The organism is Collimonas sp. PA-H2, assembly GCF_002564105.1.
In the GTDB taxonomy this organism is placed as follows: Bacteria; Pseudomonadota; Gammaproteobacteria; order Burkholderiales; family Burkholderiaceae_D; genus Collimonas.
This window is the reverse complement of the sequence record NZ_PDBX01000001.1, coordinates 4,987,561-5,044,800: the sequence shown is the minus strand read 5'-3', so window position 1 is coordinate 5,044,800 and position 57,240 is coordinate 4,987,561. Positions and strand designations below refer to the sequence as shown.

52 protein-coding genes and 1 tRNA gene (2 of these 53 cut by a window edge) are annotated in these 57,240 nt (G+C 61.5%); 29 read left to right on the top strand and 24 right to left on the bottom strand.

Features of this window, described 5'->3' with window-relative positions:
• Nucleotides 1-425 carry the 5' portion of a 23S rRNA (guanosine(2251)-2'-O)-methyltransferase RlmB gene (rlmB, locus tag BCF11_RS23135; RefSeq protein ID WP_038488753.1) on the bottom strand. It extends 319 nt beyond the left edge of the window, so 425 of the gene's 744 nt are visible here — the first part of the coding sequence; its start codon is at nt 423-425; the stop codon falls past the left edge of the window.
• 102 nt (nt 426-527) lie between these two features.
• Nucleotides 528-2,984, bottom strand: coding sequence for a ribonuclease R (gene rnr / locus BCF11_RS23130; protein WP_098497665.1), 2,457 nt, complete (start codon nt 2,982-2,984; stop codon nt 528-530).
• A gap of 165 nt (nt 2,985-3,149) precedes the next feature.
• Between rnr and BCF11_RS23125 the strand changes: the two genes are divergently transcribed.
• Nucleotides 3,150-3,234: transfer RNA gene (locus BCF11_RS23125), tRNA-Leu, on the top strand.
• 279 nt (nt 3,235-3,513) lie between these two features.
• On the opposite strand, the gene BCF11_RS23120 is transcribed toward BCF11_RS23125, so the two are convergent.
• Nucleotides 3,514-4,140 carry a lytic polysaccharide monooxygenase gene (locus BCF11_RS23120; protein ID WP_098496817.1) on the bottom strand — a complete coding sequence of 209 codons (627 nt, stop codon included), beginning with the start codon at nt 4,138-4,140 and terminating at the stop codon, nt 3,514-3,516.
• A 253-nt stretch (nt 4,141-4,393) separates the two neighbouring features.
• Between BCF11_RS23120 and BCF11_RS23115 the strand changes: the two genes are divergently transcribed.
• On the top strand, nt 4,394-5,698 hold the full coding sequence (locus tag BCF11_RS23115; protein WP_098496816.1) for an MASE1 domain-containing protein: 1,305 nt from the start codon (nt 4,394-4,396) through the stop codon (nt 5,696-5,698).
• Complete coding sequence (locus BCF11_RS23110) at nt 5,695-6,501, top strand: carboxylesterase (RefSeq protein WP_098496815.1); 807 nt, start codon at nt 5,695-5,697, stop codon at nt 6,499-6,501. Before BCF11_RS23115 ends, BCF11_RS23110 begins: the two co-directional genes overlap by 4 nt.
• 12 nt (nt 6,502-6,513) lie before the next feature.
• Here BCF11_RS23110 and BCF11_RS23105 read toward each other — a convergent pair whose 3' ends face one another.
• Nucleotides 6,514-8,865: a patatin-like phospholipase family protein gene (locus tag BCF11_RS23105; protein ID WP_098496814.1), complete on the bottom strand. Its 2,352-nt coding sequence runs from the start codon at nt 8,863-8,865 to the stop codon at nt 6,514-6,516.
• A gap of 208 nt (nt 8,866-9,073) precedes the next feature.
• Between BCF11_RS23105 and BCF11_RS23100 the strand changes: the two genes are divergently transcribed.
• Nucleotides 9,074-10,210, top strand: coding sequence for a metallophosphoesterase (locus BCF11_RS23100; RefSeq protein WP_098496813.1), 1,137 nt, complete (start codon nt 9,074-9,076; stop codon nt 10,208-10,210).
• 162 nt (nt 10,211-10,372) lie between these two features.
• Here the strand turns inward: BCF11_RS23100 and arfB are convergent, their stop codons facing one another.
• Together arfB and BCF11_RS23090 are read right to left on the bottom strand one after the other, a co-directional pair.
• On the bottom strand, nt 10,373-10,810 hold the full coding sequence (arfB, locus tag BCF11_RS23095; protein ID WP_199111012.1) for an alternative ribosome rescue aminoacyl-tRNA hydrolase ArfB: 438 nt from the start codon (nt 10,808-10,810) through the stop codon (nt 10,373-10,375).
• A 22-nt stretch (nt 10,811-10,832) separates the two neighbouring features.
• On the bottom strand, nt 10,833-11,528 hold the full coding sequence (locus BCF11_RS23090; RefSeq protein ID WP_098497663.1) for a glutathione S-transferase family protein: 696 nt from the start codon (nt 11,526-11,528) through the stop codon (nt 10,833-10,835).
• 162 nt (nt 11,529-11,690) lie between these two features.
• Between BCF11_RS23090 and BCF11_RS23085 the strand changes: the two genes are divergently transcribed.
• Nucleotides 11,691-12,341, top strand: a complete 651-nt coding sequence (locus BCF11_RS23085) for a YceI family protein (RefSeq protein ID WP_199111009.1) — start codon at nt 11,691-11,693, stop codon at nt 12,339-12,341.
• A 21-nt stretch (nt 12,342-12,362) separates the two neighbouring features.
• Here BCF11_RS23085 and BCF11_RS23080 read toward each other — a convergent pair whose 3' ends face one another.
• On the bottom strand, nt 12,363-13,514 hold the full coding sequence (locus BCF11_RS23080; RefSeq protein WP_098497661.1) for a C45 family peptidase: 1,152 nt from the start codon (nt 13,512-13,514) through the stop codon (nt 12,363-12,365).
• Between the two features lie 206 nt (nt 13,515-13,720).
• Between BCF11_RS23080 and BCF11_RS23075 the strand changes: the two genes are divergently transcribed.
• From BCF11_RS23075 to BCF11_RS23040, 8 genes are all read left to right on the top strand, one after another.
• Entirely contained in the window at nt 13,721-14,608 is an 888-nt protein-coding gene (locus tag BCF11_RS23075) for a GntR family transcriptional regulator (RefSeq protein WP_098496812.1), read from the top strand.
• A 159-nt stretch (nt 14,609-14,767) separates the two neighbouring features.
• Entirely contained in the window at nt 14,768-15,013 is a 246-nt protein-coding gene (locus BCF11_RS23070) for a type II toxin-antitoxin system Phd/YefM family antitoxin (RefSeq protein ID WP_098496811.1), read from the top strand.
• Entirely contained in the window at nt 15,010-15,396 is a 387-nt protein-coding gene (locus BCF11_RS23065; protein WP_098496810.1) for a type II toxin-antitoxin system VapC family toxin, read from the top strand. Before BCF11_RS23070 ends, BCF11_RS23065 begins: the two co-directional genes overlap by 4 nt.
• Nucleotides 15,397-15,521: 125 nt before the next feature.
• Entirely contained in the window at nt 15,522-16,571 is a 1,050-nt protein-coding gene (locus BCF11_RS23060; protein WP_098496809.1) for a LacI family DNA-binding transcriptional regulator, read from the top strand.
• Nucleotides 16,572-16,744: 173 nt separating this feature from the next.
• Nucleotides 16,745-17,557 (top strand): sugar phosphate isomerase/epimerase, encoded by an 813-nt coding sequence (locus tag BCF11_RS23055; protein ID WP_158229262.1) that lies wholly within the window; start codon nt 16,745-16,747, stop codon nt 17,555-17,557.
• A complete protein-coding gene (locus tag BCF11_RS23050; RefSeq protein ID WP_098496807.1) occupies nt 17,548-18,513 on the top strand; it encodes a sugar kinase in 966 nt (321 codons plus the stop codon). Before BCF11_RS23055 ends, BCF11_RS23050 begins: the two co-directional genes overlap by 10 nt.
• Before the next feature lie 58 nt (nt 18,514-18,571).
• On the top strand, nt 18,572-19,849 hold the full coding sequence (locus tag BCF11_RS23045) for an MFS transporter (RefSeq protein WP_098496806.1): 1,278 nt from the start codon (nt 18,572-18,574) through the stop codon (nt 19,847-19,849).
• Nucleotides 19,850-19,869: 20 nt separating this feature from the next.
• Nucleotides 19,870-20,835 carry a D-glycerate dehydrogenase gene (locus BCF11_RS23040; RefSeq protein WP_098496805.1) on the top strand — a complete coding sequence of 322 codons (966 nt, stop codon included), beginning with the start codon at nt 19,870-19,872 and terminating at the stop codon, nt 20,833-20,835.
• Nucleotides 20,836-20,861: 26 nt separating this feature from the next.
• Here the strand turns inward: BCF11_RS23040 and BCF11_RS23035 are convergent, their stop codons facing one another.
• The 5 genes from BCF11_RS23035 to BCF11_RS23015 form a co-directional block, all read right to left on the bottom strand.
• Entirely contained in the window at nt 20,862-21,185 is a 324-nt protein-coding gene (locus tag BCF11_RS23035; RefSeq protein ID WP_233212609.1) for a chaperone modulator CbpM, read from the bottom strand.
• Nucleotides 21,186-21,196: 11 nt separating this feature from the next.
• The gene (locus BCF11_RS23030; RefSeq protein ID WP_098496803.1) at nt 21,197-22,117 is read right to left on the bottom strand and encodes a DnaJ C-terminal domain-containing protein; all 921 of its coding nucleotides are present in this window, start codon (nt 22,115-22,117) and stop codon (nt 21,197-21,199) included.
• Nucleotides 22,118-22,129: 12 nt separating this feature from the next.
• On the bottom strand, nt 22,130-22,681 hold the full coding sequence (locus tag BCF11_RS23025) for an NADPH-dependent FMN reductase (protein WP_098496802.1): 552 nt from the start codon (nt 22,679-22,681) through the stop codon (nt 22,130-22,132).
• 17 nt (nt 22,682-22,698) lie between these two features.
• Entirely contained in the window at nt 22,699-23,109 is a 411-nt protein-coding gene (locus BCF11_RS23020) for an OsmC family protein (RefSeq protein WP_098496801.1), read from the bottom strand.
• A 162-nt stretch (nt 23,110-23,271) separates the two neighbouring features.
• Nucleotides 23,272-24,408, bottom strand: coding sequence for a class I SAM-dependent methyltransferase (locus tag BCF11_RS23015; protein ID WP_098496800.1), 1,137 nt, complete (start codon nt 24,406-24,408; stop codon nt 23,272-23,274).
• Nucleotides 24,409-25,052: 644 nt separating this feature from the next.
• Here BCF11_RS23015 and BCF11_RS23010 point away from each other — a divergent pair.
• From BCF11_RS23010 to BCF11_RS22980, 7 genes are all read left to right on the top strand, one after another.
• Nucleotides 25,053-26,684, top strand: coding sequence for a methyl-accepting chemotaxis protein (locus BCF11_RS23010; protein WP_098496799.1), 1,632 nt, complete (start codon nt 25,053-25,055; stop codon nt 26,682-26,684).
• A gap of 95 nt (nt 26,685-26,779) precedes the next feature.
• Nucleotides 26,780-27,238 carry a chemotaxis protein CheW gene (locus tag BCF11_RS23005; RefSeq protein WP_098497660.1) on the top strand — a complete coding sequence of 153 codons (459 nt, stop codon included), beginning with the start codon at nt 26,780-26,782 and terminating at the stop codon, nt 27,236-27,238.
• A complete protein-coding gene (locus BCF11_RS23000; RefSeq protein WP_098496798.1) occupies nt 27,238-28,485 on the top strand; it encodes a protein-glutamate O-methyltransferase CheR in 1,248 nt (415 codons plus the stop codon). Before BCF11_RS23005 ends, BCF11_RS23000 begins: the two co-directional genes overlap by 1 nt.
• 93 nt (nt 28,486-28,578) lie before the next feature.
• Nucleotides 28,579-29,271, top strand: coding sequence for a chemotaxis protein CheW (locus BCF11_RS22995; RefSeq protein WP_098496797.1), 693 nt, complete (start codon nt 28,579-28,581; stop codon nt 29,269-29,271).
• Nucleotides 29,268-31,523, top strand: a complete 2,256-nt coding sequence (locus BCF11_RS22990; RefSeq protein WP_098496796.1) for a hybrid sensor histidine kinase/response regulator — start codon at nt 29,268-29,270, stop codon at nt 31,521-31,523. The genes BCF11_RS22995 and BCF11_RS22990 overlap by 4 nt, the downstream gene beginning before the upstream one ends.
• Nucleotides 31,524-31,660: 137 nt before the next feature.
• Nucleotides 31,661-32,725, top strand: a complete 1,065-nt coding sequence (locus tag BCF11_RS22985; protein WP_098496795.1) for a chemotaxis response regulator protein-glutamate methylesterase — start codon at nt 31,661-31,663, stop codon at nt 32,723-32,725.
• A gap of 55 nt (nt 32,726-32,780) precedes the next feature.
• Nucleotides 32,781-33,794 (top strand): diguanylate cyclase domain-containing protein, encoded by a 1,014-nt coding sequence (locus tag BCF11_RS22980; protein WP_098496794.1) that lies wholly within the window; start codon nt 32,781-32,783, stop codon nt 33,792-33,794.
• Nucleotides 33,795-33,842: 48 nt separating this feature from the next.
• Here BCF11_RS22980 and BCF11_RS22975 read toward each other — a convergent pair whose 3' ends face one another.
• Nucleotides 33,843-35,078: a PepSY domain-containing protein gene (locus tag BCF11_RS22975; RefSeq protein WP_098497659.1), complete on the bottom strand. Its 1,236-nt coding sequence runs from the start codon at nt 35,076-35,078 to the stop codon at nt 33,843-33,845.
• Between the two features lie 15 nt (nt 35,079-35,093).
• The gene (locus BCF11_RS22970; RefSeq protein ID WP_233212608.1) at nt 35,094-37,280 is read right to left on the bottom strand and encodes a TonB-dependent siderophore receptor; all 2,187 of its coding nucleotides are present in this window, start codon (nt 37,278-37,280) and stop codon (nt 35,094-35,096) included.
• Between BCF11_RS22970 and BCF11_RS27760 the strand changes: the two genes are divergently transcribed.
• A complete protein-coding gene (locus BCF11_RS27760) occupies nt 37,267-37,506 on the top strand; it encodes a hypothetical protein (RefSeq protein ID WP_143751424.1) in 240 nt (79 codons plus the stop codon). The genes BCF11_RS22970 and BCF11_RS27760 overlap by 14 nt on opposite strands.
• A gap of 105 nt (nt 37,507-37,611) precedes the next feature.
• On the opposite strand, the gene BCF11_RS22965 is transcribed toward BCF11_RS27760, so the two are convergent.
• Both BCF11_RS22965 and BCF11_RS22960 read right to left on the bottom strand, forming a co-directional pair.
• Entirely contained in the window at nt 37,612-38,562 is a 951-nt protein-coding gene (locus BCF11_RS22965) for a cation diffusion facilitator family transporter (protein ID WP_098496792.1), read from the bottom strand.
• Nucleotides 38,563-38,604: 42 nt separating this feature from the next.
• Nucleotides 38,605-39,012 carry a zinc ribbon domain-containing protein gene (locus tag BCF11_RS22960; RefSeq protein ID WP_233212607.1) on the bottom strand — a complete coding sequence of 136 codons (408 nt, stop codon included), beginning with the start codon at nt 39,010-39,012 and terminating at the stop codon, nt 38,605-38,607.
• 73 nt (nt 39,013-39,085) lie between these two features.
• Between BCF11_RS22960 and BCF11_RS22955 the strand changes: the two genes are divergently transcribed.
• The 3 genes from BCF11_RS22955 (at nt 39,086) to BCF11_RS22945 (ending at nt 41,391) form a co-directional block, all read left to right on the top strand.
• Entirely contained in the window at nt 39,086-39,529 is a 444-nt protein-coding gene (locus tag BCF11_RS22955; RefSeq protein WP_098496790.1) for a CHRD domain-containing protein, read from the top strand.
• A gap of 90 nt (nt 39,530-39,619) precedes the next feature.
• Nucleotides 39,620-40,240: a hypothetical protein gene (locus BCF11_RS22950; RefSeq protein WP_143751422.1), complete on the top strand. Its 621-nt coding sequence runs from the start codon at nt 39,620-39,622 to the stop codon at nt 40,238-40,240.
• Between the two features lie 53 nt (nt 40,241-40,293).
• Nucleotides 40,294-41,391: a patatin-like phospholipase family protein gene (locus tag BCF11_RS22945; protein WP_233212606.1), complete on the top strand. Its 1,098-nt coding sequence runs from the start codon at nt 40,294-40,296 to the stop codon at nt 41,389-41,391.
• 28 nt (nt 41,392-41,419) lie between these two features.
• Here the strand turns inward: BCF11_RS22945 and aroQ are convergent, their stop codons facing one another.
• The gene (gene aroQ / locus BCF11_RS22940; protein WP_098496787.1) at nt 41,420-41,995 is read right to left on the bottom strand and encodes a gamma subclass chorismate mutase AroQ; all 576 of its coding nucleotides are present in this window, start codon (nt 41,993-41,995) and stop codon (nt 41,420-41,422) included.
• A 114-nt stretch (nt 41,996-42,109) separates the two neighbouring features.
• Between aroQ and BCF11_RS22935 the strand changes: the two genes are divergently transcribed.
• Both BCF11_RS22935 and cls read left to right on the top strand, forming a co-directional pair.
• Nucleotides 42,110-44,254: a site-specific recombinase gene (locus BCF11_RS22935; protein WP_098496786.1), complete on the top strand. Its 2,145-nt coding sequence runs from the start codon at nt 42,110-42,112 to the stop codon at nt 44,252-44,254.
• Nucleotides 44,255-44,365: 111 nt separating this feature from the next.
• Nucleotides 44,366-45,706: a cardiolipin synthase gene (cls, locus tag BCF11_RS22930; protein ID WP_098496785.1), complete on the top strand. Its 1,341-nt coding sequence runs from the start codon at nt 44,366-44,368 to the stop codon at nt 45,704-45,706.
• A 31-nt stretch (nt 45,707-45,737) separates the two neighbouring features.
• Here cls and hutG read toward each other — a convergent pair whose 3' ends face one another.
• From hutG to hutU, 6 genes are all read right to left on the bottom strand, one after another.
• Complete coding sequence (gene hutG / locus BCF11_RS22925; protein WP_098496784.1) at nt 45,738-46,538, bottom strand: N-formylglutamate deformylase; 801 nt, start codon at nt 46,536-46,538, stop codon at nt 45,738-45,740.
• A gap of 37 nt (nt 46,539-46,575) precedes the next feature.
• On the bottom strand, nt 46,576-47,967 hold the full coding sequence (locus BCF11_RS22920) for a formimidoylglutamate deiminase (protein ID WP_098496783.1): 1,392 nt from the start codon (nt 47,965-47,967) through the stop codon (nt 46,576-46,578).
• On the bottom strand, nt 47,964-49,232 hold the full coding sequence (gene hutI / locus BCF11_RS22915) for an imidazolonepropionase (RefSeq protein ID WP_098496782.1): 1,269 nt from the start codon (nt 49,230-49,232) through the stop codon (nt 47,964-47,966). Before hutI ends, BCF11_RS22920 begins: the two co-directional genes overlap by 4 nt.
• 17 nt (nt 49,233-49,249) lie before the next feature.
• A complete protein-coding gene (locus BCF11_RS22910) occupies nt 49,250-49,819 on the bottom strand; it encodes a HutD family protein (RefSeq protein WP_098496781.1) in 570 nt (189 codons plus the stop codon).
• Nucleotides 49,820-50,049: 230 nt separating this feature from the next.
• Nucleotides 50,050-51,597, bottom strand: coding sequence for a histidine ammonia-lyase (gene hutH / locus BCF11_RS22905; protein WP_098496780.1), 1,548 nt, complete (start codon nt 51,595-51,597; stop codon nt 50,050-50,052).
• 48 nt (nt 51,598-51,645) lie between these two features.
• Entirely contained in the window at nt 51,646-53,352 is a 1,707-nt protein-coding gene (gene hutU / locus BCF11_RS22900; protein ID WP_098496779.1) for a urocanate hydratase, read from the bottom strand.
• Between the two features lie 292 nt (nt 53,353-53,644).
• On the opposite strand from hutU, the gene hutC reads away from it, so the two are divergent.
• The 3 genes from hutC (at nt 53,645) to BCF11_RS22885 (ending at nt 56,779) form a co-directional block, all read left to right on the top strand.
• A complete protein-coding gene (hutC, locus tag BCF11_RS22895) occupies nt 53,645-54,355 on the top strand; it encodes a histidine utilization repressor (RefSeq protein WP_098496778.1) in 711 nt (236 codons plus the stop codon).
• A 94-nt stretch (nt 54,356-54,449) separates the two neighbouring features.
• Nucleotides 54,450-55,982, top strand: coding sequence for an MFS transporter (locus BCF11_RS22890; RefSeq protein ID WP_233212605.1), 1,533 nt, complete (start codon nt 54,450-54,452; stop codon nt 55,980-55,982).
• Nucleotides 55,979-56,779 (top strand): ferredoxin--NADP reductase, encoded by an 801-nt coding sequence (locus tag BCF11_RS22885; RefSeq protein ID WP_098496777.1) that lies wholly within the window; start codon nt 55,979-55,981, stop codon nt 56,777-56,779. Before BCF11_RS22890 ends, BCF11_RS22885 begins: the two co-directional genes overlap by 4 nt.
• Before the next feature lie 13 nt (nt 56,780-56,792).
• On the opposite strand, the gene BCF11_RS22880 is transcribed toward BCF11_RS22885, so the two are convergent.
• Nucleotides 56,793-57,240: the 3' portion of an ABC transporter ATP-binding protein gene (locus tag BCF11_RS22880; RefSeq protein WP_199111007.1), read on the bottom strand. The gene runs 248 nt beyond the window's last position; only the last 448 of its 696 coding nucleotides appear in the window; its start codon lies beyond the right edge, outside the window; the stop codon is at nt 56,793-56,795.

Below are 57,240 nucleotides of genomic sequence, written 5' to 3'. Positions count from 1 at the left end.
GCGACCTTGGCAGCCGTGGCATTCAAACCTACTGCGCGGTCTTTAGGCGCGATCACGGCATGCGCGCCGGCACCGTCGGCAACCCGCAGGCAGGCGCCGAGATTGTGCGGATCGGTGATGCCGTCGAGGATCAGCAGCAGCGGCGGACCGACGATCGCATCCAGCAATTCATCCAGGTTACGCGCCAGCGACAGTTCGCCGGCCTTGGCCACCACGCCCTGGTGACGGCGGGTGCCGACAATATTCGACAAGCGCTGGTCATCCACCGGGATGACGCGCACGCCCACGGCTTTCGCTGCCTGCAGCAAATCCTGCATGCGGCGGTCGACGCGGCTGGCATCCACGTAAATCTCTTCCACCGACGACGCTTCATGACGCAAACGCGCGGTGACGGCGTGAAAGCCGAAAATCATTTTACTTTTCATATTCTATCTATTTCAATCTGACTGCTAACTATTATTGACACTTAAATCATGACAAATCTTGCTTATCCGGTGCTGCCGTCGGGTGGATACGACGTATCCACCCTACCGCTTGCGCTTGCTGGATTTCGTGAAACCCTTCGGCGCCCGCGCCTTCTCTGCAGGACCGCTGGCCTTCTTGGCTTTGCCTGGCTTGCCGGCTGGTGTAGTCTTGGCGGCCGTCGTTACCCTCGCGGTTTTTTGCGGCGCAGCCTTGCCGCCAGCCTTGGGCTTGGCGCCGCGGCCTTGTTCATTGTCGGCGCGCCGCGCTTCGTTCTTGAGCACCGTCTTGATGCCAGGCTCGTTGACCAGGCGCAGGTCGATCTTGCGGGCGTCCAGGTCGACCCGGCTGACTTGTACCGTGACGCGGTCGGTTAGCTGGTAACGGATGCCGGTGCGTTCGCCGCGCAATTCGTGACGCGCTTCGTCGTACTGGAAATAATCGGCGCCGAGCTCGGTGACGTGCACTAGGCCTTCGATATACAAGGCGTCCAGCTGGACAAAGATGCCGAAGGTGGCGACGCCGGAAATCACACCAGTGAACTCTTCCCCCAGCTTGTCGCGAATGAAATAGCACTTGAGCCAGGCTTCGACATCGCGCGAGGCCTCATCGGCGCGCCGTTCATTGGCCGAACAGTGCACGCCGAGCGCTTCCCAGATCGCCAGGCTGCCTTCGTTTTTCTTCTTGCCTGCCGCCTTGTCTTCCGCCTGCTTCTTGCGGCCGGCCGGCGACAGCATGGTGTTCAGCGCGCTGGTGTCGAGCCCTTTCGGATCGTAGCGCTTGCCTTGCAGGATGGCCTTGATGGTACGGTGCGTGAGCAGATCGGGATAGCGCCGGATCGGGCTGGTGAAATGCGCATACGATTCATACGATAAGCCAAAGTGACCGATATTTTCCGGACTGTAGACCGCTTGCTGCATGGAGCGCAGCATCATGGTCTGCAGCAGGATCGCATCCGGCCGCGCCTTGATCTTCGGCATCAGCTCGGCGTAATCCGAAGCCGAAGGCGTATCGCCGCCGGCCAGGTTCAAACCCACCTGCTTGAGGAAAGTACGCAGGATCGTCAGCTTTTCCTTGGTCGGATGAGCATGGATGCGGAACAGACCCGGATGCTTGTGACGCTCCATCAGGTCGGCGGCGCAGACGTTCGCCGCCAGCATGCATTCTTCGATCACCTTGTGCGCATCGTTGCGGGTACGCGGCAGGATTTTTTCGATCTTGCCGGCGGCATTGCAGACGATGTAGGTTTCGGTGGTCTCGAAATCGATGGCGCCGCGCGCCTGCCGTGCCTGCAGCAGCGCATGGAACACTTCGTACAGATGCAGTAGGTGCGGCACCAGGCCGGGACGCTTGGCCGCTTCAGGACCCTTGGTGTTGCCCAGGATCGCCGCCACTTCGGTATATGTCAGGCGGGCGGCGGAATGGATCACCGCCGGATAAAACTGGTAAGCCTTGATTTCGCCCTTGGCGCTGATCACCGCATCGCACACCAGGGTCAGGCGGTCGACATCGGGATTCAGCGAGCACAGGCCGTTGGACAGTTTTTCCGGCAGCATCGGAATCACGCGGCGCGGGAAATACACCGAGGTGCTGCGCTCCAGCGCGTCCACGTCCAGCGCATCGTTCGGCTTGACGTAATGGCTGACGTCGGCAATCGCCACGATCAGGCGATAACCGTTGGCGCGGCCGATCTTGACCGGCTCGCAATATACAGCATCGTCGAAGTCGCGCGCATCTTCGCCGTCGATGGTGACCAAGGGCACGTCACGCAAATCGACGCGGTCGGCCAGGTCGGCGGCACGCACTTCGCCCGGCAGCTTGGCGGCCAGCTTTTTTGCGGCTTCGGAAAATTCGTGCGGCACGCCGTACTTGCGCACCGCGATTTCAATCTCCATGCCCGGATCGTCGATATCGCCGAGGATTTCGACAATCTTGCCGACCGGCTGGGTAAACCGCGAAGGCTGTTCGGTCAGCTGCACGCTCACCACCTGCCCGGCCTTGGCCTTGCCCGGCGAGCCTGCCAGGATGATGTCCTGGCCGATGCGCTTGTCTTCAGGCGCAATCACCCACACCCCGTTTTCATTCAGCAGACGGCCGATGACGTGGGTATTAGCGCGCTCCACCACTTCGACAATTGTCCCTTCAGGACGGCCGCGGCGATCGGTGCCGACGATGCGCGCCTGAACGCGGTCGCCATGCAGCACCTTCTGCATTTCCTTTTCAGGCAGGAAAACATCGTCGCCACCCTCGTCGGGGATCAGGAAACCGAAACCGTCGCGATGACTGCTGACGCGGCCTTCGATAAAACCGGGGGAATTGGTCAGTTTGTAGATGCCGGCGCGGTCAGGCTTGATCTGTCCATCGCGCTCCATGGCATTCAGGCGGCGCGTCAAACCTTCCATTTCATCGGGTTTGACACTTAGTGCGGCAGCCAGAGCGGCGGCGTTTTGCGGTTCGGAGGAGGTCCGCAGAAGGCCGAGAATTTCCTCCCGGCTGGGAATTGTGTAGGAATATTGGCTCAAAAGGCTCTTCAACTGGTTGTTATTCATCAACGCTTAGTGTAACGGAGGATTGTGACATTCTCCTAACCAAGCAGCTTATATCTTCCGCTTTTGCGGCCCTGCTCTATCTTCTTTCAAATGATAGTTGACATATTCTCGCATTGGCTTATAATTTCGCTCTCTCAAGCCCACGTGGCGGAATTGGTAGACGCGCATGGTTCAGGTCCATGTGCCGCAAGGTGTGGGGGTTCGAGTCCCTCCGTGGGCACCATATACCATAGACCAGACCCTTTTCGGGGTCTGGCTCTCCGCAAGATTCCAGGCCTCCCGGCATAGCAATACAATACGTCCGGGAGCGCCTAGTGAATTCCAGTAACAGCACTTTTCCCCTGTAATACGCGCAATACGACGATCCGGCGAGGACGTCAACACGCTGCATATTACCAGCTTCAATAACTCCAGACGCAACAAAACCCAGCCTGTGACAACGGCCGGGTCGCTACGCCTGCTTAAAAGGCGTTTTATTTATCGGGACTACTCCCGCTTCCGATCACTTGAACGGATTGATCATCACTTTCTGTGGATTCACCGCGGCTCCGCCTTGAATCTGGGCATCGACGACCTGATAGAAGGCATTGCCGGTATCAGCGATATTCCAGGTGCTCAGGATCACGTGATAGCCGCTGCGGTTGGCCGGAATGGTGCAACGATGCGTGGCGTGGCTGTTGCTGGGTGGCGCGAAACCACCCTTGACGATGCAGAACGGCTGCAAATCAAAAGCGTCCCGGCTCAGCTTCTGGCTCGGATCCCAGCCCTGTTTGGTAATGTAGTAGCGCCAGTCCTGCGTCATGTGGCCGGCGGTAAAGTACCAGCTGAAATCGAGAGCCCCGGTCTTCAACGCCACCTTCTTCCAGCGCGTCGGCGTTTGCACATTCAATTCGGAAAATTGCGCCAAGCCGCCAGCCGCGATCGTACCGTCGGCCGGACCGGCTGCGGGAAAGCCCTTCGGACCCTCCACGCTTTGCGGCTCATACTGAATCGCGCCGCAAGCCGTATTCTCTTGCGTCTTGCACATGAAAGCGCGCGATTTAGGGGCATCGATGTAGCCGTGCGCCTGGGCCGCCAGCGGCGCCGCCAAGGCCAGCATTAAAATCAGACGGGACGATATGCGTTTCATTATTTCTCCTAACGTGCCTGCAGTGAACAAATGCGCAGCCGGCATCGCGACGGCGGGCAGGTCGATTCTGCCGCCAAGGACGGAGCCGCGTAACTGGCAACATTTACAGTTGCCTGTCAATTGACCCGGGCGCTCCGCGACGCTCAATGTCAGTCAAATAATTGTCAGACTTATCCTATAATGTGCAGCACCTCAAGCGCCGCCTGGCAAGCGCGCGGAGGGACGAAGCCGCAAACCGACAAGGATATCTATAGTGAAACTGACCAACCAATCTGTCATCGCCCTGCTATGGGGCTTGCTGTATCTGGTCATGGGCTACACCTCGCATCAACTGAACGGGCCGATCGCCGCTACCGGCTATATCTGGCTGCCGGCCGGCGTCACGGTGGCTGCGTTCATGCTGACCAGGACGGCGCGCTGGCTGCCGGTGATCATCGGTTTCGTACTGGCGCAACTGCTGCTGGGCTGGATTGAAAATCGCGACCTGTTGCGCGTAACGCTGTTCGCCCTCGATGAAATCGGCGTCGCCGCGATTGCCGTGGCGCTGGTGCGAATGACGCAATTGCCGATGGAAGGCCTGTATTTCGTGCGCGGCCTGCTGATTGCCGGCGTCGCCTGCAGCACCGTCAGCGCAGCGATCGGCGCGGCCTGGTTCCTGATCGTGAAAGATGTACCCTTCTGGCCGACTGCGCGCATCTGGGCGGCATCCGATCTGGTCGGGATCCTGATCGTCACGCCGGTGCTGGCAGGCTGGTCGCGTTTCCACGCCATGCGTTCGGGCGGCATGGACCGCAGCGATTTCCTGCTAGGGCTGGCGGCTTTCATTGCACTCGGCGTCACTGCCTACCTGATTTTCGACGGCCACAGCTTGAGCAATTTTTCAGCCGGCGTCAATTTTGCCCTGACCTATGTGCCGCTGTTCTTCGCCGCGGTGGTAACCCTGCTGTGGGGCGGCCGCGGCGGCTCGCTGGCAGTCGCCATGCTGGCCTTCTTCGCACTCTTGAATACGGTCCAGGGCGAGGGACCGTTTGCCGCCTTCGCCGATACCTATTCCAAGCATTCGCTGCTGGAAGCCCAGCTCTACCTAGCCGTGGCTGCCCTGCTCTGCCTGCTGATCAGCGCCCTCAAGACCACCCGCGAGCAATTGCACGAAGACGCCGCGCAATGGAAAAGCGACGTCGAGCTGGCATTGACCGTCAGCCGCCAGCTGGTCTACAGCATGGATCCGCATAGCAGGAAGCTGTGCTGGAACGGCGATCTGCAAGGATTGCTGGGCCTGCCGGCAAATGCCTTCAGCGAGCTCGACCAGGTGCTGGCGCACGTCCATCCCGACGATCGCCAGCAGCTGCGCAGCCGTTGGCTGGACGACATGGACGACGCTGTCCGTCCCGATTTGCATTTTCGCCTGCTGTTGCCGGCCGGACACATCACCGAGATGACCGACATGAGCGCGGTGCTGCTGGATGCCGACGAATCGGTCGCCATGGTAGCCGGCGCCTGGCGCCTGCATATCCGGGAAGACGAACCGCAACCGCGCCAGGGGCATTCCGCCCTATGAGCGTTCGTACCGGCGCCCTGCTGATTCACGGCCTGGGCGGCACCCAATTCGATCTGGGCTCCATGCACAAGGTGTTGCAGCGTGCGGGAGTGGAAACCCATGCCGTCACCTTGCCCGGCCATGGCGGCCAGCCGGAGGATCTGGTGAACGTGCGCATGGAAGACTGGCTCGACACGGTCACCGCCGCGTATCAGGAACTGGCGCCGCAGTACGACACTTTCCATGTGCTCGGCATGTGCCTGGGTTCGCTGCTGGCGTTGGCTTTGTGCGAGCGCGTGCAGCATGCCAAGGGCAAGCTGGTGACGCTGGCGCCGCCGGTCTTCATCGACGGCTGGTCGACCCCATGGTACCGCCAGCTGCGGCACGTGGTGTACTGCATCCCCGGCATGCCCGACAAGATGAAAGTGGAAGAAGACGAGCCCTTCGGCATCAAGAACGCCACGGTGCGGGCGATCGTCAAGGCCAAGTTCGCGCGCGGCGACAATTTCCATTATCGCTGGGTGCCGCTGGCCTGCATCTGCCAGGTCGACCGCCTGCGCCGCCTGGTGCTGGCCGGCGCCCGCGATATTTCCTGCCCGACGCTGGTGGTGCATGCGCGCGAAGATGAATTGACCAGCCTGAAATCGGCAGAATTTCTGCAGGCGGCGTTGCCGGATGTGCGGGTAGTGGTGCTGGAGAACAGCTACCACATGATTTGCGTCGACAACGACCGCGACCTGGTCACCAACAGCGTGCTGGAATTCTTCGGCTATCCACCGGCGCCTGCGCGGCGGATGCGCGGCGCCGACAAGCTTGACGCCTAACGCGCCATATCCCTAGAAAACCCGTCCCAGCTGCAGATACAGGTTCCAGACGCCGCGCGGAGCAATCGCCGCACCAAAATACAGAGGTCCGAGGAAGCTGTTGCCGCCTAAAAACATGCTGGCGCTCTTCTTGAACGGCCCTGTGGCAAAAGCATCCCTGCTCTGCCAGACATCGCCCACCTCCAGGCTGGTGCCCAGCACCGTACTGCGCAAGCCAGGCAAATCCAGTTCCGGCATGTCGCGCAAATAGGTCAGGCGCCCATACAACAGGTAGTTGCCGGAAAATTGATCGGGTGCGTAGGCCGACAAATGCTGGAATCCGCCCAGCGTGAATCCCAGTCCGCCATTGGCGCTGGCGCCGTTCTGCTCGTTGCCGTAAGTACCGGCCGCTTCCAGCGCCAGGTTGAGCGTGTTGCCGCCGCGGCTGACCGCCCACAGCGCCTTGCCCTGGGCATCGCTGTAACTGTTGGCGGCGCCGCCGAAAGCCACATTGCTGACCGCGGAAAGATAGTAGCCCTTGCGCGGGAACAGCGGGTCGTCGAGCTGGTCGACGGTGAGCTGCGTACGCACCACCGGCTGCTTTACGCGAAAGCTGTCGAATATCAGCTCCGGCGCGATATCGATGAATTCCATTGGCAAATTGTAGGTAGGCCTCGCCTCCAGCCACTGATAATAGACCCCCGTGCGCAACTCCCCGAGCCGGCCGATCGGCATGCCAAGATCAATCCCCACTTTGGTGGTGTCTATCCGGTAGGCTGTCACTGGTACGGTGCTGGAAGTTACCGTGCCCTCGTCCGAATACAGGTCGATATGGCGGCGCGCATACTCGGCATAAGGCGCCACATACAGTCCGACCGTGTTCCAGATCGGCTGCCGCAATTCGGTATGCAGGCTGGCTTGTTTGCTGCCCAGCACAAGGTCGTTGCGCCACTCCAGGCCGCTGTCGGTAATCCATGGCAGGCGATGCCCCACCTGCAGGTTGAAGTCGCCGCGGCCATTGAAACTATTGGAGACGCCCAGGCCGAACAACAGGAAGTGCGGCCCCCAGGATTTATCGTCGGCGTCGACCTTCAGCACATTGCGGCCATTTTCAGTCACAAGTTCCTGCGTGACGCTTTTGAAATCGCCGTTGGTCGACAAGCTCGCCATTTCCTTGTTGAGCGCGATCGGGTTGTAGAAATCGCCTTCCTTGACATTCAGCGAGCGCCGCACCACCGCTGCCGGCACCCGCCCCTTGCTGTTGATCTCTATGGCGTCGATGCGCGTGTTCTGAGCCAGTACCGGCCCGCCGTTGCGAGCGGCCAGATAGGCTTTCCATTGCTGCGGCGGCAAGGCCAGCGGCGCCAGTTTGGCGCGCTGCCGTTCGGCGGCGTCGTAGCCGACCTTGACGCCATCGTTGCCGCGTGAAAAATCGGCAAAGCCGAGGTCGCCCATGTCCGGTTCAATCAATATGTCGTCCTTGTTGAGCGAATCGACCTGCCGCTTGACGTTCTGGCGGATCAGGATGGTCACCATCTGCTGCGCCACCGCGGTGGGCGATTCAAGCGTGGTCGGATCTTGCAGATCGGCGGCGATATTGACGGCAATGATGATGTCGGCCCCCATTGCGCGCGCCTGATCCACTGGCAGGTTGCGCACCAGGCCGCCATCCACCAGGGTCCGCCCATCCAGCTTGAGCGGCGCGAACAAGCCCGGCACCGCCATGCTGGCACGGATTGCGCGCGGCAAGGAGCCTTGGCTGAGGATCACTTCCTCGCCGCTGCCGAGATCGGTCGCCACCGCGCGAAACGGCGTCGGCAGCTTGTCGAAGGAAATATTGGCCGGCAGCTGCGGCATCCAGTTCTGCAACAGCGCCAGCAGATTATTCCCTTGCACCAGACCCGCCGGCAGCTTCAGCTTGCCGTCGCCGTAGCCAGCGGACAAGCCGATCGGATATTGATAATCATCTTCGCGCTGCGACTGCGGCAGGTCGGCCCGCTCATTGCGGTCAAACGCGATATCGCTAAGATTGGTGCCGGTCAGGATATGGTCCAGCTCGTCAACTGACAGCCCGCTCGCATACAGGCCGCCGACTACCGCGCCCATGCTGGTGGCGGCGACATAATCGATGGGGATATGCATTTTCTCCAGCGCTTGCAACACGCCCAGATGGGCATAACCGCGGGCGCCGCCGCCGGACAGCACCAGGCCGATGCGCGGCCTGGCCGGAAGATTATCGCTTGCTTTTTTAACAGCATCCATTCCCAGCTCGGGCGCCGCGGTTGCAGCACTGGCGTGGACAAGACTCAGCAGCAGGCAGCCGAAGTAGACGCAGAGGCTGCGTAGCGGACGGAAATTCACAATATTTCGCTTCAAAAGGGGCATGAGTCGCAGAAAAACACCGGATATCGGTATTGTTAAACAATGACCCGCATGATTATATTTGAATAAGCCCTTGGGACTGCCACTACATCCGATGTTTTATCCAGACTGCGCTCTCTTGAAGCCGGAGTGCCCGCCCTGATATGGGTAAGAAGCGCGGCGTCCGCTTTCCCGCCAATCACATTCCGACTCTCTTTTCACGGATTTCCACATGCCATCCCGCTCCGCTATCTTGATCGTCCTGTTTTTGCTGGGCGCCTTGCACGCCCTGATCGGCTGGCTGCTGATGCCCTCGCTGGCCGCAATGCCCCTGCTGCAAACCCTGCTCGGTCTGTGGCTGCTGTTGTCGTTCTTGCTGATTCCGGCCGGCATGCTGGGCCGCGTCATCAAGCGGCAGCCCCTGTCTGACCGGCTGGCATGGGCCGGCATGCTGGCCATGGGCGTATTTTCATCGCTGCTGGTCAGCACCTTGCTGCGCGAACTGTTCTTGCTGGTATTGCCCTGGTTCGGCCTGCACGATGCGCGCCTGCCGGCCTGGAGTGCGCTGGCGGTATTGCTGCTGGCCACGGTTTCCAGCCTGGTCGGCTATTTCAATGCGCGCCGGCTGGCTGCGGTAGTGGACATCGATATCCCCATTAGCGGCCTGCCCGCCGCCTTGCAAGGCTTCACCATCGCGCAGATCAGCGATATCCATGTCGGCCCGACCATCAAGCGCGGCTATCTGGATGCCATCGTCAACAAGGTCAACACTCTGAAAGCGGACCTGATCGCCATTACCGGCGACCTGGTGGATGGCAGCGTGCAGGAGCTGGCGCCACACACTGCGCCGCTGGCCAACTTGCAATCGCGCCACGGGGCTTACTTTGTCACCGGCAATCATGAGTATTACTCGAACGCGCCGGAATGGGTAGCCGAGGTGCGCCGGCTGGGATTGACGGTCTTGATGAACGAGCACGTGGTCCTCAAGCATCAGGGGGCTTCGTTGCTGGTGGCCGGGGTTACCGACTATAGCGCCCACCATTTCGATGAGGCCGAGCGCAGCGATCCGCGCGCGGCGCTGGCAGGAAGTCCGCAGCATGTCGCCGTCAAGCTGCTGCTGGCGCACCAGCCGCGCTCCGCCACGGCGGCGGCAGACGCCGGCTTCGATCTGCAGCTGTCCGGCCATACCCATGGCGGCCAGTTCTTTCCCTGGAACCTGTTCGTGCCTTTGCAGCAACCGTACACAGCCGGCTTGAACCGCTTGCGCAATCTATGGGTGTACACCAGCCGCGGCACCGGCTACTGGGGTCCGCCCAAGCGTCTTTTCGCACCTTCTGAAATTACCCGCCTGCGGCTGGTCCTGGCGTAACTAGTAGTTACTGTAACAGCCAAATCAAGAGCGCCTGTCACGTATCCGACGCGCATGGCGGCGTTGCACATGCTCGCAATAGTCCTGCTATTGCGAGCATGTGCGCCTTGCCCTGCGCGTCGGATACGCGCCTTTCACTCTCGATTCGACTGTTACAGTCCACTAGAGCACGACCTTGCCGCGCATGGCCTTGTCCTTGCCGCGCCGCGTCTTGCTGTCGACACGCTTCAGCTGAGAACTGCGGCTGGGCGCGGTGGGCCGCCTTTTTTTCTGGATCACAGTCACGCTCAGCAATAGTTCCTGCAGCCTGAGCATGGCCTCGCTCTTGTTCTTTTCCTGGCTGCGCGACTGCTGCGCCTTGAGGATCAGCACGCCGTCCTTGGTGATGCGCTGGTCGTTCAGAGCCAGCAGCTTTTCCTTGTAGAACTCGGAGAGCGACGATGCCGGGATATCGAAACGCAGATGGATGGCAGAGGACACCTTGTTGACATTCTGGCCGCCCGGCCCCTGGGCGCGGACGGCGCTGATCTCGATCTCGCTCAGCGGGATGGCGAGCGAGTCGGTAATGCGCAGCAGCTTGTCGTCGTTAGGAGGAAACATGCGCATTATTATAGAGGCAATGTCAACCTTGGCTGCGCAGATCCTCCAGCAAGCTGCCAGCCGCCGCGGCTTCCGCTTCATGGCCCGGCTCGCGCCAGGTTTCCGCCAGTGCATCCGCCTGCCATTGCTGCATCGCCGGCAGGTTCAGCAATTGCGCGGCATAGGCTTGCGCCGCCGGACTCAGTTGCAAGCCGTAAGTCTGCACCCGGAAGGCGACCGGTGCAAAGAACGCATCGACGGCGCTGAAGCCGGCCCCAGCCAGGAAGGGACCGCCAAAGCGCTGCAGACCCTCACTCCACAATTCATCCAGCCGGGCAATATCGCGCGCCAGCGCCGCAGGCACCTGCGCCAGCCTGACCCGGATGCCGCAGTTCATGGTGCAGTATTCGCGCAAGGCGCCAAAGCCGGAATGCATCTCGGCGGCGGCGCAGCGGGCCCAGGTCCGGGCTTGCGCATCGGCTGGCCAGACGCCGGCATGGCGCTCGGCCAGGTATTCGACTATGCCCAGCGAATCCCAGACGGCGGTTGCGCCGTCTTTCAGGGCCGGCACTTTGCCGGTCGGCGAAAAACTGCGGAAGGTGTCCCAGTTGGCGCCAGTGCCATCGTCAGAAAACGGCACCAGGTGTTCCTTGAATCCCAGCCCCAGAGCACGCATCAGTACCCATGGGCGCAGTGACCACGACGAATAATTTTTATTGGCGATATACAGCTCATACATGATGGCAAACACTCCGTTTTGAATTGTTATGGTTAAACGTAAATAGGTGCATGGGATCCGACTGGCATACAGGCAAGCTTGCATTACAGTGCGAAATGGGATTTTATATGTTTCCAGGAAAGAATACCCGTTCGGCTATGGCATAACCATGCCGGCTAAGGCATGATGGCTATTGCAGCCGCCAATTTATCCAAGACGATGAAACCATTCAGCAGCAGTCCCAATGCCGTGACGAGAACAGCCAATTTGCTGCTGCGCGCTTCGCTATTGCTGCTGGCGCTTGGCGGCAACGCCGCCAGCGCTGCCGAACGCTATCAGATCGATAGCGAACACACCTTCACCTACTTCGAGTACAGCCACTGGGGCTTGTCGATGCAGCGCAACCGCTTCGACACCACTACCGGCACGATCGAGCTTGATCGCGACAACCAGAGCGGCAGCATCGAAATCGACATCGACACTGCATCGGTCAGCACCGGCAGCGACGGCTTCAACCAGATCATGCGCTCCGGCGAATTCTTCGACAGCGCCAACCATCCGAAAATCAGCTTCAAATCTTCCGCCCTGCACTTTGAAGGGCCACAGCTGACGCAGGTAGACGGCGACCTGACCATCAAGGGCATCAGCCATCCTGTCACGCTGCAGATCAGCAATTTCAACTGCCGCTTCATGCTTATCTACGGCAAGCAAGCCTGCGGCGCCAACGGCTCCGCCAGCATCCTGCGCAGCGATTACAAACTGGGACGCTATGTGCCGTTTGTCAGCGATGCCGTCACACTGCACATCAGCGTAGAAGCGATCAAGGAATATTGAAACGGCCGCGGGCCAAGGCCGTTACAGGCGATATTCAGTGAACACCCGTGACTGGTAGGGAGCACGCGCTATCCACATGGTGCCCGCGGCGGCATCGACCAGGGTAGTCGCCACCGTGGCGCATGGCGCATCACCCTTGCCGCCGGGCTTGCGCAGCACGCCGCCGGCGTCGAGCAAATCCTCCGCGAGCACATTCTTTATACAGGTCCAGTCGATTTTTCCGCTGCCGCGGAAGAGCGCTTGCTGCAACACTGTCTCGACGCGCCGCTGGCGGTAGAGAGAGTCAGGATTGGCTGCCAGGCCGAGTTCGCGCAGCTTGCCGCGCGCTACCGGGCACAGCCAGTGATTGGCATGCACCAGCAAGCCGTCCTGCGGCGCCAGCCAGAAAATCTCGTCAGGCGCGCACTCCAGGTTGGCAACATCGCAGAACGGCTGGCCGACGCGGTCGACGCCGGTTTGCGCCAGCATCAGATGGCAGGAACAGAAGCGGCGCGTGCGCCACAGGATTTTCATGGCGGCGTTCATGTCCGCCGCCTCCAGCATCTTGCGCCGCACCAGCGCCAGTGGCACATCGGCCAGTTGGCGGTAATCGCGTTCAGAGCTCAGGAAATTTCCGCTGACGGACAAGCCGGCGCTGTTGATACCGTGCCGCCCCAGCGCGCCCGCCTCGGCAAACATCAGCAGGTCAGGCAAGCCGCCGCTGCGCCGCATGCGCAGCACAATGCCGGTATCGGCGCACTCCTGCCGCCAGTCCCAGTTATGCGCATGCATCAGGCGGCCGCTGGCCGCGTGCTCGGGCAATACCGCCAGGCTGGCGCCGCCGCCTTCCAGCACCTGGCAGACCAGCTTCTGTTCGCTATGACCAAACATCATCTCGGTGCGGCAATTGATCAGGATGATGTCGGCCAGAGAGACGCCGGCGCCGTCGGCGATACCCTGCATTTCGTCGAGGTAGGCAGGGTCAAAGCGCTGGACGATGGGACGCATCCCTAGCGCCAGCCTGGTCAAGCGCTCGGCGCCCACTCCCTGCCGCATCAACAGTTGCCGGTACAGGCGCGCACTGCGTGCAACGCGCTCCGGCACCGCGCAGCCATGCAGCTTGCCGCGCTGATACGCCGAGCCCGCCACCTCGATCAATGGGAAATAGTCGACATCTGCTTGACGAATGCTCACACGCAACCTCGCTCAAAAAATTAATCAACGGGCAAGTTTTTCCATGTTGTATTAATTATTTGATAAATTCAATAAAAAGATGTTTTTTAAGAAACCTCTTATTCCAACCTATCGCCTTTGCCACTTGCCGAGAGGTTTACTCATATGATATTAATCAATTAACATCAATTTGAATGTATTTTCATCAACCCCTCTGCGGCGAGAGAATGAGCAAATCCAAACACCCCAGCCGCCCCAGTCCATTGCAACTTGATCTGGCCAATCGCTTGATCCAGCAAATCACTACTGGTGAATTGCCGGCCGGAACCCACCTGACCGAAGAGAGCCTGGCCAGCCATTTCGATGTCTCCCGCACACCGGTCAAAGCTGCACTGCGTCTGGTGGCGCAGCAGGAATTGCTGGATTACCACGTCAACAGCGGCTATTTCGTCAGCACCAACACCAGTCCGAAACCGGTCCCGGACAAGCTTGTCGCCGGCGTCAGCGGCGACGCCCTGTACCAGCAGATGATCCACGACCGCAAGCACAATCTGCTGGCCGACACCATGACGGAAACCGACTTTTTGGAGCAATACGCGGTGTCGCGCAGCCTGCTCAGAGGGACGCTGGTGCGCATGGCTGCAGATGGCTTGATCGAGAAACGGCGCGGCCAAGGCTGGAACTTCCCGCCCATCGTCAGCACACCGGAACTGATGACCGAGAGCTATCAGTTCCGTATCGTCGTGGAATGCGCCGGCCTACTGGAAAGCAGTTTCAAGGCCGATGCCGAACAGTTGCGGAACAGTCGCCTGGCGCATGAAAAGCTGCTGTACCAGGCGCAAGCCGAATATTCCGCCACTGCCTTTTTTGCCCTCAATGCAGCGTTTCACGAAATGCTGGCCCGCTTCTCCAACAATCGCTTCCTGCTTCAGGCGATGCAGCAGCAAAACCAGCTAAGACGACTCGATGAACACCTAGGGGTTTACCATTCGCCCCACCAGATCGATTCCTGCAAAGAGCATTTGCAGATCATCGAGGCGCTGGAAAACGACAACAGAGAATGGGCATCTGCCTTAATGCGGCATCATTTAAGCGTTGCTCGGGACATTAAATAACGGTGCATTTATAGATGCAAAAGAACCAATGAGGTGATTGCCATGCATATCTCTGAATTTGATTGCCTTGCGGACCAGACAGGCTACCTAAAGAGTATTCCCTTGCAACGCAGCTCGCGACGGACTAAACTAACCGAACTTAGTCCGGATCAAAACGCCATGCAAACCTTCAACATCCACGAAGCCAAGACGCATTTATCCCGTCTCGTAGAGCAAGCCGCCAAGGGCGAATCTTTCGTCATCGCCAAGGCCGGCAAACCGCTGGTCAAAGTGATGCCGCTCAATGCGCCAGAGGCAGGCCAGCTAAAGCGGCTGGGCTTCATGGCAGGCCAGATTGCCGTACCGGATGACTTCGACCGCATGGGCGGCAGCGAGATCGAACAATTGTTTGGCGGCGATGAATGAAGTTACTGCTGGATACGCATCTGCTGCTGTGGGCGGCCGGCACCCCCGATCGCTTGTCCGCGGCCGCGCTTGCCCTGATCGGTTCACAGGAAAATGAATTGTTCTTCAGCGCCGCCAGCCTGTGGGAAATCGCCATCAAACGCGGCCTTGGGCGCAGCGATTTCCAGGCCGATGCACGGCTATTGCGGCGCGGCCTGCTGGACAATGGCTATAGCGAGCTGGCGATCGGCAGCGAGCATGCCGTGGCGATCGACAGCCTGCCATCCATCCACAAAGATCCGTTTGATCGGATTCTGGTCGCCCAGGCGACGGTCGAGGGCATCGTCCTGTTGACCGTCGACTCCCTCGTTGCACAGTATCCCGGACCGATCCGGCTACTGTGAACGAGGTCCTGCGCCGGACTTGCCATTGTCGGAACCGTCCGCAAAGATTCTGCTCCGCCTGAAGACAGGCATGGAATAATGCGCAGGAACGCATTTCCTGCCCCAACATTTTTACTGGCTCGTCCATGCCCCCTACTCCCAACGCCGATACGCTGCGTACACCAACCATCACCGATGTTGCACGCGAAGCCAAAGTAGGTAAAACCAGTGTTTCGCGCTACCTCAACGGCGAATTCGACAGCCTTTCCGATGCACTGCGGCTACGCATCCAGCAGGCCATCAGCACGCTCGGCTTCCGCCCCAACCAGATGGCGCGCGGACTCAAGCGCGGCCGCACGCGCATGGTCGGCATGGTGGTCGCCGACATCAGCAATCCCTACTCAGTCGAGGTCATGCGCGGCGTCGAAGCGGCCTGCCAAAAGCAAGGATTCATGCTGATGGTGTGCAATTCGGATAACCAGCTGGAGCTGGAAAAGCGCTACCTGGATTTGCTGACCAACTACCGGGTCGAAGGCCTTGTGATCAATCCGATCGGTTTGCCGGAGGAAGACTTGGCATCCATCAGCAACACCGGCCTGCCGCTGGTCATCATTGACCGCCGCGCCGTCCGCCTGCAGTGCGACATGGTCGGCCTGGACAACCTGCAAGCCGCCACCCTGGCGACACAGCACTTGCTGCAGCAGGGATTTCAATCGATTCATTTTTTTACCGAACCGATCGGCCAGATCAGCAGCCGCAGCGAGCGCGAGCAGGCGCTGCGCCAGGTGGTGGCGGCAGCCGGCAAGGGTTATTCGGCAACCACTTCGGAACTCGACATGGAGGACACTGCCGGCCTTGCCCGCGCCCTGCAGAAAGCCTTGAAAAGTAAGAAGCGCACCGCGATTTTTGCCGGCAACGGCCGCATGCTGCTGAACGTGGCGCTCGGCCTGCAACAGCTGGGCGCGCGCTGGCCCGAGGATATCGGCTTGCTGGGTTTTGACGACCCGAGCTGGGCGGCGCTAGCCGGCAGCGGCATCACCGGCATTCGCCAGCCAACCTTCGAAATCGGCCAGGCCGCGCTGGATTTTCTGGTACAGCGCATCGACGGCATCGCCAGCCCGGCGCGCATGCAAGCCTTCCCGGGCGAATTGAAGATACGCGGCTCCACCTTGCTGAAAAGTGTAACGGAGGCTTGACGGCTGATTTTTTATGAATTACTTTGGAACCGGTTCCATGACTAGTTCCACAAATATCGCCCAAGCTGCATGATATTGCGCATCGGGCAATTTTTTAAATCTTTTATGGAACCGATTCCAAAATGTAATCGCATCCCAGAAATGCGAAGCAGAACGTTATCCAGGAGACAGATTTGCAATCAACCCAATCACCGTCAGATATCTTCATCGTGGCGTCCGCCTATGGTGTCGATTTTGTACAGAAACAAGGCCATGCGGCAGTCCTGCCGCTGGCGGCAAATGCCGGCGCCGACGGACTCGAAGTCCGGCGCGAACTGTTCCTCGGCTCGGATACGGAAATCGCGCTGCAGCTTGCCGGCTTGAAAAGCCTCTTTGGCGCGCATGGCTTGCAGGCAGTGTATTCAGCGCCGGAATCCCTGTTCCGCCCAGACGGCGATCTCGATCTGGCGCTCTTGGCGTCGCGCCTGCATGAAGCGGAAATCCTCGGCGCCGCCACGCTCAAGCTGCAAATGCACGACTATGCCGGCCGCGTCGACGCGGCTGCCCTGCAGCGCGCGCTCGGTCAATCGCCGGTAACGCTGTTGCTGGAAAACGGCCAGCAAAAAAGTGGCTGCAGCATAAGCGAATTCACCAGTTTCTTTGCTGCCTGCAGCGCCAACTCCCCGGCCATCCCGGTGGCAATGACTTTCGATATCGGCAACTGGAGCTGGGCCGGCGAGGATCCTGTGGCTGCAGTCCAGGCGCTGGCGCCGCACGTGCGCTATATTCATTGCAAGGACGTGCAAGGCAGCGGCATGCGGCGCTTTGCGGTAGCGCTTGACGAAGGCAACGTCGACTGGCGCGCTTGCCTGAGCCGGCTTCCCGGCGCCGTCACGCGCGCAATCGAATATCCCTTGCCCGCCGATCCGGCAGCCCAGGCGTGCCATGTCCGGCAACTGCGTGCGGCAGCGACATCTCTTTCTTGCGGAGCAAGCACATGCCAGTAAAATCCCTTGACGTCGTCACCTACGGCGAAGCCATGGCGATGTTTGTCGCCAGCGAAAGCGGCGATCTGGCCAAGGCAAAAAGCTTTGTCAAGCGTGCCGCCGGAGCGGAGCTGAATGTCGCCACCGGCCTGGCGCGACTGGGATTCCGGGTCGGCTGGGTGAGCCGGGTCGGCCGCGATTCATTCGGCCGCTTCGTGCTGGAAACCCTGGCCAGCGAGGGCATCGACAGCACAGCCGTCACCATCGACGAACGCTATCCGACCGCTTTTCAGCTCAAATCGCGCAACGACGACGGCAGCGACCCGGAAATCGAATACTTCCGCCAAGGATCCGCCGCCAGCCAGTTGTCGATCGCCGACTACCGCCCGGAATACTTCCAGGCGGCGCGCCATCTGCATTTATCCGGCGTGGCGCCGGCCATTTCCGCCTCTTCGCTGGAACTGGCCTTCCATATCGCCGGCGAGATGCGTGCCGCCGGTAAAAGCATCAGCTTCGATCCCAATTTGCGCCCCACCCTGTGGCGTTCGCGGGAAATCATGGCGGACCGGCTCAATGCCTTGGCCTCTTATGCCGACTGGGTGCTGCCGGGCCTGGAAGAAGGCCGCATCCTGACCGGCCTGGCCAGTCCGCATGACATCGCCGGTTTCTACCTTGCACGCGGCGCCAGCGGCGTCATCGTCAAGCTCGGCAGCGCCGGCGCCTACCTGCGCACGGCGCGCCAGGAAGCCACCATCCCTGCCGCGCCGGTCGCCAAGGTGGTCGATACCGTGGGCGCCGGCGACGGCTTTGCCGTCGGCGTCATCAGCGCCTTGCTGGAGGGACGCGACGCGCATTTTGCGGCAACCCGCGGCAACTTGATCGGAGCGATGGCGATCCAGGTCAGCGGCGACAGCGAGGGATTGCCGACACGAAAACAGCTAGTGGACTGTAACGGTCCACTAAAACAACACCGCTAAAAAACAACAGGCTAGCAGCAGACCTGAAGAGCGGACAATCAAAACGAGGAGACAAGCAATGGAAACAAGAAAATTGGCGATGCGGCGGTGGTGGTTCATCATACCCATCGTCTTCATCACTTACAGCCTGGCTTACCTGGACCGCGCCAATTTCGGCTTCGCCAGCGCTGCCGGCATCAACCACGATCTCGGCATCACGCAAAGCACCTCGTCGCTGATAGGCGCCCTGTTCTTCCTCGGTTATTTCTTCTTCCAGATTCCTGGCGCCATCTATGCGGAGCGGCGCAGCGTCAAGAAGATGATCTTCTGGAGCCTGGTGCTGTGGGGCAGCTGCGCCGCCCTGACCGGCGTGATCAGCAATATCCCGATGCTGATGGTGATCCGCTTTTCGCTGGGCGTGGTGGAAGCGGCGGTGATGCCGGCCATGCTGATCTATATCAGCAACTGGTTTACCAAAACCGAACGCTCACGCGCCAACACCTTCCTGATCCTCGGCAATCCGGTCACGGTGCTGTGGATGTCGGTGCTGTCCGGCTATCTGGTCAACAGCTTCGGCTGGCGCCACATGATGATCGCCGAAGGCGTGCCGGCGATTGTTTGGGCCTGCATCTGGTGGTTCGTGGTGCAGGACAAGCCGGCTGAATCAACCTGGCTGAAGCCGCAGGAAAAGGCCGACCTCAAGGCGGCGCTCGACCTGGAGCAGGTCGGCATGAAGCCGACGCGCAACTATGCCGAAGCCTTCAAGTCGCCGGCGGTGATCAAGCTGTGCGCGCAGTATTTTTGCTGGAGCATCGGTGTCTACGGTTTCGTGCTGTGGCTGCCGTCCATCCTGAAGAATGCCGCCAACATCAGCATGGTGGAAACCGGCTGGCTCTCTTCCCTGCCCTACCTGGCGGCCGTGATCGCCATGCTGCTGACCTCCTGGGCTTCCGACAAGATGCAGAACCGCAAGCTGTTTGTCTGGCCGGCGCTGCTGATAGCCGCTCTGGCATTCCTCGGTTCCTACCTGCTGGGCAGCAGCAATTTCTGGCTGTCCTACGGTTTGCTGGTGATTGCCGGCGCCGCCATGTACGCCCCTTACGGACCGTTCTTCGCCATCGTTCCCGAACTGCTGCCGAAGAATGTCGCCGGCGGCGCCATGGCGCTGATCAACAGCATGGGCGCGCTCGGCTCTTTCCTTGGCTCCTACGTGGTCGGCTACCTGAACGGCGCCACCGGCAGCCCGTTCGCCTCCTATCTGTTCATGGCCAGCGGCTTGCTGGCTGCGGTGGTGCTGACCATTTCAGTCAAGCCGGAAGCGCAAACCCTGCCGCTGCAGCAGTCGGTCACGCAATGACCAATCGATCAGGAAAAATGATGCAAGCGAAAATCGTACTCTACAAAAAGGTCGCCGACGATGTATTGGCGATGCTGCAGCAGGACTACCACGTGGTGCAATTCGACGGCGTCGACGCCGGCAACCGTGCCGCCTTCATGACGGCAGTGAAGGATGCGGCCGGCCTGATCGGCGCCAGCCTCAAGATCGATGCCGAGATCCTCGACCACGCGCCGCAGCTCAAGGCGATCTCGACCATTTCCGTCGGCGTCGACCAGTTCGACCCGGCCGACCTGCGACGGCGCGGCATCGTGCTTCTGAACACGCCCGATGTCTTGACGGAGACCACGGCGGATACCGGCTTTGCGCTGATACTGGCAGCCGCCAGGCGGGTAGTGGAAATGGCCGACTACGTGAAGCAAGGGCGCTGGACCCACAGCATAGGCGAAGATTGCTTCGGCACCGACGTCCAGGGCAAAACCCTGGGCATCATCGGCATGGGCCGCATCGGCGGCGCCATTGCCCGGCGCGCGTCGCTAGGTTTCGGCATGCAGGTTTTATACAATAACCGTAGCCCCGATCCTGCCGCTGAAACCGCCTACGCGGCGCGTTTCTGCCCGCTCGGCCAGTTGTTGCAGAATGCCGATTTCATTTGCATCACGGCGCCGCTGACGCCGCAGACCCGCGGCATGATAGGCAAAGCTGAGCTGGCGCAGATGCGCTCCAGCACCATTCTCGTGAATATCTCGCGCGGCAGCATCATCGATGAAGCAGCGCTGATCGACGCACTGGAAAGCGGCCGCCTGCGCGCCGCCGGACTGGATGTATTCGAGCGCGAACCGCTGCCTGCGGATTCACGCTTGCTGAGCTTGCCGAATGTGGTCGCGCTGCCGCATATCGGCTCAGCCACGCATGAAACGCGCAAGCGCATGGCGCTGTGCGCGGCGCGGAACCTGCTGGATGCATTAAGCGGAAAACCGACACCGAACGTGGCGAATCGGGCCTGAGAAGGCCCATAGGCTGGCACTAATGCTCAGACCGGATGCGGCAAACGGGCGTCCGCCGCTGCCAGCCGCGCTTCCAGCGCCTGGATTCGTTGCAGCAGCTTAAGCGCCATCGCCAGGCCCTGGGTATCAAGCTCAAAATCGTCGCGCAGACGGCGCGCGGTCCTGGCCACTACAATGGTCTGCGACCGGAATACATATCCGGCCGCCGGGTCGCGGTCCGGCTCGATGGCGCCCAGCGCCACCAGCTCCGCCAGCTCGGCATGGCTGAGTCCGGAATATTCGGCCAGCTCGTCCAGCGAACAGGCATCGGCATCGTTCAGCCAGACCGCTTCTACCAACAGACTAGTCATTCCCGCTCTCCTCAATGCAAATGCTGACGTGGGTCGAAAGCCGATTCCGCGGCGAGCTGCTCAAACAGTTCGCGCTCGCGCGCCGTGGGGACCTTCGGCACTTCTATCCTGACCACCGCATACAGATTGCCCTGCTCGCCGCCGGCGGACGGCAGTCCGCGCTTGGCCAGCCGGAACTGACGGTTGGCCGCGGTGCCGGCAGGGATGTTCAGTTCCACCTTGCCGCCCAGGGTAGGCGCCTGCACCACTGCGCCCAGCACCGCTTCCCATGGCGCCAGCGGCAAATCGAAATACAGATCCTTGCCGGTGACCCGGTACAACGGGTGCGGGATCAGCTTCATCATCACATACAGGTCACCGTGCTTGCCGCCATCGCTGCCCTGCCCGCCCTTGCCTGACAGACGCAGGCGCTGGCCGTCTTCGGCGCCTTTCGGAATGCGCACCCGGAAGGTGCGCGGCACCCGGTGCAATTTGCCGTGTTCGTCGTATTCCGGCATGCTCAGCCGGACATCGGTTTCGCCGCCTTCGTAAATCTGCTCCAGCGTGATGGGCGTGTTGACTTCGTAGTCCTCGCCTCTGCGCGGCCGCGGCCGGCCGCCCTGGCGCGATGCCGCAAAAGCTGCCAGGATGTCGGCCATGTCGACATCGCCGAAGGAGGCGCCGCCGTCGCTGAAACCCTGCTGCCAGGCATGCGGCGGCTCAACGTTTTCGCCAGGCTGGTGGCTGCCCAGCTGGTCATAGGCGGAACGCTTCTCGGCATCCTTCAGGGTCGAATAGGCTTCAGCGATTTCCTTGAATTTTTCTTCCCCGGACGGATCCTTGGAAACGTCCGGATGGTATTTATGCGCCAGCTTGCGATACGCTTGCTTGATTTCAGCCGCGCTAGCAGTCCGCTCGACGCCAAGGGCACTGTAGTAGTCTTTGAATTTCATTTCATCCTTCGTTCAATTTTTCAAAAACTCAACGAAATTCCGATTGAATTCCCGCAACTGGTCGCGCACCTGCTCATCCACCAGCTCGCCGTTCTCATTGAACACCTTGCCGGCGCGCGACACCATCAGGCGGCCGCCAAACCAGGGCTGCATGCCTAGCGTGCGCAACACCGGCAGCCAGGCATTCTGCGACAGGATGGTGCCGAAGCCGCCCGGCGAGGCGCCGATCACCGCCACCCGCCGCCCGTTGAAGATACGCGCGCTGTCGGCCGGCGGCCGCGACAGCCAGTCGAGCGCATTCTTGAACACGCCCGGCATGGAATTATTATATTCCGGCGTCACTAGCAGCAGCGCGTCGGCCACCGCGATCTGCTCCTTCAGCAGCGTGACCGCTGCCGGGATTCCTTCCGCCTGTTCAAGATCGCCGTCATACAAAGGGATGCCCTTGATAGTGCCGATTTCCAGCGTCGCGCCGGCTGGCATCAGGTCCACCGCGGCCCGCAACAAAGCGGCATTCAGCGAGCCGCTGCGCAAACTTCCTGCTACTCCGACGATTTTCGTCATGTGCTTCTCCTCAACGGTTAGCTGGGCGTATCAAGCTTGGTCTGCTGCAAGACGGTGGCAATCGGTGTGCCCTGGCGGATGGTCTTGGTGACCGGCGTCTTCTCGCAGATTTCAGCCAGCCTGGCGATCTGCGCCTCGCTCAGCTGGGCGCCGAAAGCGATGGTGCGATCGATCTTTTCCTGGCCCTGCTCATCGCGCAAAAAGCGCAGGCGGACATCGATCAGGCCCAGCTCCCACTGCTTGCGATCGGCGTACATGCGTAAAGTCAGCGAAGTGCAGGCAGCCAGTCCGGCCAGCAGCAATTCATAAGGGGCAGGACCGCTATCGGTGCCACCGTTGTCCAGCGGCTCGTCGGCGTGCAACTGATGCGTCCTGGCCTGGATTTGTTGGACAAAGCCGGTAACGCTTTGCAGGTGAACAGACGCCATACACTCTCCATATAGTTTCAGATTTCCGGTCGGGCCATATTGCATGGCCGGATTTGATATAGAGACTATAGCCGTTTTGGCGGGCGAGGATAAGTGCAACGCAGGAATCAGACGGCGCCGTCCATCGGGCGCCGCTCAGACCAGGTTATCGAAGCGGCATGCTCAAGCCGCCGCCAGCCGCCACAGCGAAGTCAGCTCCGCGGCGCGCGCGGCATGCAAGGGATCGGACGCATCGGATACCTTCGGGTGTTGCGGCCGGACGTCGATTTTCCCCACGACTTTCAGCCCGGCTGCAGCGATTGCCGCCAGCAGCTCGGCGCGGCTGCGCAAAGCCAGATGTTCGGCCAGGTCGGACAGGATCAGCCAGCCTTCGCCGCCGGGTTCCAGATGCTGTGTCAGCCCGCTCAGGAAGCCGCGCAGCATGCGGCTTTCAGGATCATATACAGCGTGTTCGATCGGCGAGCTGGGGCGTGCCGGAATCCACGGCGGATTGCAGATCACCAGCGGCGCCCGCCCCTCGGGAAAGAGGTCAGCCTGCACCAGTTTCACCTGGCCGTCCAGGTTCAGGCGCAACAGGTTTTCCTTGGCGCAGGACAGCGCGCGCGGGTCCATGTCGGTCGCCACGATCTTGGCCACGCCGCGCTTGGCCAGCAAGGCCGCCAGCACGCCGGTGCCGGTGCCGATGTCGAAAGCCAGTCTGGTGGACGGCAGCGGCGCCTCGGCCACCAGTCCGATGTATTCGCCACGCACCGGCGAGTAGACCCCGTAGTGCGGATGGATGCGCTCGCCCAGCGCCGGGATCTCGACGCCTTTCTTGCGCCACTCGTGGGCGCCGATCAGGCCCAGCAACTCACGCAGCGAAGCGACGAAAGGTTCTGTCGCCGCGCCGTAGGCCTCGTTGCAGGCCTGCTGCACGTCAGGCGCGCGCCGCAAGGGGATGCTGTAGTCCGCCTCGAACGGCAGCAGCAGCATGCCGAGCGTACGGGCGCGCTGCGATTGCGCCTGGCGATGCAGGTTGAAGGCATCGGTCGGCGAGGCCGGCAGCTTGGGACGCTTCTTAGGTTTGGGTTCGGCCCGCCGCGCCAGCGCCTGCAGCAACTGCCGGGCATTCTGGAAGTCGCCGCGCCACAGCATGCCGGTGCCTTCGCAAGCAAGGCGGTAGGCGCTGTCGGCAGTCATGCGGTCGTCCGCAATCACCACCCGCTTCGGCGCTGGATTGCCGCTTTCCGAGCGCCAGTGCGCCGAGCATTCCTGGTCGTTCTCGATCCAGTGGATCAATGGCTGTTCGGCGGCGGTCATACGGCGGGCAGCGACGGCAACGCTGGCAAGGTGGAATTCTGGTGCATGAGGAGATCTCGATCTGTGTATAGGAGGGGGCAGGGAGCGATGTTTGCAAAACATCATCTGCGGGCTCGCCTGACGAAGCAGGCGAGACATTTCCCGCAAGTATACCTCCTGCCCTTGGCGCCCGCCCTTTTCTTTCGCCTGGAATTTCAGGCCATCCGGCCCGACCTTCGTTTTTAAAACGTTTCCCAGTCATCGCTGCCGGAACCGGCCAGCCTGACTGCATTGCGCTGGCACCGGTGCCGGCGTTGCCGCATGCCCGGGCGGCAGTAAAAGACAAGGGACAATCTTGAGAAGCCGGAACCAAATGTTAATTCCACGGCGATTTGACAAATTGCACGGCCAATGCCGCACACATTAACTGTTACCCTAATCATTTAACAATCTGCCACAAACCTGCAGCTGAAAACCTGCAATAATCCCGCGCTGCCTAGGCTAGCCAGCGCCGAATTTTCCCCACATTCGATCCGCCTGGTTTATTGTATCCGCTTAGAAAGATAGCATTTCGGCGCAGTTGTTACATGAGCAATTTCCAGACATTCTCCCGGCCGCAAAAAGAGAATGCTGCGAACATCAATCAACGACAGGAGTGATGACACGTGAAGCAATGGACTATTCGACAACGAATGCTGGTCAGTTTTGGCGTGATCCTGCTGCTGATGGGCTTCATGGCCGGCATCAGTTATGTGAAACTCCAGGCGATCGAGCACGAAACCAACAGCTTCCAGACTGACTCCATGCCCGGCCTGGAACTGAGCACGGGGATTCGCTCAACCTGGTTCCAAAGTTATCTCCTGGTGCTGCAGTCGATTACCGTCGACATCCAGCCGGAGCAGCGCAAACGGGATCTGGCGACGCTGCTCGCCGATAACGAGAAAATGGACAAGCTGGTCGTCGACTATGAGAAAACCATTTTCGAAGCGCAGGACCGGCTCAATTTCGACGCCTTCAAGCAAGCGCGCGTTGGCTACGTCCGTCTGATGGCGGAAGTGCTGCGGCTGGACGATACCCAGAAGAACGCTCAGGCGCGCAGCCTGCTGATCGAACAGCTGGAGCCGGCCTGGCAGCGTGGCCGCGCCGCCGCCACCGTATTGCGCGACTTCAACCAGCAGTCCGAGGTGCGTTCAGTCGAGAAGATCGAAACCGCCGTGGTTGTGGCCAAGAGCACCCTGCTGGCAGCGCTGGCGATCGCCTTGATAGTGGCGCTGATTTGCGGCTTCTTCCTGTTGCGCGCCATCACGCGGCCGATGGAAGAACTGGTCGCGGCGCTGGAGGTGATCCGCTCAGGTGATTTGTCGCAACGCCTCAACCTGAATCGCCACGATGAATTCCAGGCGCTGGAAGTCGGCCTCAACCGCATGTCGGACGAACTGACCGGCCTGGTGGGCCAGGCGCAGAAATCGGCGATCCAGGTCACCACCTCGGTAGTCGAGATTGCCGCCACCGCCAAGCAGCAGCAGGCCACCGCCAACGAAACCGCCGCCACCACCACCGAGATCGGCGCTACTTCACGCGAGATCTATTCCACTTCGCGCGAACTGGTGAGCACCATGAACGAAGTCTCCTCCGGCGCGGAAGAAGCGGCGCGCCTGGGCGGCGCCGGCCAGGTCGGCCTGACGCAGATGGAAGACACCATGCACCACGTGATGGATGCGGCCGGCTCGGTCAACGCCAAGCTGGCCATCCTCAACGAGAAAGCCAGCAACATCAACCAGGTGGTCACTACCATCACCAAGGTTGCCGGACAAACCAACCTGCTGTCGCTGAACGCTGCCATCGAAGCGGAAAAAGCCGGCGAATACGGCCGCGGATTTTCCGTGGTGGCGATCGAAATCCGTCGCCTGGCCGACCAGACCGCCGTTGCTACCTACGACATCGAGCAGATGGTCAAGGAAATCCAGTCGGCGGTGTCGGCCGGCGTGATGGGCATGGACAAGTTTTCCGAAGAAGTCCGGCGCGGCATCGCCGATGTGCAGAACGTCGGCGTCCAGCTGTCGCAGATAATCCAACAAGTGCAGGCGCTGACGCCGCGCTTCCAGTCTGTGCATGAAGGCGTGCAGGCGCAAGCAGTCGGCGCTGAACAGATCAGCCAGGCGCTGAGCCAATTGAGCGAAGCCGCCCAGCAAAGCGTCGAATCGCTGCGGCAGTCGAGCCAGGCGATCGACGAACTGACGCTGACTGCCAACGGCTTGCGCAACGGCGTATCGCGTTTCAAGCTGAAACCGGCCTGAAGCAGAACACGGCCGGGCTCAACTCGTGCGGGCCCGGGCTGCAGGCGAAGACGGTCATTTTGTGCACGCGCACCCAAGAAAAGATATCCAGCCACATGCTCTTTTTATTGTTCCAAATCGGCCAGGACCACTACGCACTGGATACCCGCCAGGTTGCGGTAGTACTGTCGCTGGTCAAGCTGAAACAGATGCCGGCGACGGCGCCGTGGGTGGCTGGCGTGTTCACCTATCGCGGCCAGTCGGTGCCGGTGATCGACCTGAGCCAGCTGGCGATCGGCCAGCCGTCGCAGCAGCGCCTCAGCACCCGTATCGTGCTGGTGCACTATCCGGCGCCGGGAGCGGATACCCGCCTGCTCGGCCTGGTGCTGGAAAAAGCCAGCGAGATCATGCGCCGCGCCCCGTCGGAATTCCGCGACAGCGGCCTGGCTCATGGCGATGCGCCCTATCTGGGCCCGGTCACGGACGATGCGCGCGGCCTGATCCAGTCGGTGCAGGTGCAGGATCTGCTGCCGCCGGAAGTGCGCGCGCAATTGTTTCCGGGCGTGGAGAAATAATGCCGCTGGCAAAATTCGAAACCATGCTGAAACGCACCATGGGCCTGGATATCCAATCCATAGGCCGACCCATGCTCGAACGCGCCTTGCAGGAACGGCAGGGCAGCTGCGGCGCGGCGGATCTTGACGCCTACTGGCTGCTGCTCCAGATGTCTGAACCAGAGCAGCTGCAGCTGATCGAATCAGTGATCGTGCCGGAGACCTGGTTCTTCCGCAATCGCGAAGCGTTCCAGGAAATGGTCCAGCTGCAGCAGCGCTGGCCGCGCCTGATCAGCGCCAGCCAGCCGCTGCGCATCCTCAGCCTGCCCTGCTCTACCGGCGAAGAACCGTATTCGATCGCCATGGCCCTGCTGGATGCAGGCGTGCCGCCGCCGCATTTCCAGATCGATGCGATCGACATCAGCCCGCAATCGCTGCATGTGGCGCGCCAGGCCGTGTACGGCAAGAATTCTTTCCGCGGTGACTACCTGAGTTTCCGCGACCGCTACTTTGCGCTCAATGAACAAGGCTATGCACTATCCGAGACGGTGCGGCAGCAGGTCCGCTTCGCGCAAAGCAATCTGTTCGCAGCCGACCTGCTGGCCGCGCAAGCCCCTTATGACATCATCTTTTGCCGCAATCTGCTGATCTATTTCGATCGCGCCACCCAGCATCAGGCGGTGACCATCCTGCTCCGGCGGCTCGCGCCGGAAGGCCTGGTGTTCGTCGGCCCGGCTGAAAGCTCCTTGATGATGCAGCACGAGCTGACGCCGATCAAGGCGCCGATGGCCTTCGCTTTCCGGCAAGGAGCGCCGAAACCGGAAGTCGCCAGGACGGCAGCGCCGCCCGCTGCCGCCTACGTTCCGCAAACTCAAGTACGGACGCCCGGAACAACGGTGACGCGGACCGCTCAGGCCAAAGCCAGGTCAACCCCAGGCAGCTCCGCCCAGCCGCAGCCCGTGAGCCTGGCGGCGGCGCAGCTGCTGGCTGACCGAGGCAAGCTGAGCGAAGCCGCCGCCTTGTGCGAACAATTCATCAGGCAGCACGGCGCTTCGGCTGCCGCTTACTATCTGATGGCCGTGATCCATGACGCCGCCGACCACAAACAGGCAGCCGCCGACTGCTATCGCAAAGCCTTGTACCTGGAGCCGAGCCACGCTGACGCCATGACGCACCTGGCAGCCCTGCTGCAAACCATGGGCGACCACGCCGGCGCGAAGCTGCTGCAGCAGCGCGCGCGGCGCTCGACCGAAAACAATCCGTCCTGACATGAGCCCAACCCTGAAACCCCACCCGCTGCGCAATTGCCAACCCATGGCGTTAGCCGCTAGCCGCAGCGGCTACCATTGGCGCCGCCAGTCATGAACAAGGTCGCACAGCGCCCTGCCGGCGATATGACCATGCCAGTGATCGACGATTGCTGGAACCGCATCGGCGTGCGCGGCGACGGTTCCTGCAAAAAACTGGCGCAGCATATCGACTGCCGCAACTGTCCGGTGCATGCGCGCGCCGCAGCCGAGCTGCTGGATCGCTTGCAGGTGGATCAGATGACGGATGGCTGGAGCGAGCATGCCGAGCCGGCGCAAGAACAAAGGACCGACCTCAGTTCCTGGCTGCTGTTCCGCATCGGCGAAGAGTGGCTGGCGCTGCCCACCGCATTGCTGGAGGAAATCACGGAATTGCGCGGCATTCATGGCTTGCCCCATCGTAAAAATGCCGTCGTGCTCGGCATTACCAATATCCGCGGCGCCCTGGTGACCTGCGTCTCGCTGGCAGCCATGCTCGGCATCGTCGCCGACGGCACGGCAGCGGCACGCCAGGAACTGCTGCGGCGCATGCTGATCGTCAGGCGCAATGGCCAGACCACCGCCTTCACTGCCGACGAAGTGCATGGCACCTTGCGCGTCGCCGTCTCCGAGCAGCAACCGGTGCCGACCACGCTGACCCGTGCCGCCGGCCATTTCACCTACGCCGTGATCCAATGGAACGGCCATAGCGTCGGCCTGCTGGACCAGGAACTGCTGTTCCACACGCTGGATCGGAGCCTGGCATGAACGCCGACGACATGCGCGACGCCTCGATGCTGGACCTGTTCCGGCTGGAGGTAGACACCCAGGCACAAGTGATGAGCAGTGGCCTGCTGGCGATCGAGCGCAGCGCCTCGCCGCAGGAGCTGGAGGCCTGCATGAGGGCGGCCCACTCGATCAAGGGCGCGGCGCGGATTGTCGGCATCCAGGCCGGCGTCGACGTCACCCACGTGATGGAAGACTGTTTCGTTTCAGCGCAACAAGGCAAGATCCAGCTCGGCCCGCGCCGTATCGACCAGTTGCTGCGCGGCGTCGATCTGCTGCAACGGATTGCCGTGAGCGCGGAAGACCTGCAGTTGTGGCAAGCCGGCGACGGCCGCAAGGAAATCGACGCCTTTCTGCAAGGCTTGCAAAACAGCCTGCTGCAAGCCGACGACAGCGTCCGCGCAACACCAAGCGCGCCGCCGGCCACCGTCAACGAATTGCCGCTTGCCGGCGAATTGCAGCAGCAGGACAAGAGCGAAAGCGCCGACCGCATGCTGCGGGTCACCGCCGCCCACCTGAACCAGCTGGTCAGCCTGTCCGGCGAATCGCTGGTGGAATCGCGCTGGCTGCCAGCCTTCAACGAATCCTTGCTGCGCCTCAAGCGCCTGCAGCAAGGCGCGGCGCAAGCGCTGGAAGCATTGCATGACACGCTGCGTGAAAACGACCTGGCTGCCGCCCAATTCACGGCCTTGCAAAATTCCCGGCAGCAGGTCGACGCCTGCCAAAAAATGCTGGCGGAGCGGCTGGCCGAACTGGAGTCCTTTGAACGCCGTAACAGCAGCCGCGCGCAACGGCTGTACGACCAGGCGCTGGCCTGCCGCATGCGGCCGTTCGCTGATCGCGTGGCCGGCTACGACCGCATGGTGCGCGACCTCGGGCGCAGCCTCGGCAAGCAGGTCAGGCTGGAAATCAGCGGCGAGACCACCCAGGTCGACCGCGATATCCTGGAGCAGCTGGATGCGCCGCTGGTGCATTTGCTGCGCAATGCGCTCGATCACGGCATCGAGCCGGCCTCGCAGCGGCGTGCTGCCGGCAAGGCCGAAGAAGGCGTGATCAGCCTGACCGCGCGCCACCATGCCGGCCTGCTGCAGATCACCGTCAGCGACGACGGCAGCGGCATCGATCTTGAACGGCTGCGCGCCAGCATTGTGGCGCGCAGCCTGGTCGACAACGCCACCTCAGCACGCCTGAGCGACGCCGAATTGCTGCACTTCCTGCTGCTGCCCGGCTTCAGCATGCGCGACACGGTCACCGAAATCTCGGGACGCGGGGTTGGCCTGGATGTGGTGCACAACATGCTCAAGCGCATGCGCGGCAGCATCCAGATTTTCAGCGAAAGCGGCCGCGGCATGCGTTTCCAGCTGCAGCTGCCGCTGACCTTGTCACTGGTGCGCAGCCTGCTGGTCAGCATCGGCGGCGAACCTTATGCCTTCCCGCTGGCCTATGTGAACCGCACCATGGTGCTGGACAAGGCACAGATCGAATTGCTCGAAGGCCGCCAGCATTTCAGCTTTGAAGAAAGGCAGATCGGCCTGATTGCCGCCAGCCAGATCCTGCAAACCGGCGACAGCGCAGCCGGCGATGACGGCATCGCGCTGGTGGTGATCGGCGACATGAGCCAGACTTACGGCCTGCAGGTTGACCGCTTGCTGGGAGAGCACATGCTGGTGGTGCAGCCGCTGGACACGCGGCTGGGCAAGATCAAGGATGTCGCGGCGGCAGCGCTGATGGAAGACGGCACGCCGGTATTGATACTGGATGTCGAGGACATGCTGCATTCGGTCGACAAGCTGATCGCCCACGGCCAGCTCGACAAAATCCACGACGGCGGCAGCCAGCAGCAGCTGCAGACCAGCAAGCGGGTGCTGGTGGTCGATGACTCGCTCACCGTGCGCGAACTGGAGCGCAAGCTGCTCAGCAGCCGCGGCTATACGGTGAGGATCGCGGTGGACGGCATGGATGGCTGGAACGCCTTGCGCAGCGAACCGTTCGACCTGGTGATCACCGATATCGACATGCCGCGCATGGACGGCATCGAATTGGTAACATTGATCAAGAGCAACCTGCAGCTGAAAGCGATTCCGGTGATGATCGTTTCCTACAAGGACCGCCAGGAAGATCGCCAGCGCGGACTGGAAGCCGGCGCCGACTACTATCTGGCCAAGGCCAGCTTCCATGACGAGACCTTGCTGGAGGCGGTCGAAGACCTGATCGGCGAGGCCCATGGCTCCTAGTTTTCGGTACTGAGCGCCTATTTTTCTCCAAAGAACCTGATGAACGCGTGTATATTTTCAGTCATTCAATGTTACCTGTTGAGTAGCAAGCCTTACCGGCGCGATGGCACACGTTTTTAGCAAAGGAATCCTGGATAATGAAAATAGGTATCGTCAACGATGCCCCGATTGCGGTGGAAGCGCTGCGCCGCACGCTGGCGCTGCGCCAGGACCACGAAATCATCTGGATCGCGGAGGACGGCAGGCGCGCCATCGAGTTGTGCGCCTGGCAAGTGCCGGACCTGATCCTGATGGACCTGATGATGCCGGTGCTCGATGGCGTAGGCGCCACCCGCCACATCATGGCCCATACGCCGTGCGCGATCCTGGTGGTTACCGGCGACGTCGGCGCCAATGTCTCGGCGGTGTACGACGCCATGGCCTACGGCGCGCTGGATGCGATCGACACCCCGAGCACCTTGGCCGGCCATCCGCGCAACGGCGTCAATTCCCTGCTGGCCAAGATCGATTCGATCGAAAAACTGATCAACCAGCGCCAGGCCGCACCCGAGACTGCAGCGGCCCCGGAGACATCGGCGCCAGCCCCGGCCAGGTCTGCCGTTGCGCCGCGCAAGCCGTCGCCGCTGGCGCCGAATTCCAAGTATCTGGTCGCCATCGGCGCCTCCGCCGGCGGCCCGGCGGCGCTGGCAACCCTGCTGTCGCAGCTACCGGCGGATTTTCCGGCGGCGCTGGTGGTGGTGCAGCACGTCGACGCCCAGTTCGCGGCCGGCATGGCCGACTGGCTAGGCAGCCAGTCAAAACTACCGGTGCGGCTGGCGCTGGCGGGAGACAGCCCTATCCCCGGCACCGTATTATTGGCCGGCACCGACGACCATTTGCGCCTGACCCGGCCATTTCAGCTGGGTTACACCGAACAGCCGAGCGGCTATCCGTACCGGCCTTCGATCGATGTGTTTTTCCAGAGCGTGGTAGAGGCCTGGGCCGGCAAGGCGATCGGCATCCTGCTGACCGGCATGGGCCGGGATGGCGCACTGGGCTTGAAAGCCATGCGCGACAAGGGTTACTACACGATCGCCCAGGATCGCGATTCGAGCGCAGTATATGGCATGCCGAAGGCGGCGGCGCAGCTGAATGCAGCCGACGCCATCCTGCCGGTCAACAGAATTGCAGATAAGCTGGTCAGTCTCATCAACAAGCAATAGCGGCAAGCAATGACAGCAAACAATAGCAACACTGAGTTCAGATACGGAGCAAGTCATGTATAACGAATTAAATCTCGACACCGACCAGCCGCCAGACGACTATCCGGTGATGGTGCTGCTGGTGGATGACCAAGCCATGGTGGGCGAAGCCGTGCGGCGTGCATTGGCCAACCAGATCAACATCGACTTCCATTATTGCGCCCATCCCGACGAAGCCATCGAAGCCGCGCAAAGAACCCGGCCCACGGTGATCCTGCAGGACCTGGTGATGCCCGGCATCGACGGCCTGACCCTGGTGCGCCAGTATCGCGCCAATGCGGCCACCCGCAACGTGCCTATCATTGTGCTCTCGACCCGCGAAGACCCAGCGGTCAAGAGCGCGGCGTTCACCGCCGGCGCCAACGACTATCTGGTAAAACTGCCCGACACCATCGAACTGGTGGCGCGCATCCGCTATCACTCGCGCTCCTATGTCAATCTGCTGCAACGCGACGAAGCCTACCGCGCGCTGCGGCAGAGCCAGCAGCAGCTGCTGGAAACCAATCTGGAACTGCAGCGCCTGACCAATTCCGACGGCCTCACCGGGCTCGCCAACCGCCGCTATTTCGACGAATATTTCGGCGCCGAATGGAAGCGCGCCGAACGCGAGCAAAGCCCGTTGTCGCTGCTGATGATCGACGTTGACGATTTCAAGCTGTACAACGATACCTACGGCCACCTGGCAGGCGACACCGCGCTCAAGCAGGTAGCGGAAAGCATAGGCACTTTCGCCAGGCGGCCGACCGACCTGGCGGCGCGCATCGGCGGCGAAGAATTTGTGCTGGTGCTGCCGTCCATGTCGCGCGAGAACATGGAGGCTCAGGCCGACAAACTGCAGGCGGCGGTGCACGCGCTGGGCATTGCGCACGCCACCTCCAACAACGACGCCCGTGTCACCATCAGCATCGGCGGCGCCAGCATCGTGCCGCAACGCGGCAGTTCGCAGGAAAAGCTGGTGGAAGCCGCCGACCAGGCTCTGTACCGCGCCAAGCGCGGCGGCAAGAACCGGGTCGAGATCGCCCAGGAGTAAATCCGGCAAGAGCGGGCAGCCTGGATCGGCAACCCAGGCTGCGCTGCCTCAGGCGGTCCGTGTCCGTCCTGCCGGCGCCGCCTGGCGTGCAGCCAGCATGCGTGCACGGCGCTTGCGGGCCCAGATGATCACGCCGGTCACGCTCAGTATTGCCACCGCAGCGCCCATCAGGGAAATCAGGATGCGGCCGGCGAGGCCAAGGATGCGTCCTGAATGCAAGGGAAACTGCGCTTGCATGAAGATGTCGCCGGCGCTGCCGCTGCCGGGAATCTTTGCACCGGCCGCATGGCCGTCGCCGGCGTCGTAATACAGCCAGCTGTTGCCTAGGCCGGCGTCGCCGTGGTCGTTGCCGGCCTCAAAAAAGCCGACGCCGTACAAACCGAAGGCCGCAGAATAAAACACGCCGCCGACCGGCACGCTCCAGCCGCGGCGCTGGCCGTCCTCGCGCGCCAGCTGCGCCACCCGTTCACGGCTGATTCCTGGTTCTGTCTTGGCCGCCAGGACGGGTGCGACCGGCTTGCGGCTGTCGAACGGATCCGGCGTCAGCGTCGAGAAGGTTTGCACGATGGGCCGCATCACCGGGTTATAGAGATTCATGGAAACCGAGGTCACCGCCAATACCAGCAGCAACACCCAAAGCCAGACGCCGCCGGAACGGTGCAGGTCGAAATTCAGCTTGTGGCCGCCCTGGCGCCAGCGGAAGGCGAACGACTTGCGCCAGCTGCGCCAGTTCGGAAACGACAGCCACAGGGCGATGAAACAGTCCAGCGCCCAGACGATGCCGATGATGCCCATCAGCCAGGTTCCCAGCTCAATGCCGCCGACCTGGGGCAGATGCATGGTGTAGTGCAGCTTGTACAGGAACGGCAGCAGGTTCTCGCGCTGGAGCGAGATGGCGCCCCACATGCGCCGGCCCTGAATTTCAGCCGTGACCGGATCGACCGCTACCTGGTTGAAACCGAGGTCGTAAGGCTGTCCGCTAGCCGGATTGATGCGCCCTTCCACCATCATGCTGCTGGTATGCCCCGGTTCGCTCTCGGTCATCACATAAGTGACGCGCAGGCGCGGATCCTGGGCTTCCACCCGGTTCGCCAGTTCCAGACCAGGCAGGGGCCGGCCCGGCGCAGGCTGGTCGGCGCTGCGGGCATGGAACAGCTGCGGATTGAGCCAGGCATCCAGCTCGTGGTCCCAGGAAATGACGGCGCCGGTGGCGCCGGCAATGAACAGGAACACCGCGGCCGCCAGGCCGAACCAGCGGTGCAGCAGCACCAGGAGAGGACGCAGAACCATGATGTACTCTTAGTATTTCCAGTTGAACGCCAGGCTGCCGTTGATCGGCGCGCCGTAATAGCCTTGGGTGGCGTACAGGCTCTGGATGTACTTCTTGTTGGCGACGTTGTTGAGGTTGGCGATAACGCTCAGCTGCTTGCTGATATCGTAGCGCGCCATCAGGTTAAGCAAGGCATAGCCTTGCTGCACCGTGGTGACGTCCGGCGTCTGCATGCGGCTGGTCTTGCCCTGCCAGTTGACGCTGGCGCCGACGCGCAGCTTTTCGACTTGCGGAACCTGGTAAGTCAGCGCCACGCGCAGCAATTTTTTCGGCACGTAATTCCTCGCCGAATTGCCATCCGCATCCTTGATCGTCATCACCGTATAACCGAAGCTGCCCTGCAAGCCTTGCGCCAGCTCGCCGGAGAGATCCAGCTCCAGCCCTTCCGAATGCGCCTGGATGCCGCGGTAGTAGGCCTTGTTGCCGATATAGCCGGCCTGCTCTGCCGCATTGCTTTGCTCCACCCGGAACAGTGCTGCCGATGCATTCAGCTTCTTGTTGAAGAATTCGCTTTTCAAGCCCAACTCATAACTCTTGCCTTGCAGCGGCTTCAATGTCGCGCCGCTGCTGTCAGTCTGGTATTGCGGATTGAAAATCTCGGTATAGCTGGCGTAGGCGGATACATTCTTGCCGAGGTCATACACCAGCCCCGCATACGGCGTGGCCTTGCTAGCGCTGGTCTGGCGGCTGACGCCGTAAGCGCGGCCGGTGGTGTCTGAGCTGGCGTAGTTGGCGCCCAGCAGCAGCTTGAGATCATCGGCCAGGTTCAGGCGCGTGGCGCCGTACACAGTCTTGCGCTTGTCGGTGTAGCTGCTGCCGTCAATCGAAGCATCGAAGGCCGGCTCCGGATAATTGCCGTCAAACGCCCCGCCAGCTGTCAGCGGTGTGCCGACTCCCTGGCCATAATGGGATATGTCGTCGAGCGTCGCCCGCGACCAGCTGGCGCCGACGGTGAGGTCGTGCCGGCGGCCGCCCAGCAGGTACTTGCCGCTAAGGTAGCTGTCGATCACGGTTTGCCGGTTGTCGGAGTCGTACAGCGACGGATAGCTGAACAGGCCGGCGCCGCTGCTGCGGTCCGGCGTGCCGTAGACATAGAACAATTTGCCGTCGGTAGTCAGCTTGTTATGGCTGAGCGTGGTCTTCCATTGCCAGTCGTTGCCGAAATGATGATCCAGTTCGATGAACGCGCGCTGCTCTTCGGAGTTCCAGCGCGACCAGCTGGCCGCGGTGCTGGTGTTCCTGCCATAGTCGGTCGGCGAGCCGTCGCTGTAGTACAGCGGCAAGGCGCCCCATATTGCTCCCTTGCCGTCATTCTTTTGATAGCTGTAACCCACGGTCAGCAAGGTGTCGTTGCTGAGGTTTGCTTCAATCACGCCGTAAAAAATATCCTTGCTCGGCCGGTAGCGGTCCAGGTAGGAATTACCATCCTCATGCGCCGCCACCACCCGCGCTGCCACTGTGCCGGCGCTGTTGAGGGCGCCGGAAACGTCGGCGTCGATGCGGCGCGTGTTCCAGGAACCGTAGCTGATGCCGGTAGATGCCTGGAAATCGTAGGTCGGACGCTTGCGCACGAAATTGACCGTGGCGGAGGGATTGCCGGTAGAAGAAGTCAGGCCATTGGCGCCGCGCACGATTTCCACGCGATCATAGATGGTGGTATCCAGGTCGCCGTTCTGCAGACCGAAGGTGAGCGGGATGCCGACGCCGTCGTACTGGAAATTGGTGATGTCGAAGCCGCGCGCAGTGAAATAGGTGCGGTTGGTTTCCACCTTTTCGACGGTGACGCCGGTAGTGCCGGCCAGCACCTGGTCGACGCTGTCGAGCTTGAAATCGTCCATCCTGGCGCGCGTGACCACCGACACCGACTGTGGCGTTTCGCGCAACGACATGTCCATCTTGGTCGCGGAGCTGCTCTTGCGCACGGTATAGCTGCCGGTTTTCTCGCTCGGTTTTTGCTGGTCGCCGCCGGCCGTCACCACGACCTCCGGCAATGCCGCATCGTTGGCGGCCGCGGCAAGCTGCTGCGCCTGCGCCAGCCGCGGCGCTGCCGCCGACAGCGTCATGGCAACCGCCAGGCTCATGGCGCGCAAAGCCGGCCGGCAGAGCGGAGTGCGTAGAAAGGCGGACGCAGGCGCGCGCATCATGTTGGTTGTCAAGCTGTATTCCCCGAGACTATTTATGGTTAAGAACTATTTATGTATGTTTTTTGGCAAGCAGTGTTATCAAAAGCCGTCAGAACGCGCCCGCGCCCGCAAGGCGCCGCAGCAGCTGCAAGCAGCAGCATCAGGCATGACGCCTTCCGGAGCAAAAGGAGATATTTGGCGGGAAGTAAAGGCTTCCAGAAAACAGAATAGTAATGCGAATGATTACTATTATCAATAAATTTTTAAAGAACATGATCTCGAAAGCATGACCAAGGCTCGGCAAAAAAATGCGCACTAAATTGTGCGCATCCGTTCAGACCTTCAAGAAAGCCAGCCGCCGCTGCTAACCATGCGCATGTTCATGCGACTCATCATGCTGTCCTGCCGGCGCACTGTAGTTGCAGCCGTCCTCCGTATGGGCGCACGGCAGCGTCTCGAACTGCAAAGTGGTGTGATACACCGCAAATTGCGAGGCCAGGATTTCCTTGAGTGCCGGCAGCAACTGCTGTTCCGCTGAATAGGCCGCATCGTAGACTACGTGCGCGGTCAGGCTGGCCTTGCCGCTGGTGACGGCCCACAGGTGGAAATCATGCACGCTCACCACGCCCGGCACGGCGCGCATCGCCGCCTGCACCTGTTCTATGTCCATGCCCTCCGGCACCCCTTCCAGCAGGATATTGACGCTTTCCTTCAACAGCACCCAGGTGCGCGGCAGCACCCAGACACCGATCAGGACTGCGATCGCTGAATCCACCCAGGTCCAGCCGGTATAACGGATCAGCAAGGCGCCGGCGATGACGCCGACCGAACCCAGCATGTCGCTCCAGACTTCCAGATAAGCGCCTTTGACGTTGAGGCTGGCGTCCTTGCCGCTGCTGAGCAGGCGCATGCTGATCAGGTTGACGATCAGGCCGATGGTAGCGATGACCAGCATGCCGGTGGACTGGATCTCGGCCGGGCTGCGAAAGCGCTGGTAGGCCTCGTACAGGATGTATAGCGCCACCAGGAACAGCAGCACCGCATTGAAAGCCGCCGCCAGGATTTCGAAACGGTGATAGCCAAAGGTGCGGCGCGCATCGGCCGCCCTTTTGGCGATGCGGATCGCCGCCAGCGCAATCGCCAGCGCCATGGTGTCGGTCAGCATATGGGCGGCATCGGATATCAGCGCCAGGCTGCCGGTGACCAGGCCGCCGATCACCTCGACCACCAGGAAGGTGGAGGTCAGGCCGAGCGCAATCCAGATATATCTTTCATTGCCGCCGCTGGGTAAAGCATGTGTATGGCCTGCGCTCATGGGTACCGTCCTTGAAAGTTGGCATTGATGTAATGTACAGCCTTATTGCGGCGTACCACAATTGGCGCAGAATTTCGCCCCGGCTGTTTTCGCAGCACCGCAGCCGCCGCAGTTTTTCAGCGGCAGCGGCTTGCCGCATTGCTGGCAAAAACGCGCGCCGGACGGATTGCCTGAGTTGCAGCCGCCGCAGTTATTTTGATCTGCCGGGACATTTCCCCAGTCGTTCTGCCGGCTGCCGCCATGCGACTGCGAAGCGCCATGATGCTTGTTGCGCTGCAGGTGCGGGGTGTTGCCGCCGCCGTGGTTGCCGCCACCGTGATGTCCCATGCCCAGCAAATTCTTGAGAAAACTCATTTGATACTCCTTCGCATCGAGGTACTGCATTGAGGTGCTGCATTGATATGGCTCTATTAAAAACCCTGTAGTTACTTTAGGGTCAAGCAGATACATAAAATATTTCACAGCGCCAAAAGCGGACTAAACTAATAGTTGCTTCTTCCCAAAACAAAACCAAGGAAAAAAAATGACCAAGCTGCTAAAAACCCTAAGGCTGTCGTTGTTCGCTTCTATCACTCTGGCTTTGTTGCTGGGAGCGTGTTCGAGCATGTCGATGGATCAAAGCCACACCAGCGAAGTGACCCTGGATGGCGGGCACGAAGTACCGCCAACCAATTCGGCGGCGAGCGGCAGCGGCACCATCAAGATCGCAGCGGATAAATCTGTCAGCGGCACCGTCAACACCCGCGGCATACAAGGAAAGATGGCGCATATCCACGAGGGTGCGCTGGGCAAGAACGGCCCCGTGCTGGTGCCCTTGACCAAGGTCGGCGACGACACCTGGGAAGTCCCGGCCGGCGCCAAGTTCACCGACGCCCAGTACGCCAGCTACATGGCTGGCAACCTGTACATCAACGTCCACAGCGCCACCAATCCCGGCGGCGAGATCCGCGGCCAGCTGCTGCCTTGATCCTGGCGCCGGAGCGCACTGCCTGCCACGCGCTTGCTGCCGGCGCCACATGGCAGCAAGCGCAGTTCCATTAATTCTTTGAACCAAGCTATGCATCCAACCGTCAGGATTTTTGCTGTATTCCTGTTTGCCATCGCCCTGCTCAGCGCCGCCTTGTACGCAATCGACCGCCCGCACCCGCCGGTTGACGGCAAGCCCCCTGCCGCCAGTCGGTCCAGCGCAAGCGGGACCGCCGACACCGTCGCGCAGGCAGCCGCTCCGGCAGCACCAGCGGCAGCAGCGGCAACCCTTGCCGCCAGCGCTCCATTGCCGTTGATCGCCGCCGCGCCGCCGGCGGAAGCTGGCAACACTATCGCCAAATGCAATGTCGACGGCAAGATCATCTATACCGACAAAGGCTGCCCTCAAGGCAGCAAGGCCAAGCCGCTGCAGATAACCGATAACGCGGTGATTCCCGGCTACGACCGGGCCACGGTTGAAAAGACTTTCCGCCAGCCGCCGCCGGCACTGGCGCAGGCTGCGCCGGCGGGCGGCGTGATCGAACCCGTCACCTCTATCAGCAACGAACCGACCGTCGACTGCCCTGCCCTGGGACGGCGCCTCGACTGGCTGAACGGCATGCTCCATCGCCGCCAGCTGTACTACGTGCACGATCGCATGCGGCGTGAACGCGACGACCTGCAAACCAGGATGTTCTGGGCGCATTGTTAACGGCGCCTAAGCCACTTGTCATGTGTGCTGGAAGTGATGCACTATTCCAGCCTATGAATCGAACCGGACAATATCAATGCTGCATGGTGATGGCAGGCGGCGGCTTTCGCTTTGGCTACTACCTGGGCATGTACGCAGCAGCAGTAGAAACCAACAACAAGCCGGATATTCTGCTGGCCAGCTGCGGCGGCGCCATCGCGGCCGCTGTCATCCAAGCCCTGCCTGACGACGCCCAACGCAAGGCATGGATCAGTTCGCCGGCGATGTATCAGTTCCTGTGCGGCTTGCGAACCACGCCCAAGGCTGCAATCGGACGCGCATTCATCCATGCCGCAAAACGCCGCCTGGATAGCAGGCGAGCACCCGTGATCCCGGACCTGTTCAACGATTATTTTTTCGACATACCGCCCGAATTACCCTTGCCCAAACAGCAGTCCGAAAATTCCGTCGCGGTCGCCATCGTCGGCGGCAAGATACTGTTTTCAAAGAATCAGGTCGGGCAGCCCAGAAGCAAGCGAAAATTGTTTTCAGAGGTGGTATTCGGCGAGCCGCGCACCGCGGCGCTGCTGCAGGGCATGGATTCGCCTTTAAGCAATCCGATGTGGGGCGAAAACGCCATTGCCCGGGAGTTGCTCACCGACGTTGCCATGCCGATTGGCGATGCAGTGCGCATATCCATTTCCGACATGTTTTACTTCCCCTGCCACGCGCATAAAACCGGACACTATACGGGCGGCGTGGTAGATCTGTTCCCTATCGAACTGGCGCAACGCCTGGGGCAGCGCGTGATCATGGAATTAAAAGCGCCATTCAACCAGGCGCTCGCCATCCCGGCCTGGCGCGCCGTACTGGGTGTCGATGGCAATCACAGGTTGCGTCACATGCATGATCAATACGCCGACGCCTGGATCGATGCTTCCGATGTCGACAGCCGGTTCGATAAGCGCGGCATGCAAATGAAGATATCCTGGACCAAGAACCGTTTCAGCCTGCTGATGCCGGCCCGCTACGAAACTTATCTGGAAGACGTTGAGGCCCAGTGGCAGTATGGTTATCAGCGCGGCATGGAAGCTTTTGCAAATCCATCAGCCAACTACCAGCAGCATATGCGCCATGCCACCAGGCACAACAAGGGACGCCCTGCCCTGTGACGCCAATGCTCGTCCAGCAATCAATGAATTAGTTAGCGAACAGCCCCGCCACCGCCATGCGGCGCGGCAAGCCGTCAAAATCAGCCCGCACCAGCACGGCCGAACGGGCTTCGATATAGCCCCGCATGCCCGGCTCGGCCAGCCGCGGCTGCAGCTGGCGCAATGAAGCAATCAGCTGCGGCGTCAGGCGGTCCAGCAGCGGCCGCACATCGCGTCCGAGGTCGGGCGCATCGCTGAACTTGCCGGCGCCCTGCCGCCGCCATTGCGCGTGCAAGCCGAGCTGCAAGGCCTTGCTGGCGTCGAACTGGGCCTGGAAGAACCTTCGCACGAAAACCGCATCCAAGCCACTGGCTTGCGCTGTCACGGCATCCAGGATCAGTTGCTCGCGTGGCGGGTCGTTGATGGCGCCGCCGGAATTCCATTTAGCCTTGGCAACCATGGGAGCGGCATCCAGGCGCTGGTCGATCAGCCGCAGCAGGTGATCGGCGGCCGCGGCATCCGCTGGATTCGGCGCCGGCGGCAGGCTTTGACAGGCCGCCAGCAGCAACAGGAATGACAGGCAGGCAAGGAATTTGCCGTGAAACTTCCAAATAATGACTCTCATATTTCCTTATTCAACGCTCAAAAACATAATATTCACATAACATCCGTGCACATCAAAAACCGGTTTAGCTAAACTGAACGTACACTATCGACTTCGTATTCTATAAAACCTTACATGCTGTCAACACTAAAACTCATCGCCGCCGATCCCAACACTGACGATATAGGGCATCTGGCAGCCTTGATCAAGACCCTGCGTCCGCGCAAACCTGAACAGGCGGCGGAAGCTGCCGAAAATGTGCGGATACTGGTGCAGCTGCTGCATGGCGAACCGGACCAGGCGAGCGCCTTGCGCCATTATGTACTACGACTGTTTTCGACTCGGCGCCAGATCAGCCTGTATACCGACACCGGCATCTTGCCGAACGCCGGCTTTTTCACCGAACTGTTCCAGCGCCTGTCGTTTCGCATGCTGCCGCCGGCGCTGGATGAGAATTATCTGCGCGACTGCCTGGACCGCTTGCTGCCGGCAGAAACCGACTATCTCTGGATCAATGCCGTCCCCAGCGAGGACTGGCTCAGCCTGTTCGATCTGCTGAGCCAGGCCGCGCCCTACACCGACGCCGACAACAATGCCGCCAGCGACGCCATCGAGCGCCATAAGACCGTCGGCGAACTGCTGGAAGCGATCCAGACCTTGTCTTACCGCATCAGCGCCATGGGCCTGGAACCGGCGCTGCTCAGGCTGTATCCCAGCATCGACGAATTCGAATCGCCGTTCCTGATGCAGAATGTCGAGCTGCATCTGTACCTGAACAGTTACCGCCAGCATCTGGCTGCCGCCGATTCCGCCGTGCCGCTGGCCGAATTGCCGCCGCTGGAAAATGCCCGCCACCTGTCGGTGATGCTGGACCAGTGCGACACCATCGTCCTCAAGATCCGCAAGAACGCGCTGCGCATGGGCAGCAGCGTCTCGCTCACCTACCTGCTGGTGCGGTTGGAGCAAAGCATCGCCCGCCTGCGCAAGCTGCTCAACCTGGTCGACGTCGGCGAAGTCAGCATCAGCGCGCCGAATACCGAAAAGCCGGAAGGTCCGGTGCCGCGCGATGAAGCGGCAGCACAGGCCAGCGCGAAACTCGCGGTCAAGCGCAACCAGGCGCTGGCATTGGGACAGGAGCTGATCGAAGGACATAACCGCAAGTACGCGGTGCGCGAACTGTTCGCCGACAATATCAACCTGCTGGCGCGCAACGTCACCGAAAACGCCAGCCGCACCGGCGAACACTATATCGCCGAAGACCGCGCTGAATACAGCGCCATGTTCCGCTCCGCCGCCGGCGCCGGTTTCATCATCGGCTTCATGTCGATGCTGAAAATCCTGGCCTCTTACCTGCGCGCGGCGCCGCTGGTGGAAGCCTTCCTGTTCAGCATGAATTACTCAGTCGGCTTCATGCTGATCCACGTGCTGCACTTCACGGTCGCCACCAAGCAGCCGGCCATGACCGCCTCGCGCATCGCCTCCGGCCTGCAAAGCCGGGATGGCCGCAATATCGACATCGACAGCCTGGTGGAACTGATCGTCAAGGTGATACGCACCCAATTCATCGCCGTGGCCGGCAACCTGATGCTGGCCTTCCCGGTCGCCTACCTGATCGCGCTCGGCTACCATGCGCTGTTCGGCCACCACCTGGTGAACCCGGACAAGGCGGCCCATCTGCTGCACGACATCGATCCGTTCGCCAGCCTGGCCCTGTTCCATGCGGCGATCGCCGGCGTCTGCCTGTTCCTGGCCGGCCTGATTTCCGGTTACTACGACAACAAGGCGCTCTACACTCATATGGCGCAACGGGTGACGCGCGCGCGCTGGCTGGGCAAGCTGATGGGCCAGCCGCGCCTGGCCAGGTTCGGCGAATACCTGGAGCACAACCTGGGCGGCCTGATGGGGAATTTCTACTTCGGCATCCTGCTCGGCACCATCGGCACCATCGGCTTCATGCTGGGCCTGCCTATCGATATCCGCCACATCACGTTTTCGGCGACCAACTTCGCCACCGCGCTGGTCGGCCTCGACAACCACATGAGCTGGCATACCGCGATCGTTCCCGTGCTCGGCGTGCTTGGCATCGGCACCGTCAACCTGTGGGTCAGCTTTTCGCTGGCGCTGTTCGTGGCCATGCGCGCGCGCCAGGTGCATTTTCGCCATGGCTGGACCCTGGCCAAGGCGGTGTTCTCGCGCTTTTTGAAAGGTCCCAAGGATTTCTTCATTCCGCCAAAGAGAATGCCCATCTCGGAGGACCGCGAGAAAAGCCCCAACGCCTGAGGATGTACTCGAGCCGGTCCGCCGCATCCGCACAGATTCAAGCAAAAAGCGAAGCAACAAGGTAGTATCCGAACGGCAATAACTATGAATCGCCGCGAGAGATAAATTTACATGCTGATTGATCTGCCCTTGCTGCGCCCTTTCCGCTTTTGTACGATCACGCTGCTGTGCCTCTTGGCAGCAGCCTGCTCGACGCTGCCCGACGTCAGCAAGCTTAGCGCTTCGCTGCCGCAGAGCGCTACGCTCGACAACGCGCCAGCGAATGCTTCATCGCGCCTGAACGCGCTGGCAGCCATGGAAGAAGCGGTCACCGGCAGTCCGCTCATCAAGGGCAACAAGGTCAGCCTGCTGTTCGACGGCCCGCAGACCATGACGGCAATGATCGCTGCCATCGGCCAGGCTAGAAGCACCATCAATTTTGAAACCTATATTTTCGACCAGGACCAGCTCGGCCAGCGCTTTGCCGACATCTTGATTGAAAAACAGCGCGCCGGCGTGCAGGTCAACATCATCTATGACAGCGTCGGCAGCATAGGCACCCCGAGCGAGTTCTTTGAACGCATGCGCGCCGCCGGCATCCGCCTGGTCGAATTCAATCCGGTCAATCCGCTGAAACGCTTCGGCCGCTGGCAGCTGAATCATCGCGACCACCGCAAGATCCTGGTGGTGGACGGCAAGGTCGGCTTCACCGGCGGCGTCAATATCAGCGCGGCGTACGCCAACAGCTCGCTGTTCCGGTCACGGCTGCGAAGCAGCGCCGGCCCGGTCGGCTGGCGCGATACCCATATACAGATAGAAGGCCCGGCGGTGGCGTCGCTGCAATTGCTGTTCCTGCAAACCTGGAGCAACCAGCATGCGGAAGATTTACCGGACCTTGATTACTTCCCCAAACTGGAGCAGGCTGGCGACAAGACCGTACATGTGCTGGGCAGCCAGCCGGACGGCGACTACAGCCTGTATAAAGCCTATATCCTGGCGATACAGCAGGCGCGCCAGAGCATCCACATCACCACGCCCTATTTTGCGCCCGACCGCCAGCTGGCGGATGCGCTGATCGCCGCCGCCAGACGCGGCGTCGATGTCAGCCTGATCCTGCCCAGCGTGACCGACAGCGGCCTGGTGTTCCGTGCCGGCCAGTCCTTCTATACCCAGCTGCTGAGCGCCGGCATCCGCATCTACCAGTTGCAGGGCTCGGTGCTGCACGCCAAGACCGCGGTCATCGATGGCAACTGGTCCACAGTCGGTTCCGCCAACATGGATATCCGCAGTTTCCTGCACAACTACGAAGCCAACGTGATTGTCATCGACGACCAGTTCGGACATGAAATGGAAAGGGCCTTCCGCGAGGACGTGCGCGGCTCGCGGCAAATCACGCTGGAACAATGGCAGCAGCGGCCGTTTTCCGACCGGGTCAAGGAATGGGCGGCGCGCTCGCTGGGCTACTGGCTGTAGATTAGCTTAGACGCGGCTCAGATGCGGCGGCTCAGGCGCGATGCGCCGCGGCCCATGCCAGCATCACGTCCATGAAACGGCGCAACACCGGCTGCACCTGGGCCGCCCGCTGCGGGTCGAAGGCAAACGGCAGCTGTTCTTCCATATAAGTGATTTGCGCCTGCTCCAGCTGGACCGCATGGATGTTGTCCTGCGGCTTGCCGTAATGGCGCGTGATATGGCCGCCCTTGAAGCGGCCGTTCAAGGCATGGCTATAGCCATCGGCCTGGATGGCAACCTGCAGCAGCTGCCGTTCCAGTTCCGGCGCACAGGAAGTGCCCGAGGCGGTGCCCAGGTTCAGGTCCGGCAGCCGTCCTTCAAAGAAGCGCGGCACCACCGAAGCGATGGAATGTGCATCCCACAGCATGGCGATGCCATGTTCGGCGCGCATGCGCTGCAATTCCTGCTCCAGCTGCTGATGATAAGGCTGCCAGTAAAGCGCAATGCGGCGCTGTATTTCTGCATCGTCAGGATTCTTGCCCGGCTGGTACAAGGGCTCCTTGTGAAAGGTATCCACCGGGCACAGGCCGGTCGTATCCTGGCCAGGATAGAGATTGACGTTATCGCGCGGACGGTTGAGATCGATCACATAGCGCGAATGGGTAGCCACCAGCACCGAGGCGCCGAGTTCCTGCAGGAAGCTGTACAGCTGCGGCAGGTGCCAGTCGGTGTCGGCGAGATCCTGCGCCGGCGCACTCATGCCGGCCCGGATCTCGTCCGGAATATGCTCCCCCGCATGCGGCATCGATACCAGCAGCGGCAGGCTGCCGCGATGAAACAGGAATTTTTCCATAATTGAACTCGGTAGAATTTCTCAGGTTAGGCTGATATTAAGCCAATAAGCTCTTCATACTGACCGCATAAGCAGCAAGGCTGGCATCTTGCAGGCGATGCTTGCGGTCATTAATGACCCAATGGCCGCCCACCATGACATCCCGCACCTGCGTTTGTCCATGATGGGAAAACACGAAACTGTCCAGCAGCTGGTCGCCGTGCTTGCCTTCCAGATCCGCATGCTGCTGGTCTAGCACCAGCAGGTCTGCGCGCTGCCCCACCTGCAGTCCCACTACCTGGCGGCCGCTGGCGGCAGCGCCGCCATGCAAGGCCTTGCGATAAAGATAGGAGCCGACCGAGGCGCCCTGGTCGTCGGCCAGCATATTGCGCTGGCGGTGCTGCAGGCGCTGGCTGTATTCGTACAGACGCAGTTCTTCGCTCAGGCTGGTGCTGACATGGCTGTCCGAACCGACACCCCAGGCGCCATGCGCAGCCGCATACTCGACGCCGTTGAAAATGCCGTCGCCCAGATTGGCCTCGGTAGTCGGACAAATGCCGGCGACAGCGCCGCTGCGCGCCAATCCAAGGATTTCCGCCGCCGTCATGTGGGTGGCGTGCACCAGGCACCAGTGACGATCGACTCCCATATTGTCCAGCAGCCAGGCCACCGGCGACGCACCCAGGGTGGCGCTGCAATCCTCCACTTCCTTGCGCTGTTCAGCGATATGGATATGCACCGGCGCCTGCGCATCCCATTGTCTAAGCTCCGTCAGCAGTTGTTGCAGCGATTGCGGCGACACCGCGCGCAGGGAATGCGGCGCAACGCCGTAGCGCAAGCCGGCATGCTGCGGATGGTCGGCCTGCAGCCGCTGCAGGGCAGCCATCATCCATTCCGGCGAATTGATGAAACGCGCCTGTCCGGCGTGCGGGGCCTGGGCGCCAAAGCCGCTGTACTGGTACATCACCGGCAGCAAAGTCAGGCCGATGCCGGCTTCCTGCGCGGCCTCAATCAGGCACGCCAGGTTTTCGGTCGGATTGGCGTATGGCTTGCCGTCGCGGTCGTGATGCAGGTAATGGAATTCGCACACCGAGGTATAGCCGGCCTGCAGCATTTCGATATACAGCTGCAGCGCCACCGCCTTCAGGTCGGCCGGCGACAGCTTGCCGGCAAACTGGTACATCAAGGTGCGCCAGCTCCAGAAACTGTCGCTCGGATCGGAGCGATATTCGGTGAGTCCAGCCATGGCGCGCTGGAATGCATGCGAGTGCAGGTTGACGATACCGGGCAATACCGTGGCGGCGGCGCGCGGCGCCAGCGCCAGGGTTTCGGCGTCAGGGCGCACCGCGGTGAGGATGCCCTGCTCGTCCCACTCCAGCAGGACGTTGCTGCGCCAGCCGTCCGGCAGCAAGGCGCGGTCGGCGATCAATTCTCTGATGACGGGTTTCATGGATAAGCTCCTTGATCTGCTCTCCGCGGCGCAGCCGGACTGAAGCGGCCGCCGCGAACTATGGTGTGACACGGATTCAGTCCCGACCAGTAGGCCAGTTCGGCTAGCGACGCCACGTCCCACAGTACAAAGTCGGCGGTGCGCCCTGCCGCCAGCAAGCCGTGCCTGCCGGCCTGGCCCAGCGCCAGCGCGGCATGGCTGGTGACGCCCAGCAAGGCTTCCGCCGTGGTCATGCGGAACAGCGTGCATGCCATGTTCAGCATCAGCAGCAAGGATGTGGTCGGTGAAGTGCCGGGGTTGCTGTCGGTGGAAATCGCCATCGGTATGCCGTGGCGGCGCAGCAGTTCCAGCGGCGGTTGCTTGGTTTCGCGGATGAAGTAATAGGCGCCGGGCAGCAGCACGGCCACAGTGCCGCTTTCCTTCATCGCCAGCACATCGGCTTCGTTCAGATGTTCCAGATGGTCCGCCGACAAGGCCTTGAAGCGCGTTGCCAGCTGGGTGGCGCCGATATTCGAGAGCTGGTCGGCATGCATTTTTACCGGCAGCCCGAGCCTGGCGGCGGCTGCGAACACGCGTTCGCTCTGCGCCACCGAAAAGCCGATATTCTCGCAAAACACGTCGACCGCATCGACCAGGCCTTCCCCATGCAGGGCCGGCAGCATCTGTTCACACACCAGCGTGATGTAGTCGTCGGCGCGGCCCTGGTATTCCGGCGGCAAGGCGTGAGCGCCGAGGAAGGTGGTGTAGACCGTGACCGGATAATGCTCGCCGAGGCGGCGCGCCACGCGCAGCATCTTGCGCTCGCTCGCCAGGTCCAGACCATAGCCGGATTTGATTTCAACCGTGGTGACGCCTTCCGCCAGCAAGGCTTCCAGGCGTCGCGCCGATTGCAGGAACAGGCTGTCCTCGTCTGCCGCCCGCGTCGCCCGCACGGTCGAGACGATGCCGCCGCCGCTGCGCGCGATTTCCTCATAGCTGGCGCCTGCCAGCCGCAAGGCGAATTCATCTGCGCGGTTGCCGCCATACACCAGATGGGTATGGCAATCGATCAAACCGGGCGTAATCCAGCGATTGCCGGCGTCGTGCCGCGCCAGATTTCCGTTGCTGTATGCGGCCGGCAATTCGGCCGCCTTGCCGAGCCAGGCAATCAAACCGCCGCGCACCACCATGGCGCCGTCCAGGATGACTTGCGCCGGATCGCCAGCCGGCGCAATCCTGGCGTTAATCCAGATGCCATCGGCTTGCTCGTATTGACTATGCGCCATGCTGTTTTCCTATTGCACTATTTCAGATTGACGTTGACGCCGATCAGGACGCTGCCGGCGCTCAGGGAACGCAACGATACCTTGCCCGGCGGCTGGTCCCATGCCAGGCTCTGACGCGGCTCCAGAGTGACGTGCTCGCCATCCTGCGTCAGCACATCCCAGCGGCCCTGCACGCAAAACAGCAAGTTGCAGCCTTGCTCCAGGTTCTGGTCGACGGACCACACCTGCACTTCGCCGGCGGCCGCGCCGCGCCTCAGCATCAGGTTGAAATCCTGGCAGGCGCCGCCTTCCAGCTGTGCGGCGATCTGGTCTTCGCCGCGAAAGCGATGCGGCCGCAGGCGCGACAGCAATACGTGATTGCCGCTGTCGGACACCAGGTCCATGCCTTCGCCTTCCAGCAGCGTGATCACCCGGTCGACGCCGGCAAAGCTGGAAAAGGCGCCTGACTGGCTGACGTCAGCGATGCTCACGCGCCACAAAAAGCTGTCGAACGATGCTCCCGCCGGATGACAGTACAGCTCCCGGGTGACGCCGCCGCCGTTTTTCCACGGCGTAACCGGCAAGTCTTCGAATTCAATCAATTTCATTTGCTGACTCTATCAACGCGTGACATATTTCCGGCCGGATCAGCACTGGCCGATCCGGCCAGCCCTTGCTTAGGCCACGTTAGAAAATAAATTGAACATTTGTGCTGGCCGTAGCTGGCGCGCTGCTGCGTTGCCCGCCGCTTGCAGTGCTCGCACTGCGGCGCGTCGGGCGCCTTGCATCGCATCCAGCTACGGCCGCCCAAACGCCCAATTTATTTCCTAACGGCCCCTTAACGGCTGTACAACTCCGCAAACAAGCTCTTGCAGCTATCACTCACCTCACCTTGCAGCACCAGCTGCTTAGCGGCTTCGATATCCGGCGCGAAGAAGCGATCCTTATCGTAAAACGTTACCTGCTGGCGCAAACGCTGGTGCACCTTGGCCAGCATGGGCGACGTAGTCAGCGGCTGATGGCAGTCGACGCCCTGCGCTGCTGCCAGCAATTCAATCGCCACGATGGTGGCTGTATTGTGCGCCATTTCATGCAGGCGGCGGCCGGCGAAGGTCGCCATGCTGACGTGGTCTTCCTGGTTGGCGGAAGTCGGCAGGCTGTCGACGCTGGCCGGATGCGCCAGCGCCTTGTTTTCGGACGCCAGCGCGGCAGCTGTGACGTGGGCGATCATGAAGCCGGAATTGAGGCCGGAAGACTGCACCAGGAACGGCGGCAGGCCAGACAGCGAAGAATCGATCAGCAGCGCGATGCGGCGTTCCGACAAGGCGCCGATCTCGGCAATCGCCAGCGCCAGGGTATCTGCAGCGAAGGCCACCGGCTCGGCGTGGAAATTGCCGCCGGAGATGACCTCATCGCGCTCGGCATAGATCAGTGGATTGTCGGTCACCGCATTGGCTTCGATCAGCAAGGTGCGCGCGGCGTTGCTGATGATGTCGACGCAGGCGCCCATCACCTGCGGCTGGCAGCGCAAGCTGTAGGGGTCTTGCACGCGCTCATCGTTGACCAGATGCGATTGCCGGATCGCGCTGCCGCTCAACAGCTGGCGATAGATCTTCGCCGTGGCGATCTGGCCCGGCTGGCCGCGCACTTCATGTACGCGTGGATCGAACGGGGCATCGCTGCCGCGCGCCGCGTCGACTGCCAACGCGCCGGTGACGGTGGCTGCTTCCAGCACGCGCTCGGCCAGGAACAGGCCGTTCAAGGTCAGCGCGGTCGACACCTGGGTGCCGTTGATCAGCGCCAGGCCTTCCTTGGCCGCCAGCACGATAGGCGTGATGCCGGCCTTGGCCAGCGCTTCCTTAGCATCGACCAGCTTGCCGTCGACCCGTACCTGGCCTTCGCCCAGAATCGCCAGCGTCATGTGCGACAGCGGCGCCAGGTCGCCGGAGGCGCCGACCGAACCCTTGACCGGGATGCAAGGCATGATGCCGGCGTTATAGATCGCCAGCAAAGTATCGATGACTTGCGCGCGGATGCCGGAAAAGCCACGCGCCAGGCTGGCGATTTTCATGGCCAGGATCAGGCGCACGGCGCCGTCGTCGATGAGATCGCCGGTGCCGACCGAATGCGAGAGGATCAGGTTACGCTGCAGCAGTTCCAGCTGTTCGTCCGGAATGCGGGTCTTGGCCAGCTTGCCGAAACCGGTATTGATGCCGTAGGCGGCATCGCCGCGCTCAACGATGCGCGCCACGGTGGCGGCCGAGGCATCGATGGCGTCGTAAGCGGATGGCGGCAAGGCCAGCGGCACTGCCGCGGCCCAGATGCTGCGGATCTCTGCCAGAGTCATTTTTCCTGGTTGCAGAGTCAACGATGTTTTCATATTCATTTCTTTCAGATTAGCGTATTGCAGAAGTCGATTTTATGGCAAAGCCAGTCACTTGATCATCGGCAGGTTCAGATTGTGGCGCTTGGCGCATTCGATCGCTGCTTCATAGCCGGCATCGGCATGGCGCATGACGCCGGACGCGCAGTCGTTGACCAGCACGCGCGCCAGGCGCTTGGCGGCGGCATCGGTGCCATCAGCCACGATCACCATGCCAGAGTGCTGCGAATAGCCCATGCCGACGCCGCCGCCGTGGTGCAGCGAGACCCAGGTAGCGCCGCCTGAGGTGTTCAGCAAGGCATTCAGCAGCGGCCAGTCGGAAACCGCATCGGTGCCGTCCTTCATGCTTTCGGTTTCGCGGTTCGGGCTGGCGACCGAGCCGGTGTCCAGGTGATCGCGGCCGATCACGATCGGCGCTTTCAGCTCGCCGGTGCGCACCATTTCATTGAAAGCGAGGCCGGCGATATGGCGCTCGCCCAGGCCCAGCCAGCAAATCCGCGCCGGCAAGCCTTGGAAGGAAATGCGCTCGCGCGCCATGTCCAGCCAGCGGTGCACGTGCTTGTTGTGCGGGAACAGCTCTTTGATCTTGGCGTCGGTCTTGTAGATATCTTCCGGATCGCCGGACAGGGCGACCCAGCGGAACGGCCCCTTGCCTTCGCAGAACAGTGGCCGGATGTAGGCCGGCACAAAGCCAGGGAAATCGAAGGCGTTCTTGACGCCATGGTCGAACGCCACCTGGCGGATGTTGTTGCCGTAGTCGACAGTCTTGATGCCCATCGCATGGAAATCCAGCATCGCCTGCACATGCTGGGCGCAGGAATGGGCGGCATCGGCAGTCAGGCGCGCCTGTTGCGACGGATCGTTTTGCGCCGCAATCCATTGCTCGACGCTCCAGCCAATCGGCAGGTAGCCGTTGATCAGGTCATGCGCCGAAGTCTGGTCGGTCACCAGGTCGGGCTTGATGCCGCCGGCCTTGGCGCGCTTGACCAGTTCCGGCAGCACTTCCGCGGCATTGCCGAGCAAGCCTATGGAAATCGCTTCCTTGCGTTCGGTGTGGTACTTGATCAGTTCCAGCGCATCGTCCAGATTCTTGGCCTGCTTGTCGAGATAGCGCGTGCGCAGGCGGAAATCGATGCTGGACTGCTTGCACTCGATGGTCAGCGAGGCTGCACCGGCCAGGGTTGCCGCCAGCGGCTGCGCGCCGCCCATGCCGCCCAGGCCGGCGGTCAGAATCCAGCGCCCGGAGAGGTCGCCGCCGAAATGCTGGCGTCCGGCTTCGGCAAAGGTTTCAAAAGTGCCCTGGACGATGCCCTGGCTGCCGATGTAGATCCAGCTGCCGGCGGTCATCTGGCCGTACATGAACAAGCCCTTGCGGTCGAGTTCGTTGAAGTGCTCCCAGTTGGCCCATTTCGGCACCAGGTTGGAATTGGCCAGCAATACGCGCGGCGCATCGGCATGGGTCTGGAACACGCCGACCGGCTTGCCGGACTGGATCAGCAGGGTTTCGTTGTCATTCAGATTAGTCAGGGCTTCGACGATCTTGTCGAAACAGGCCCAGTCGCGCGCGGCGCGACCGATACCGCCATACACCACCAGGTCGTTCGGCCGCTCGGCCACTTCCGGGTCGAGATTGTTCATCAGCATGCGCAGCGGCGCCTCGGTCAGCCAGCTCTTGGCGGTCAAGGTGGTGCCGCGGGCGGCGCGGATGGTGCGGCTAGGGTCGCGCCGTGGATCGGTGTTGGCGATGTTGTTAGTCATGCTGGCTAATCTCCTTAAAAGTATCGGTGCGCCGATTTGCTATCCTGACCGCCCGAAAATAAACAACAAGTTGTATAGTCCAGTAAAATATAATGCCTATACAACTTAGTCAATCGAATTTTGTGCATAGTCCTTAGATAATTTGAGCTATCCCGAATGGGCCGCTATCCCTTACTCTGCAAAAAAGATGTTGACTTCAAGCCCACTTGAACTTGCATACTTGCCTCGTCGGCAACTGCGCTGGTAACTGAGTTAGTATCCGTGATGAATTTTATTAAGTAGGAGCCGGCATATGCATGGCGCAATAGCAAAAAAAGCAATTCCCGCATTCCAGCAGGTAAAAGACCACGTGCTGCAGCAGATCCGCGGCGGCGAATGGAAGCCGGGCGACCTGATTCCGTCCGAGCGCGAACTGATGGTGCAGTTCAACCTGTCGCGCATGACCGTCAACCGCGCCCTGCGTGAACTGACCGACAACCAGCTGCTGGTGCGGATCCAGGGCTCCGGCACCTATGTCGCGCCGGGAAAATACCAGTCTACACTGGTGGAAATCCGCAGTATCGATGATGAACTTGTTGCCCGCGGCCACCGCTACCGTAGCCAGGTGCTGACGCTGGAAGCCAGCACCACGCCGGTCGCGCTGAAAGCGCTGGGACTGGTTGCCGGACCGGCATTCCACTCGGTGATCGTGCATTTCGCCGACGACATCCCGATCCAGCTGGAAGACCGCTACACCAATCCGCGGCTGTTTCCCGACTACCTGCAGCAGGATTTCCACCTGGTGACGCCAAACCACTACATGGTGCAGATCGCGCCGCTTGACCGAGCTGAATACAGCATCGAATCGAAGATGCCGGAGGCGGCCATGCGCAAACAGCTGCAGATGGAAGCCGGCGAACCCTGTCTGCTGCTGTCACGCCGCACCTGGGTGCACGACACCGTGGCGACCTCGGTCACGCTGTGGCATCCCGGTTCAAGGTATCAGTTTACCGGCGGCTTCTAATATAAGGCGGAGCGCGTGGCATCGGCGCCTGGCGCCGACAGAGAGCGTGCACGCCCATTTCAACTTATCAGCATCAATCTGGACAGACTCAACCATGTCGCCTGCACCTACCGCCATCAACACCGATCCGCCGCCGGCCAGCTGGGCCGACCTGCTGTCGGGACGCAACGCCCTGCGCTCGCTGACGCTGGCCGGCGGCATCGGCATGCATGCCACCAACGTCTATATCGTCACCACCATCCTGCCGTCGGTAGTGAAAGATATCGGTGGCCTGGAATACTATGCCTGGGCCACCTCGCTGTTCGTGGTGGCTTCCATCATCGCCGCCGGCCTGGCCTCGCGCCTGACGGAATGGCTGGGCTACCGCGCCGCCTGCCTGCTGGCCTTGCTGGTGTTTTCCATCGGCTCGGCCGGTTGCGCGCTGGCGCCGCACATGGTGTGGCTGCTGCTGGCGCGCACTATCCAGGGCTTCGGCGGCGGCGTGCTGGTGGCGCTGTCCTACGCCATGATCCGGGTGGTGTTTGCGCCGCCTTTATGGTCGCGCGCCATGGCTTTGATGTCGGGCATGTGGGGCATATCCACCCTGTCCGGCCCGGCTATCGGCGGCATCTTTGCCCAGGCCGGCAGCTGGCGCGGCGCCTTCTGGTCGCTGTTGCCGGCGGCTGTCATACTTGCGCTGCTGGTGCAGTTCACATTGAAAATCCCGGCGGAAACACGTTCCGAAGACAAACCGGGCAGCGTTCCCATCACCAAGATATTGCTGCTGGCGGCTGCGGTGCTGTCGGTGTCGGCGGCCAGCCTGTTCCGCAGCACAATATTGAATATCGGCGGCATCGTCTTTGGCATTGCCTTGATCGGGCTGATCGCCTGGCTGGAGCAACGCGGCGGTGCAGGAAAAACGCGCTTGCTGCCCAGCGACGCATTTTCCCTGCGCAGCCGCATCGGCGCCCTGTACGCCACCATGATACTGATGATCCTGGGACTGACCACTGAGATCTACGTGCCGTATTTCCTGCAAGTGATCCAGGGCCACTCGCCGCTGCTGGCCGGCTACCTGACCGGCATCATGTCCTGCGGCTGGACCCTGGCAGCCCTGCTTTTCTCCAGCTACGGCGGCGCCCGCGCGCAATTCGTCATGAAGGCCGGACCGCTGGTGGTGATTGCCGCCCTCCTGGCGTTGTCGTTCATGCTGCCGTCGACCGCCGCGCTGGACAGCTACGGCCTGCTGCCGCTGTGCATCGCATTGATACTGGTCGGCTTCGGCATCGGCATGGGCATGCCGCATCTGATGGCCAGCATATTGAGCAGCGCGCGTCCCGACGAAGGCAGCCTGGCCGCGTATTCACTAACCACAGTGCAACTGTTTGCGACCGCCATCGGCGCCGCCCTCGCCGGCATGGCGACTTCGCTGGCCGGCTTGGCCGACCCAGGCGGTTTGCCGGGAGCGGCAAATGCGGCACAATGGCTATTCATCTGTTTTGCGGCGGCGCCATTGCTGGCGTTTTTCACGGTGCGCCAGGCCTTGCGCCTGAAAGCGCCGGCAACTGCGGCGCCGGGCGCCATCCACGACGATCAACCCGGCCAGCACAATCAACACGATCGGCCACTACAGGAACCTCTGCCATGAGCAGCACTCCCCCAAAACCAGCGGTCTCGCCGCTCAAGGCCAGCACGGAAACCGTCACCAGCGTGCACAACTGGACCGACAAGCTGTTTTCCTTCCGTACCACGCGCCCGGCCGGCTATCAGTTCACGCCTGGCCAGTTCGCCCGCCTCGGCGTGACGGCCGGTGCAGAAACCCTGTGGCGCGCATATTCGGTCACCTCGGCCGCCGGCGAAAATGAACTGGAGTATTTCCTGGTGCAGGTGCCCGGCGGCCAGTTCACCGAACAGTTGAAAATCCTGAAACCGGGCGATCCGGTGCTGGTGGAGAAATTTAGCTACGGCTTCATGACGGCAGACCGCTTTGTTGACGGCGAGGATCTGTGGATGCTGGCCACCGGCACCGGGCTCGGCCCCTTCATCTCGATCTTGCAGGATCCGATGGTGTGGCAGAAATTTCGCAATCTGATCCTGGTGCATTGCGTGCGCAACGCCGAAGAGCTGGCCTATCAGGAACTGTTGGCATCCTTGCCGCAACGGCCCGAACTAGCCGCCGGCGGCGCCCGCCTGCAACTGATCCGCGCCACCACGCGAGACGCGGCAGCCGCCCCCGGCAATCTGCACGGACGCATCACCGCCCTGCTGACCAGCGGCGCGCTGGAAGCCGCGGCCGGCCTGGCGATCACGGTGGAAGCATCGCGCATCATGATGTGCGGCAATCCGGAAATGATCACCGAAACACGCGACATCCTGCACCAGCGTGGCTTGCGGCCTTGCCGGCGGGCTGTGCCGGGGCAGTTTGTGACGGAAGATTATTGGTAATGCGAAGCGTGCACTAGACTTCCAGCCATTTCTGCCGCACGCCAGGATCGGCGCGCAGTTCCGCCGATGTCCCGGCGAACACAATCCGCCCGTGTCCCATCACCAGCACTCGATCGGAAATTTCCAGCGCGATGCTGAGCTTTTGTTCGACCAGCAATACACCCAAGCCCTGCGTCCGCAGCGCCGATAAATGCTGCGCCACCGCCCTCACCATGTCCGGCGCCAGCCCTTCGGTCGGTTCGTCCACCATGAGCAGCCGCGGCTTGCCCATCAGGCTGCGGCACAGGCTGAGCATCTGCTGCTCGCCGCCGGACAGCAGGCCGGCGGCGACATGCTTGCGCGCGGCCAGCTGCGGCATCAGGCGCCACACTTCGTCCAAGGCTGCCGGCTCTGGCCGCAGCTGCCCCAGCAGCAGGTTCTGCTGCACCGTCAACGTCGGAAATACGGCCCGCTCTTCCGGC

Excerpts from the sequence above, each read along its gene's own strand:
- BCF11_RS22945 (WP_233212606.1), top strand. The coding sequence starts at position 40,294 with ATGAATCGAACCGGACAATATCAATGCTGCATGGTGATGGCAGGCGGC.
- BCF11_RS22955 (WP_098496790.1), top strand. The coding sequence starts at position 39,086 with ATGACCAAGCTGCTAAAAACCCTAAGGCTGTCGTTGTTCGCTTCTATC.
- BCF11_RS23005 (WP_098497660.1), top strand. The coding sequence starts at position 26,780 with ATGCTCTTTTTATTGTTCCAAATCGGCCAGGACCACTACGCACTGGAT.
- BCF11_RS23015 (WP_098496800.1), bottom strand. The coding sequence starts at position 24,408 with ATGACCGCCGCCGAACAGCCATTGATCCACTGGATCGAGAACGACCAG.
- BCF11_RS23090 (WP_098497663.1), bottom strand. The coding sequence starts at position 11,528 with ATGTATGAGCTGTATATCGCCAATAAAAATTATTCGTCGTGGTCACTG.
- BCF11_RS23060 (WP_098496809.1), top strand. The coding sequence starts at position 15,522 with ATGCCCCCTACTCCCAACGCCGATACGCTGCGTACACCAACCATCACC.
- cls (WP_098496785.1), top strand. The coding sequence starts at position 44,366 with ATGCTGATTGATCTGCCCTTGCTGCGCCCTTTCCGCTTTTGTACGATC.
- BCF11_RS23105 (WP_098496814.1), bottom strand. The coding sequence starts at position 8,865 with ATGCCCCTTTTGAAGCGAAATATTGTGAATTTCCGTCCGCTACGCAGC.
- BCF11_RS23085 (WP_199111009.1), top strand. The coding sequence starts at position 11,691 with ATGATGGCTATTGCAGCCGCCAATTTATCCAAGACGATGAAACCATTC.
- BCF11_RS22910 (WP_098496781.1), bottom strand. The coding sequence starts at position 49,819 with ATGAAATTGATTGAATTCGAAGACTTGCCGGTTACGCCGTGGAAAAAC.
- hutH (WP_098496780.1), bottom strand. The coding sequence starts at position 51,597 with ATGAATATGAAAACATCGTTGACTCTGCAACCAGGAAAAATGACTCTG.
- BCF11_RS23020 (WP_098496801.1), bottom strand. The coding sequence starts at position 23,109 with ATGGCGTCTGTTCACCTGCAAAGCGTTACCGGCTTTGTCCAACAAATC.
- BCF11_RS22920 (WP_098496783.1), bottom strand. The coding sequence starts at position 47,967 with ATGAAACCCGTCATCAGAGAATTGATCGCCGACCGCGCCTTGCTGCCG.
- BCF11_RS23110 (WP_098496815.1), top strand. The coding sequence starts at position 5,695 with ATGAGCGTTCGTACCGGCGCCCTGCTGATTCACGGCCTGGGCGGCACC.
- BCF11_RS23120 (WP_098496817.1), bottom strand. The coding sequence starts at position 4,140 with ATGAAACGCATATCGTCCCGTCTGATTTTAATGCTGGCCTTGGCGGCG.
- BCF11_RS23050 (WP_098496807.1), top strand. The coding sequence starts at position 17,548 with ATGCCAGTAAAATCCCTTGACGTCGTCACCTACGGCGAAGCCATGGCG.
- BCF11_RS22890 (WP_233212605.1), top strand. The coding sequence starts at position 54,450 with ATGTCGCCTGCACCTACCGCCATCAACACCGATCCGCCGCCGGCCAGC.
- BCF11_RS23000 (WP_098496798.1), top strand. The coding sequence starts at position 27,238 with ATGCCGCTGGCAAAATTCGAAACCATGCTGAAACGCACCATGGGCCTG.
- BCF11_RS23025 (WP_098496802.1), bottom strand. The coding sequence starts at position 22,681 with ATGACGAAAATCGTCGGAGTAGCAGGAAGTTTGCGCAGCGGCTCGCTG.
- BCF11_RS22885 (WP_098496777.1), top strand. The coding sequence starts at position 55,979 with ATGAGCAGCACTCCCCCAAAACCAGCGGTCTCGCCGCTCAAGGCCAGC.
- hutG (WP_098496784.1), bottom strand. The coding sequence starts at position 46,538 with ATGGAAAAATTCCTGTTTCATCGCGGCAGCCTGCCGCTGCTGGTATCG.
- BCF11_RS23030 (WP_098496803.1), bottom strand. The coding sequence starts at position 22,117 with ATGAAATTCAAAGACTACTACAGTGCCCTTGGCGTCGAGCGGACTGCT.
- BCF11_RS23045 (WP_098496806.1), top strand. The coding sequence starts at position 18,572 with ATGGAAACAAGAAAATTGGCGATGCGGCGGTGGTGGTTCATCATACCC.
- BCF11_RS27760 (WP_143751424.1), top strand. The coding sequence starts at position 37,267 with ATGTTGGTTGTCAAGCTGTATTCCCCGAGACTATTTATGGTTAAGAAC.
- arfB (WP_199111012.1), bottom strand. The coding sequence starts at position 10,810 with ATGTTTCCTCCTAACGACGACAAGCTGCTGCGCATTACCGACTCGCTC.
- BCF11_RS22935 (WP_098496786.1), top strand. The coding sequence starts at position 42,110 with ATGCTGTCAACACTAAAACTCATCGCCGCCGATCCCAACACTGACGAT.
- hutU (WP_098496779.1), bottom strand. The coding sequence starts at position 53,352 with ATGACTAACAACATCGCCAACACCGATCCACGGCGCGACCCTAGCCGC.
- aroQ (WP_098496787.1), bottom strand. The coding sequence starts at position 41,995 with ATGAGAGTCATTATTTGGAAGTTTCACGGCAAATTCCTTGCCTGCCTG.
- BCF11_RS22960 (WP_233212607.1), bottom strand. The coding sequence starts at position 39,012 with ATGTATCTGCTTGACCCTAAAGTAACTACAGGGTTTTTAATAGAGCCA.
- BCF11_RS23040 (WP_098496805.1), top strand. The coding sequence starts at position 19,870 with ATGCAAGCGAAAATCGTACTCTACAAAAAGGTCGCCGACGATGTATTG.
- BCF11_RS23070 (WP_098496811.1), top strand. The coding sequence starts at position 14,768 with ATGCAAACCTTCAACATCCACGAAGCCAAGACGCATTTATCCCGTCTC.
- BCF11_RS22990 (WP_098496796.1), top strand. The coding sequence starts at position 29,268 with ATGAACGCCGACGACATGCGCGACGCCTCGATGCTGGACCTGTTCCGG.
- BCF11_RS23035 (WP_233212609.1), bottom strand. The coding sequence starts at position 21,185 with ATGACTAGTCTGTTGGTAGAAGCGGTCTGGCTGAACGATGCCGATGCC.
- hutI (WP_098496782.1), bottom strand. The coding sequence starts at position 49,232 with ATGGCGCATAGTCAATACGAGCAAGCCGATGGCATCTGGATTAACGCC.
- BCF11_RS23075 (WP_098496812.1), top strand. The coding sequence starts at position 13,721 with ATGAGCAAATCCAAACACCCCAGCCGCCCCAGTCCATTGCAACTTGAT.
- hutC (WP_098496778.1), top strand. The coding sequence starts at position 53,645 with ATGCATGGCGCAATAGCAAAAAAAGCAATTCCCGCATTCCAGCAGGTA.
- BCF11_RS23065 (WP_098496810.1), top strand. The coding sequence starts at position 15,010 with ATGAAGTTACTGCTGGATACGCATCTGCTGCTGTGGGCGGCCGGCACC.
- BCF11_RS22980 (WP_098496794.1), top strand. The coding sequence starts at position 32,781 with ATGTATAACGAATTAAATCTCGACACCGACCAGCCGCCAGACGACTAT.
- BCF11_RS22995 (WP_098496797.1), top strand. The coding sequence starts at position 28,579 with ATGAACAAGGTCGCACAGCGCCCTGCCGGCGATATGACCATGCCAGTG.
- BCF11_RS23100 (WP_098496813.1), top strand. The coding sequence starts at position 9,074 with ATGCCATCCCGCTCCGCTATCTTGATCGTCCTGTTTTTGCTGGGCGCC.
- BCF11_RS22950 (WP_143751422.1), top strand. The coding sequence starts at position 39,620 with ATGCATCCAACCGTCAGGATTTTTGCTGTATTCCTGTTTGCCATCGCC.
- BCF11_RS22965 (WP_098496792.1), bottom strand. The coding sequence starts at position 38,562 with ATGAGCGCAGGCCATACACATGCTTTACCCAGCGGCGGCAATGAAAGA.
- BCF11_RS22985 (WP_098496795.1), top strand. The coding sequence starts at position 31,661 with ATGAAAATAGGTATCGTCAACGATGCCCCGATTGCGGTGGAAGCGCTG.